The organism is Nonomuraea sp. NPDC050478, assembly GCF_044458265.1.
Classification (GTDB): Bacteria; Actinomycetota; Actinomycetes; order Streptosporangiales; family Streptosporangiaceae; genus Nonomuraea; species Nonomuraea ferruginea.
Genome location: NZ_JBITHT010000010.1, coordinates 56250 through 111250 on the forward strand (window position 1 = coordinate 56250; position 55001 = coordinate 111250).

The window sequence follows — 55001 nt, forward strand, 5'->3', positions numbered from 1 at the left end:
TCGGCACCGCCACGGCTCTGCAGTTCCTGCCCATGCTGCTGTTCGGCATGTTCGGCGGCGTGCTGGCCGACCGCTACCCGAAGCGGCCCCTGCTCATCACCGCGCAGACGCTGATGGCCACGCTGGCCCTGGCGATCGGCGTGCTCACGATGACCGGCGCCGCCCAGGAGTGGCACGTCTACGTGATGGCCTTCACGCTCGGCATGATCTCCTGCGTCGAGGTGCCGACCCGGCAGGCGTTCGTGGTCGAGATGGTCGGCAGGGACGACCTGCCCAACGCCATCGCGCTCAACAGCTCCAGCTTCAACCTGGCCCGCGTCGTCGGCCCGGCCGTCGCCGGCATGCTCATCTACATGCTGGGCGGCACCGGCCCGCTGTTCCTGATGAACGCGCTCACGTTCGCCGCGGTCATCTCCAGCCTGGTCTTCATGCGGAAGGCCGAGCTGCATCCGTCGGACCCGGTGCCCAGAGCCAAGGGGCAGTTGCGCGAGGGGCTCAGGTACGTGCTGCGCCACGAGAAGCTGCTGATGCCGATCCTGCTGATCGCCTTCGTGTCGATGTTCTCGCAGGCGTTCTCGATGTCGATCGCGCTCATGGCCCGCGAGGAGTTCAAGGCGGGGGCCAACTCGTTCGGCCTGGCCTCCAGCATGTTCGCCGTCGGCGCGCTCGCCGGGGCTCTGCTGGCCGCCCGCAGGGTCACGATCTCGCGCAGGATGCTGTTCGGCGGGGCGATCGGCTTCGGCGTGTTCCAGATCGCGGCCGGGCTGGCTCCGTCCTACCTGTTCTACCTGGTGCTGCTGGTGCCCGCCGGCGTCGCGCTGATCACGGTCAACACCGCCGCGAACGCCGCCGTCCAGCTCGCCACCTCGGCCGAGATGCGGGGCCGCGTCATGGGCATCTACATGCTGGTCTTCGTCGGCGGCTCGCCCATCGGGGCGTCGCTGGTCGGCTGGCTGTCGGAGCTCGGCGGGCCGAGGGCCGGCGCCGTCCTGGCCGGCGGGTTCGTGCTGGCCGGCACCGCGATGGCCGTCCTGGTCACCAGGATGATCACCGGGCGGGTGGCGCGGCGGCGGGCGGTGCCTGCCACCACCTGAGGCGGGACACACTGGGGGTATGAGGCTCTTCGCGGCCGTGCTGCCGCCCGACGAGGTGCTGGACGAGCTCGAACGCGCGATCGCGCCGCACGTCGGGCAGGTGCCGGAGCTGCGCTGGCCGGACCGCGCCACCTGGCACGTCACGCTGGCCTTCTTCGGCGAGGTGCCCGAGCGGGCGCTGCCCGACCTGCGTGCCCGCCTGGCCCGCGCCGCCGGCCGCCACCCGGTGCCGGCCCTGGCCTTCACCGGGTTCGGCGCGTTCTCGTCCGTACGGCGCGCGCGGGTGTTCTGGGCGGGCCTGTCGGGCGACTCGATGGTCCGGCTGGTCGACTCCGTCAGGGCCGCCGGCCGGCGGGCCGGCGCCGCGAACATCGACGAGAAGCGCTTCCATCCGCACCTGACGCTCGCCAGGGCCAAGGCCGAGACCGACCTCCGCCCGCTCGTCGACTCGCTGGCCGGATTCACCGGCTCGACGTGGCGGGCGGAGACGATCCGGCTGTTCATGAGCGAGCCGGGGCCGCGGGTGAGGTACGAGTCACTGGACGAGTGGGCGCTCGCACCCGCGTCGCCCGGCTAGGCTCCTGGGCGTGGACCGTCCTCGTTCCTGGCTGCTGCCCCTGGTGCTCGGCCTCCTCATGCTCATCGTGATCGTCGGCGCGCTGGTGACCTGACGCCCTACCAGGCGTAGTCCTCCGGCGCGGTGCGGTGGCCCGGGAAGATCTCGTCCAGCTTGGCCAGCGCCTCGTCGTCGAGCTCGATCTCGAGCGTGCGCATGGTGCCGTCGAGCTGCTCCAGGGTGCGCGGGCCGATGATCGGCGCGGTCACCGCGGGCTGCTTCAGCAGCCAGGCCAGCCCGACGTGCGCGGGGTCCTCGCCCAGCTCGTCGCAGAGCTTCTCGTACCGCTCGATCTTGTCGCGGTGCTTCTCCAGCTCCGTGAGCATGCGGTCGGCGGCCGAGCGGCCCTTGTCGATCTTGCGCAGGACGCCGCCGAGCAGGCCGCCGGCCAGCGGGCTCCACGGGATGACGCCCAGGCCGTAGTCCTCGCACGCGGGCAGCACCTCCAGCTCGACCGCCCTGGTCAGCAGGTTGTAGTGGCTCTGCTCGCTGACGAGGCCGAAGAAGCCGCGCCGGGCCGCCGTCTCCTGCGCCTTGGCGATGTGCCAGCCGGCGAAGTTGGACGAGCCGACGTACAGGATCTTGCCCTGCTGGCGCAGCACCTCCATCGCCTCCCAGAACTCGTCGAACGGCGTGCGCCGGTCGACGTGGTGGGCCTGGTAGATGTCGATGTAGTCGGTCTGCATGCGCTTGAGCGAGGCGTCGCAGGCCCGGCGGATGTTGAGCGCCGACAGCCTGCTCTCGTTGGGCCAGTCGCCCATGTCGCCGTAGAGCTTGGTGGCGATCACCGTTCTCTCACGGCGGCCGTCTCCCTGGGCGAACCACCGGCCCAGGATGTTCTCGGTGATGCCCTCGCCCTTCTTCCAGCCGTAGACGTTGGCCGTGTCGAAGAAGTTGAGGCCCAGCTCGTGAGCCCTGTCCATGATCGCGAACGAGTCTTCTTCGGAGGTGTGCGGGCCGAAGTTCATGGTGCCGAGGCAGAGCGGGCTGACCCGGAGGCCGCTGCGCCCGAGGTTCACGTAGTCCATGCTTTCCACACTAGGTACCTGGAGTGCGCTCCAGGCCATAGGGTCGGGGCCGTGTTCTCGGGACTGGTGCGCGCTTCGGTGCCGCTGTTCCTCTCGATGGTCACCAACCTGCTCGGCGCGGTCGTGGTCACCGCCGTGCTCGGCCGCCACGCCACCGTCACGCTCGCCGCCTTCGCCGTCATGACCGCCGTGCTCACCCCCGCGTCCACGGCCGTCGCGGGCGCGTTACGCGGGCTCGCGCCGTTCGTCGCCCCGCACCGCGACGACCCCGACGCGGTGCTGCCGGTGCTGCGCGACGCCCGGTGGCTGAGCCTGTTCGTGGGCATGGCGGGCGCGCTGGCGGTGCTGGGCGTGCCCGCGCTGGCCGGGGCCGCCGGGGTGCCCGCCGAGGTGGTGGCCGAGCTGGGGATGCTGCCCTGGCTGCTCGCCCTCTACCTGGTGATCTACTCCGCGGGCGGCGGCGCCACCGCCGTGCTGGTGGCCATCGGGCGCAGCCGGGGCGTGCTGTGGGCGAGCCTGGCGAGCACGGCGGTGATGATCGTGCTGGCCGTCGCGCTGGTGCCGCCGCTCGGGCTGACCGGTGTCGGGGTGGCCTGGACGTTGTCGGGGCTGACCCTGGTCGGCGTCGGCGACCTGGCGCTGCGCCGGGCCCTGGGCCGTCCGGTCGGCCGGGGCAGGCCGCGACCGCGGGAGATCGCCCGGCTGGCCGCGGTGAGCCTGCCGCTGGCGGCGACGGTGCTGATCAAGTTCGGCGCGCTGGGCGTGATCACGTTCGCGGCCGGCGTGACCGGCGCCCGCGACGCCGCCGCGCACGCGGTGCTGGCCACGCTCACCGGGTTCATCGTGCTCGCCGCCATGGCGGTCGGGCAGGCGTCGGTGCCCGAGGTGTCGCGCGCCGCCACCGTCGCCTCGGCGCGCCGTGCCAACCGGGTTGCCGCCCTGCTCGCTCTTGGCGGGACCACGCTCGCCGCCCTGGCGCTGCTGGCGCTGGGCGGCCCGGTGCTGGGGCTGTTCACCGGCGATCCCGCGGTGCGCGCCGTGGCGCTGGCGCTCCTGCCGCTCATGCTGCTGTCCTCGATGGCCGACTCGGTCCAGGCCGTGCAGGGCTTCGGCCTGACGGGGCTCAAGCGGACGGGGGCCAGCCTGGCGTACTTCGCCGCCGGCTACGGGCTGCTCGCGCTGGCCGCCGTGCCCGTGGCCGCGACCTGGGGGGTCACCGGGCTGTGGGTCGCCATGCTCGTGGGCAACCTGCTGCTGGCCGTCCTCCAGGCCACCGGGTTCCACCGGCACAGCGCGCAGGTGGGCGGTGCCGGCCGCGCCGCTGCAGGGCGGTTGGGCGGTCGCTGCCGGACGAATGGCTGATGTACGTGCGGCGGTCCCCTGGGCTCGGCGGCCGGGAATGCGTGGCGGTTGGGGCATGATGGCGGCGTGGGGGGACTGCTGATCAGGATGCTCGGGGTGGCGCTGGCCGCCCTGGCCGTGCTGCCTCCGGCGGCGGCCGCGGCCGACGACGGGGAGCGGCTGTTCACCTTCCGCGACCCGCGCATCACCGAGTCCAGCGGGCTGGCCGTCTCGCCCACCCACGACGACGTCTACTACACCCACAACGACAGCTCGGCGCAGCCGGAGTTCTACGCGGTCGGGGCCGACGGCAGGACCAAGGCCACCTTCCGGCTGCGGGGGGCCGAGGCGCGAGACTGGGAGGCCATGGCGGCGGTCAAGGACCCCGAGACCGGGCGCGGGGTGCTGTGGTTCGCCGACATCGGCGACAACCTCGACGGGGCGTGGCCCGACGTCTCCGTCTACAAGGTGATGGAGCCGCGCACGCTCGCCGACGCCACCCTGCCCGCCGTCCGCTACCGGTTCCGCTACGCCGACGGGGCCAGGAACGCCGAGGGCATCATGGTGAACCCCAGGACCGGACGGCTCCACGTCGTGACCAAGGAGTTCGCCGGCGGGGTCTACGTCGCCCCCAAGAAGCTGCGTACCGACAGGACCAACACGCTGCGCAGGATCGGGAGCGCGCCGATCATGGCCACCGACGCCGCGTACGCGCCCGACGGCTCGTCGTACGTGATCCGCACGTACTTCTCCGCGACCCTGTACGAGCCGTCCGGCAAGATGATCGCCAAGGTGCCGATGCCGGAGCTCAGGCAGGCCGAGTCCATCGCGTACACCCGGGACGGCACGGCCCTGCTGACCGGGTCGGAGGGGGTGCGCAGCCCCGTCCACAGGGTGCCGTTGCCGGCCGCCGCGACGCCCACGCCCTCACCCACGCCGTCCGAGCGGCCCCGCGCGCAGGGCACCACCGCGGCGGCCGAGCAGGCGGGCGGCGGGCTGACAGGGCTGAACGTGCTGATCTGGCTGGGGGCGGCGGCGCTGGCGATCGGCGCCATCACGTTCCTGGCGCGCATCACGCGCTGAGGGCCGTTACGGACGCATGCCTGCGGTGAACATGTCGCCGCGCAGGGCCCGCTCGACGGCCTCGATCGAGCGGGCCAGGCGCACCAGGCGGGGGCCCTCCTGGCGGTAGGTGTCGAGGACCGCCTCGATGGCGTGCGGCGGCAGGTGGCCCTTGAGGTCGACCGCCGCCCCCCGGTAGCCCGCGCGGGCCGCCTCGACCGCGGAGCCGACGTGGTGGCGGGCCATCCGGGCGAGCGCGACCGGATGCCGCCGCAGCACCTCGTAGGCCCGGTAGTCGGGCGGCACGGCGTCGAGGAGCCAGGCGACGGCCGACCTCTCCCAGTCGGGCACGCTGGGGGGTCGCACCTCGGCGGGCCATTCGGGCGGGACATACATGCCTTCATCGTACTCATGTTCGATTCGCCGTCACGGGGTGAGGGGAGCGCATCGGGGGGTTTTTGGATACATTCACCACTTGACATCCTCCCCGCGCTGAAGCACGGGGATTCCAACCGCAACTACCCCACGAGGAGGGTCGCGTTGAGGTTCGCGGTGCACCGGCCCGGCAACCCGTGGCCCTTCCCGCGCAGACACGACATGCCCTGCCGCGTGTGCGATGTTCCTGGCCGCGTTCACATCAGCGTTGCAGGCGTATCCGCAGGACCGGCACCGGTAACGCGCTTGGCTCTCACGCGCTTGCCGGTCCACGATCCCGCACGCCGAGCACCGCTGACTCGTGTACGCGGGGCTGACCTTCACCACCCGACCGGGCGCCTTGTCCTCCAGGCGTCGGACGAGACCGCCCCATCCGGCGGCGAGAATGCCCCGGTTCAGCCCCGCCTTGGCCCGGACGTTGCGGCCCGGCGCCTCGACGGTGCCGCGCGCCGATCGGGTCATGTCACCGATCTTCAGGTCCTCGACGGCGATCACGTCGAACCGCCGGGCGAGGCCTGTGCTGACCTTCTCCGCCCAGTCCTTGCGCCGGTCGCTCTCGCGCGCCTTCAGCCGGGCGATGGCGGCCTTGACCTTGGCACGCCGGTTCGATCCGCGCGTGGCCCTGGCGAGCTTGCGCATCAGCCGCCGCAGGCGCGCCTTCTCCGTGTCGCGCAGACCGGGAGCGTGCAGCATCTCCCCGGTCGACAGGGTGGCCGACACGGCCACCCCCCGGTCCACGCCGACGATCTGGCTCGTACCCGGCGCCGGGACGGGGCCGGGTACGGCGGGGAATGCCACATGCCACCGCCCGGCGCGGTCGCGGGTGACCCTGTAGGACTTCACCCGGTCGGGGACGGCGCGGGACCAGCGGAAGCGGATCCATCCCACCTTCGGCACCTTCACCTCGCCCACGTGCCGCGACAGGCGGCGCACGTCACCCGCTTTGACGGCGACGATCCGGAACCCCTCACCCCGCCCGCGCTTGCGCCATGTCGGACGCCTATGGGTGCCGCCGAAGTAGTTGGCCATGGCCTGCGCGAAGTCCTTGAGCGCCTGCTGCTGGACGATGATCGACCCCGCCCGCAGCCACGCGAACGCTGCCCGCGCCTCGGTCAGCTGGCGGCACTGCTCGGCGAACCCCGGCGCGGACTTACGGCCCGGCTTCCAGTGAGCGTGCTGCTCAACCGCGAGATTCCACACATACCGGGCGTGTCCGCAGTGCTCCAGCAGCGCCTGCTCCTGGGCAGGCGAAGGCTGGAGCCGGTAGCGGGACACGCCGATCAAACTACCGACCGCCACCGACAAGATCCGGGAGAGCACAGTGTCCGGCCGTTCCGGCTTTCCTCCCCGCACTGAGGGACGGGGCCTCCAGCCTGTAGGTATCTGGTGACGGAGAAGATCGGAGTCGTGGGGGCCGGGATCGTCGGCCTGGCGGTCGCTCGCGAACTGGCCGCCACCAGGGGCGCCGAGGTGACCGTGCTGGAGAAGGAGGGCCGCGTCGGGGCCCACCAGACCGGCCACAACAGCGGGGTCGTGCACGCGGGCATCTACTACCCGCCCGGCTCGCTGAAGGCCAGGCTCTGCCGCGAGGGCGTGGCGCTGCTGAAGGACTACTGCGCGCGGCACGCGCTCCCGTACGAGGAGGTCGGCAAGCTCGTGGTGGCCGCCACCCGGGCGGAGCGGCCGCGGCTGGCCGCGCTGGCGGAGCGGGCCAGGGCCAACGGCGTGCCCGGCATCACCGAGCTGGACGCGCTCGGGCTGCGCGAGGTGGAGCCGCACGCGGTCGGCGTGGCGGCGATCCACTCGCCGCACACCGCGATCGCCGACTTCCCCGCGGTCGCGCGCCGGCTCGCGCTCGACGTGGCGGAGCTGGGCGGCTCGGTACGGCTGCGGCATCCGGTCAGGGGCATCAGGGAGACGTCCAGGGGCGTGGAGGTGGTGGCGGGGACGGGCAGGTTCGCCTTCGACCGGCTGGTGGTCTGCGCCGGGCTCGGCACGGACGCGGTGGCCGCGATGGCGGGCCGGCCGGGCTCGGTGCGCATCGTGCCGTTCCGCGGCGAGTACTACGCGCTGCGGGGGGCGGCGAGGGGCCTGGTGCGCGGGCTCATCTACCCGGTGCCCGACCCGCGCTACCCGTTCCTCGGGGTGCACCTCACCCGGCACGTCGGCGGGGAGGTGCTGGTGGGGCCGAACGCGGTGCTGGCGGGCGCGTACGAAGGCTACACATGGCGAAATTTTCGTAATTTTCCTCAGATTCTCGCCTGGCCCGGCACCCTCCGCATGGCCCGCCGCCACTGGCGCACCGGCGTCAAGGAGGTCTACGGCTCACTGGTCAAGAGCGCCTTCACCGAGGCCGCGCGCCGCTACGTCCCCGAGCTCACCGCCGATGACCTGCAACGCGCCGCGGGCGGCGTGCGCGCGCAGGCGGTGGCGCGCGACGGCTCGCTGGTGGACGACTTCGCGGTGGACGTGCACGGGAACGTCGTCCTCGTACGGAACGCGCCTTCCCCCGCTGCCACGTCGAGCCTGGCCATCGCCCAGCACATTGCCGGAATTGTTCCGGCACCCTCCCGATGAGTGCATCCTTGATGGTGATGGAAGCGCGCCTGTTGATCGTCGAAGACGACCCGAACATCCTCGAACTCCTCGCCGCGAGCCTGAGGTTCGCGGGCTTCGACGTGTCCACCGCCAAGAGCGGCGCCGACACGGTCGCCGCGGTCCAACGGCAACGCCCGGACCTCGTGGTGCTCGACGTCATGCTGCCCGACCTGGACGGCTTCGAGATCGTGCGGCGGCTGCGGAGCGGCGGCATGTACACGCCCGTGGTGTTCCTGACGGCCAAGGACGAGACCGAGGACAAGATCCGCGGGCTGACGATCGGCGGCGACGACTACGTGACCAAGCCGTTCAGCCTGGAAGAGGTCGTGGCCAGGATCCACGCCGTGCTCCGCCGTACCAGCGGCGACGCGCAGCCGCCCCCGCCCAGGCTGACGTTCGCCGACATAGAGCTGGACGAGGAGAGCCACGAGGTGTGGCGCGGCGGCCACGCCGTCGCGCTGTCGCCGACCGAGTTCAAGCTGCTGCGCTACTTCATGACGAACGCCGGACGGGTGCTGTCCAAGCCGCAGATCCTCGACCACGTGTGGGACTATGACTTCCGCGGCGAGGTAGGCATCGTCGAGTCCTACGTCTCGGTGCTCCGCCGTAAGATCGACAATCGCAGTCCGCGGCTCATCCACACCCTGCGCGGCGTCGGATACGTCCTGCGGTTGCCGCCGAGCGGCTGATGGCCAGGTCGGGCCGGCTGCCGCTCCGGATCAAGCTCATGGCCTCGATGCTGGCGCTGCTCGGCATCGGCATGTCGTTCATCGGCGTGGTGAGCGTCTCGGTCCTGCACGGCTACCTGATGGACCGCGTCGACGGCCAGGTCAACCTGATCTCGGTACGGGTCCAGAAACGGCTGATCATCGACGCCGAGCGGCGCGAGCAGGGCAGGCAGACGTCCGAGAAGCCGCTGCTCATCGAGTCGGACACGATCGTGCTGCTGCGCGACCCGTACGGCGGGCTGACCCCCGCCCAGGGCGACAGGGACGTCGACCAGAAGCCCAAGCCGCAGCTGGAGGACTCGCCGGGGCCCGGCGTCTACACCGCGCCCGCCGTGAGCGGCCCCGGCGAGTGGAGGGTGCGCGAGACCGCCACCCCGTACGGCACGTTCGTGGTCGCCACCGACCTGACTGAGGTCAACGAGATCACCCGGCGGCTCGTCTTCATCGAGCTGCTGGGCGGCGGCGGCATCGTGCTCATCCTGGCCGTGGTGGGCGTCACCATCGTGCGGCGCAGCATGCGGCCGCTGGTCGAGATCGAGCGCACCGCCGGCACCATCGCCGCGGGCGAGCTGGGCCGCCGGGTGCCCGACGGCGACTCGCGCACCGAGGTCGGGCGGCTGGCCACGGCGCTCAACGGGATGCTCGCGCAGATCGAGAGCGCGTTCGCGGCGCGCTCGGCCTCCGAGGAGGCCGCCAGGCGCTCCGAGGACCGGATGCGGCAGTTCGTCACCGACGCCTCGCACGAGCTGCGCACCCCGCTCACCTCGATCCGCGGCTTCGCCGAGTACGCCCGCCAGAACCCCGGCGCCGACCCGGCCGAGCTGATGCAGCGGGTGGAGAACGCGGCCGGCCGGATGACCCTGCTCGTGGACGACCTGCTGCTGCTCGCCCAGGTGGACCAGCACCGCCCGCTCAAGATGCGCCCGGTGGACATGCTGGCGCTGGCCGCCGACGCGGTGCAGGAGGCGCGCATCCTCGCCCCCGACCGGCAGATCGACCTGGACGTCGTCGGCGGCGCCGCGCTCATCGTCTCCGGCGACGAGGTGCGGCTGCGCCAGGTGGTCGGCAACCTGACCTCCAACGCGCTCATCCACACCGAGGAGGGCACCCCGATCACCGTGCGGGTCGGCGCCGGCGACGGGACGGTCTTCCTGGAAGTGGCCGACAAGGGGCCCGGACTCAGCCCCGACCAGGTGGACCGGGTCTTCGAACGCTTCTACCGGGCCGACTCGGCCAGGTCCAGGCGGCGTTCGGGCGAGGACCGGGGCAGCGGGCTCGGCCTGGCCATCGTGCAGGCGCTCGTGCAGGCGCACGGCGGCACGGTCGTGGCGCGGAGCGCGCCCGGCGAGGGCGCCACGTTCCGGGTCGAACTCCCACTCGCCTTGGAGTGAGCCTTCAGCGTTTCCTCAGGTCACTGGGCCACCCTGAGAGGGTGAGCAAACCCGAGGCGCTGATCATGGTGGTGGACGACGAGCCCAGCATCAGGGACCTGCTCTCGGCGAGCCTGCGTTTCTCCGGGTTCGAGGTGGTCACCGCCGCCGACGGCAACGAGGCCGTCGAGGTCGCCAAGCGGACCGGCCCCGACCTGGTGGTGCTCGACGTCATGCTGCCGGACCTCGACGGGTTCGAGGTGGCCAGGCGGATCGACGCGCCGGTGCTGTTCCTGACCGCCCGCGACGCCACCGAAGACAAGATCGCCGGGCTGCGGGTGGGCGACGACTACGTGACCAAGCCGTTCAGCCTGGAGGAGGTCCAGGCGCGCATCCGCGCGGTGCTGCGCCGCACCCGGGGCGAGGGCGCGCCCGCGAGCCGGCTCAAGGTGGCCGACCTGGAGCTGGACGAGGAGGCGCGCGAGGTGTGGCGGGCCGGCCGCCAGGTGCGGCTGTCGCCGACCGAGTTCAAGCTGCTGCACTACTTCATGGCCAACGCCGGCCGGGTGGTGTCGAAGGCGCAGATCCTCGACCACGTGTGGAACTACGACTTCGGCGGCGACGCCGGGGTGGTCGAATCGTACGTGTCCTATCTCCGGCGCAAGGTCGACGACGTGGAGCCGCGGCTCATCCACACGCTGCGCAGCGTCGGATACGTGTTAAGGGAGCCGCCCTCGGGCTAGCTTGACGGTATGGACCTGTTGAGCGCGCTCCAGCGACTGCGCGGGACGCTGGACCGGGAGCTGTTCCCGCTGGCGATCGGCGAGGCGGCGGGCGACCGGCGCGCGCTCAAGGAGCTGACCGGCCAGCTCGACGACTACCTGCTGCCGCGGCTGCGGGCGATCGACGCCCCGCTGCTCGCCGTGGTCGGCGGCTCCACCGGGGCGGGCAAGTCCACGCTGGTCAACTCGCTGGTCGGGGCCGACGTGGCCGAGCCGGGGGTGCTGCGGCCGACCACGCTGGTGCCGACCCTGGTCGCCAACCCGGCCGACCGCGACTGGTTCATGGGCCAGAACGTGCTGCCCGGCATGTCCCGCGCCACCGGCTCCGGCCCCGGCGCGCTCCGGGTGGTGACGTCCGAGGCGCTCGGCGCCGGGCTGGCGCTGCTGGACGCGCCCGACATCGACTCCGTGGTGACCGCCAACCGCGAGCTGGCCGCGCAGCTCCTGGCCGCCGCGGACCTGTGGCTGTTCGTCACCACCGCCGCCCGCTACGCCGACGAGGTGCCGTGGAGCTTCCTGCGCACCGCCCGCGAGCGCAGCACCGCGCTCGCCGTCGTGCTCGACCGGGTGCCTGCCGAGGCCGCGGGGCCGGTCGCCCGCGACCTGGAGCGCCTGCTGACCGAGAACGGGCTCGACGGCACCCGCCTGTTCACCGTGCCCGAGGCGCCGCTGCCCTCCGAGAAGGCCCGACTGCCCGCCGACGCCGTCGCCCCGATCGCCGCCTGGCTCTCCGGGCTCGCCGCCGACGCCGCCGAACGCGCCCGCGTCGTACGGCAGACGCTGTCGGGCGCGCTCGACAGCCTCGCCGTCCGCGTCCCCGCGCTGGCCGGCGCGGTCGAGCGGCAGGAGGCCGGCTTCGGCACGCTGCGTGACGTGGTCGAGGGCGCCTACGCGGGCGGAATGGCGGACTTCGACGAGGGCATGCGCGACGGGTCGCTGCTCCGCGGCGAGGTGCTGGCCCGCTGGCAGGACTTCATCGGCACCGGCGACTTCATGCGCTCCCTGGAGAGCCGGGTGGGGTGGCTGCGCGACCGGATCGTCGGCTTCTTCACCGGCCAGGTGCCCGAGAACCGGCTCAGGGACGCGCTGGAGAGCGGCGTCGAGGCGCTCATCAGGGGATCCGCCGACGCCGCCGCCGAGCGGGCGCTCGAAGGCTGGTCGGCCGCGCCCGGCGGCGCGGGGCTGCTCGACCGGCTCGGCGCGATCGAGTCGGCCCGGCTCGGCCGCGCCGCCCCCGACCTGGGCAAGCGGACCGAGCTGGCGGTGCGCGGCTGGCAGGAGTTCGTGCTCGACCTCGTACGGGAGGAAGGCGCGGAGAGGCGGACCACGGCGCGCGCGGCGTCGTTCGGCGTGAACGGGGCGGGGCTGCTGCTGATGCTGGCCGTGTTCGCCTCGACGGGCGGGCTGACCGGGATCGAGGTGGGGATCGCGGGCGGCACCACCGTGCTGTCGCAGAAGCTGCTGGAGGCGATCTTCGGCGACCAGGCGGTGCGCACGCTCACCATCCGCGCCCGGGAGGACCTGCGGGAGCGGGTGCGGGGGCTGATGGACGAGGAGGCGGCCCGTTTCCTGTCCGTCCTGGAGCCGCTGGAGCCGTCGCGCGGCACGGCCACCGCCCTGCTGGACGCGGCCCGTACGATCCGCGACCACCGGACGGAGCTCCCATCTGGTCGGCGGGACCGTGACCTGGAGGGCCCGCCCTCCGAGAAGGCCCGCCCCGCGGCCGACCCGTCCGGGACGGGGCTCCCTCCCGAGGGTGGCCCCGACCCGTCCGGGACGGGACCCCGGGAGTCTCCCGGCGGTGGTTCTGAGGCGGGCGGCGCGGAATTCCGGGAGTCTCCCGGCGGTGGTTCTGAGGCGGGCGGCGCGGGACTCCGGGAGTCTCCCGGTGGTGGTTCTGATCCTGGCGGGTCGCCGCGGGCGCGGACGTCCGAGGGAGGGGACGCGCGGTGAAGCTGCTGCGCCGCAAGGAGCGGCCTTCGCTGGACTCGCGGCTGGCCGCGCTGCTGGAGGCGGCCGAGCTGGGCGAGGGGCGGCTGCCGGCGGAGGCCGTCGCGGCGGCGCGCGCGGTGGCCGAGCGGGCGGGGGCGCGGCGCCGGCTGTCCGTCGAGCACACGGTGGCCGCGCTCGCCGGGGCGACCGGCAGCGGCAAGTCGTCACTGTTCAACGCCATGACCGGCACGGACCTGGCCGCCGTCGGCGTCACCCGGCCCACCACGTCGACCGCCCAGGCGGCGCTGTGGGACGGCGCGGGAGCCGGGCCGCTGCTCGACTGGCTCGACGTCCCGCACCGCCACTCCGCGTCCGCCGTCGACGACCTGTCCGGCCTGGTCCTGCTCGACCTGCCCGACCACGACTCGATCCGGCTGTCCCACCGGCTGGAGGTGGACCGGCTGGTGGAGCTGGTCGACCTGCTGGTGTGGGTGCTGGATCCGCAGAAGTACGCCGACGCCGCCATCCACGAGCGCTACCTGCGACCGCTGGCGGGGCACCGGGACGTCATGGTGGTGGTACTCAACCAGATCGACCGCCTCCCGCCCGGCGCGGCGGACCGCTGCCTCAAGGACCTGCGCCGCCTCCTCGACGCCGACGGCCTCACCGGCGTCCCGGTCCTCGGCGTGTCGGCCCGGACGGGCGCCGGCCTGGCCGAACTGCGCACCCTCCTGTCCACCCGGGTCGCGGACCGCGCCTCCTGGTCCGCCCGCCTCGCCGCCGACGTCACCACCGCCGCCACCCACCTGACCACCGCCTCGTCGGCCCTTCCCCGTACGAGCGGTCACACTTCCGGCAGCCCGCGCGGACGGACCGAAGGGTCTGCCGGAGAAGGGACGCTCGCCCTTGACACGGGACCGGCCGACGGCGCCGTACCCCCGGACGCACCGCACCATCAGGCCGAGACCGGCTCCTGGGCCGGGATCGAGGCCCGAGGCGGTGGCGGGCCGCTGAGAAGCGCGCCGGACGGGCAGGCGGCGTTGCCGGCGGTGTCCGGAGACGTCACGGGGCTGGAAGGGCGCCTGGTGGCCGCGCTGTCGCGGGCCGCCGGGGTGCCGGTCGTGGTGGAGGCCGTGGCGAAGGGGCACCGGCACCGGGCCGTGGTCGCCACCGGGTGGCCCGTCACCCGGTGGGTGCGGCGGTTCCGGCCCGACCCGTTGCGGCGGCTGCGGATCGGTGTGGCCGCGCCCGCGTCCTCCCCGGACCGCGAGTTGGTGGGCCGCACCTCCGTACCCGAGGCGTCCGCCGTGCAGCGGGCGCAGGTCGAGACCGCGATCAGGGACGTCGGCGAGTCGGCCGCCGCCGGGCTGCCGGGCGCGTGGGCGGCGTCGGTGCGGCAGGCGGCGCGCTCGCGCTCGGCGGAGCTGGCCGACGCCGTGGACAAGGCCGTCGGCCGCACCTCCCTGGGAGCGACCCGGCGGCCCCGCTGGTGGCGGGCGGTGAACGCGTTGCAGTGGCTCGTGTTCGCGGCCCTGCTGGCCGGGGCGCTCTGGCTGGGCGGGCTGTTCGCGCTGGGCTACCTGCGCCTGCCCGAGCCGCCCCTGCCGACCGCCGGCGAGGTGCCGTGGCCGACCGTGCTGCTGCTCGGCGGCGCGCTGGCCGGGGTGCTCATCGCCCTGCTGTCCAGGGTGGCCGCCTGGCTCGGCGGCCGTCGCCGCGCCCGCAAGGCTTCCAAGGCGCTGCGCGAGGCCATCGGCAGGGTGGGGCAGGAGTACGTGCTCCAGCCCGTCGAAGAGGAACGCGACCGCTACACCCGCTTCGCCGACGCCGTCACCCGGGCGGGCTGAGGATGTCACATTTGCGGCGCCTTTTCCTTCTCATGATGTGAGGAAAGGGGAGGAATGTGACGAAGAAGATCGTGGTGGTCGGCGGCGGGCTGGCCGGGCTGGTGGCGGCCGTCGTCTGCGCGGAGGCGGGGGCGGAGGTGACGCTGCACGAGGCGCACAGGACGCTCGGCGGGCGGGGGCGGGCGATCGCCGGGCCGTACCTGGTTCACGAGGGCGCTCACGTCTTCTACGCCGACGGGCCGCACTGGGCGTGGTTGCGGGAGCGGGGCCTGGTCGACGGGCTGGGCAGACCGGCGGTGCGTGATTACCGGATGGGGTTCGTACGGGACGGCCGGATGCGGCTGCTGCCCCCGGCGGGGTTCCTGCGGATGATGGCGACGGGGCCCAGGACGGCACCGGTCGAGATGGACTTCCACACCTGGGCGTCCAGGTCGTACGGCGAGCGCACGGCCCGGGTGGCCGCCAACGCGATCAGCGTGGTGACGTACGACGCCGACACGGGGCGGTTGTCGGCGGCGTTCGTGTGGGATCTGCTGCGCCGGGTGTTCGCCCCGCGCCCGCCGGCGGTCCGGTGGGTGGTCGGCGGCTGGCAGGCGGTGATCGACCGGCTCGCCGCCCGCGCCCGCGACCTCGGCGTACGCGTCGAGCTGGGCTCTCGCGTGACCGAGCTGCCGGGCGAGCCGACGATCGTCGCGACCGAGCTGTCGTCGGCGCGGCTCCTGCTCGGCGACGACACGCTGCGCTGGGAGAGCGGCGACTGCGTGATGCTGGACCTGGCCGTGCGCTCGGCGCGGGGCGACCGCTTCATCTGCTGGGACCTGGACGACGGCGGCTTCCACGAGAGCTACTCCATGCAGGACCCCACGGCCGCGCCCCAGGGGGAGACGCTGTTCCAGATCGACATGCCGATCCGCCGCGGCGAGTCCAGGGCCGAGGCGACCCGGCGGGTGGAGGCGCTGGCCGATCTGGCGGTGCCCGGCTGGCGCGAGCGCGTGACCTGGCGGCGTTCCGGGGCGGCCAGGCACCGTACGGGCGCGCTCGACCTGCCCGGCATGACCTGGCGCGACCGTCCCGCGATCGACCGGGGCCACGGCGTGTTCCTGGCGGGCGACATGGTGGCGGCGCCCGGGATGCGCGGCGAGATCTCCGTCAACAGCGCGATCACGGCGGCCAGGCACGCCCTGCGCGTCGGCGAGCCCGCCGCCCGATGACCGCCGACCCCTTCCACACGCACCGCAACCTGCTGTTCAGCATCGCCTTCGACATCCTGGGCAGCGCCGGCGACGCCGAGGACGTGGTGCAGGAGACCTGGCTGCGCTGGCACGGCGTGGACCACGCCCGGGTGGACAACCCCCGCGCCTACCTCGTCCGCGTCGTCACCCGCCTGGCCCTGGACGAACGCGACCGCCTCCACCACGAGTACGTCGGCCCCTGGCTGCCGGAGCCCGGCCCGGACCCGGTCGAGGACGTGGCCCGCGCCCAGGAGGTGACTTACGGGCTGATGGTGGTGCTGGAGACGCTCTCGCCGCTGGAGCGGGCGGCGTTCATCCTGTACGAGGCGTTCGGCTTCCGGCACGCCGAGGTCGCCCGTATCCTCGGCCGCTCTCCCGCCGCCGTCCGCCAGCTCGTCCACCGGGCCCGCGAACACGTCGAGGCCCGCCGTCCGCGGTTCCCCGAGGAGCGGGCCGCCGCCCAGGCCGTCGCGGAGCGCTTCCTCGACGCCGCGCTGGGCGGGAGCATCGCCGGCCTGATGGAGGTGCTGGCTCCGGACGTGACACTGCGCACGGACGGCGGCGGACGCGTCAAGGCCGCCCTGCGTCCGGTCACCGGCAGCGATCGGGTGAGCAGGCTGCTGGCGGCGGTCGCGCCGGTGGGCCTGGAGACGACGGTGTACTGGTCCGCCCAGGACGGCCCGCCCACCGCGGCGCTCTTCTCCGACGGTCTGCCGTACGCGGTGCTGGTCGTCGTCATGGCCGAGGATCAGCACCGGATCAGCGAGGTGTACGGCATCCTGAACCCCGACAAACTGGCCCGGCTAGCCCTGTGAGCGGTCGTTCCCGTCAGGGGTGAACGAGGTCGTGAGATCGCGGAGGGTGGCGAGCAGCGGCCGGAGCAGGGGATGGGACTCGGCGCCGCGGCGGACGGCGGCGAAGACGCGGCGTTCCGGGCCCGGCACGTGGCGGATCGCGACGCCCGGCTGGGCCATGTCGCGCAGCGCCAGCCGGGGCACCAGGGCGACGCCCGCCCCGGCGGCCACCAGGGCGACCACGGCGCGGAAGTCGTCCGAGCAGTGGGCGAAGCGGGGAGTGAAACCGGCCTGCTCACAGGCGAAGGCGATCACGTCGTGCACCGGGTTCCCCGGGTACGGGCCGATCCAGGTCTCATCGGCGAGCGCGGCCAGCGAAGTGCCGGTCGGCGGGTGCGTCTCGGGCAGGACGAGGTCGAAGGGCTCGGCGTACAGCGGGACCCGGGACAGGCGCCGGTCGTCGGGGGCGCCCCGGTACTCGACCGCGATCGCCACGTCGGCCTCGCTGTCGAGGAGCATCGTCAGGGACTGGTCGCCCTCCGCGTCGCGTACCCGTACCTGGAGGCCGGGCGCGGAGGCGCGCAGGGCCGTGATCGCGGGGGCGAGCACGGCGCTGATCGCGGTGGCGAAGCAGGCCACGGTCACCTCGCCCGCGGCGCCCGCGGTGTAGTCGGCGACCTCGGCGCGGGCGCGTTCGAGCTGGGCCAGGACCTCGTCGGCGTGTCCCAGCATGATCTTGCCGACGGCGGTGAGGTGGACGCCGCGGCCGTCGCGGATGAACAGCCGGTGGCCGACCTCGTGCTCCAGCGCGGCGAGCTGCTGCGACACGGCGGACGGGGTGAGGTGCAGGGCGGCGGCAGCGGCGGTGACCGTGCCGTGGTCGGCCACCGCCTGGAGCGTGCGCAACCGCCGCGTGTCTATCACGCCGCGAGGATACGCCCTCCGGCCAGGGAAGGGCCGAGCTCAGCCGCGGGCCTGGATGAACGCGTCCACCGCGCGGTCCACGTCCGACTCGGAGTGGGCGGCCGAGAGCTGGACGCGGATGCGGGCCATGCCGTGCGGCACCACCGGGTAGGAGAAGCCGATCACGTAGACGCCCAGCTCCAGCAGGCGCTCGGCCATGGCCCCGGCCTCGGCGGCGTCGCCGATCATCACCGGGACGATCGGGTGGTCGCCGGGCAGGATGTCGAACCCGGCCTCGGTCATCCGCCCCCGGAACCGCTCGGTGTTGGCCCGCAGCCGCTCGCGCGCCTCGCTGGTGGTCTCCAGCAGGTCGAGGATGCGCAGCGAGGTGGCGGCGATGGCGGGGGCGAGCGAGTTGGAGAACAGGTACGGGCGGGAGCGCTGGCGCAGCAGCTCGCAGATCTCCCGGCGGCCGGACACGTAGCCGCCGGACGCGCCGCCGAGCGCCTTGCCGAGCGTGCCGGTGATGATGTCGATCCGGTCGGTCACCCCGTGCAGCTCGGGGGTGCCGCGCCCGGTGGGGCCGACGAAGCCGACCGCGTGGGAGTCGTCGACCATGACCATGGCGTCGTAGCGTTCGGCGAGGTCGCAGATGTCGGCCAGCGGCGCGAGGTAGCCGTCCATGGAGAACACGCCGTCGGTGACGATCAGCCGCCTGCGGGCGTCCGACGACTCCTTCAGCCTGGCCTCCAGCTCGGCCATGTCACGGTTGGCGTAGCGGTGGCGGCGGGCCTTGGACAGGCGGATGCCGTCGATGATGCTCGCGTGGTTGAGCGCGTCGGAGATGACCGCGTCGCGCTCGTCGAGCAGGGTCTCGAACACGCCGCCGTTGGCGTCGAAGCACGAGCTGTAGAGGACGGTGTCCTCCATGCCGAGGAAGTCCGACAGCCGGGCTTCGAGCTCCTTGTGCACCTCCTGGGTGCCGCAGATGAAGCGCACCGAGGCCATGCCGAACCCCCACCGGTCCAGCGCCCGCTTGGCGGCCTCGATGACCTCGGGATGGTCGGCCAGGCCGAGGTAGTTGTTGGCGCAGAAGTTGAGCACCTCCTGGCCCGCCACGCTCACCTGGGAGCTCTGCGGGGTGCTGATGACGCGCTCGGGCTTGTGCAGCCCGGCCTCGGCGATCTCGTCGAGCGTCGCACGCAGCTGGTCGCGTACGTTCGTGAACATCAAGCGCTCCAATCAAGAATGACCTTGCCCGTGCGGCCGCTCGCGGCCGTCTCGAAGGCGGTCTCGAACGCGTGGTACGGGAAGCGGTCGGTGATCACGGGGGAGAGGTCGAGGCCCTTCTCGATCAGGACCGACATGTTGTACCAGGTCTCGAACATCTCCCGGCCGTACACGCCCTTGATGGTCAGCATCGAGATGACCACGGTCGACCAGTCGACGGCGAACTCCTCGGCGGGCAGCCCGAGCATGGCGATCTTGCCGCCGTGGGTCATGCTGGCGATCATCTCGCGCAGCGCCGCCGGGCTGCCGGACATCTCCAGGCCCACGTCGAAGCCCTCTTTCATGCCGAGCTGGCGCATGCCGTCGGCCAGGGAGGCGCGGGAGACGTTCACCGCCAGCGAGACCCCGAGCTTGCCGGCCAGGTCGAGCCGCTCGTCGCTGACGTCGGTGATGACCACGTTGCGGGCGCCGACGTGGGTGGCGACGGCCGCGGCCATCAGGCCGATCGGGCCCGCGCCGGTGATCAGCACGTCCTCGCCGACCAGCGGGAACGACAGGGCGGTGTGCACGGCGTTGCCGAACGGGTCGAAGATGGCGGCCACGTCGGGATGGACGGGCACCCGGTGCACCCACACGTTCGTGGCGGGCAGCGTCACGTACTCGGCGAACGCGCCGTCGCGGTTGACGCCCAGGCCGACGGTGTTGCGGCACAGGTGGCGGCGGCCGGCCATGCAGTTGCGGCACTTGCCGCAGACGATGTGGCCCTCGCCGCTGACCAGGTCGCCGACGGCGATGTCCTCGACGCCCGGCGCGATCTCGACGACGTGACCGGAGAACTCGTGTCCCACGATGAGGGGAAGCTCCAGCGTATGCCTCGCCCAATCATCGAATTTCTGTATGTGTAGGTCGGTGCCGCAGATGCCGGTCCTCAGCACCCTGATCTTCACCTCACCCGGCCCCACCTCGGGCTCGGGTACCTCGACCAGCGACAGGCCCGGCTCGGCCTTCTCCTTGACCAGTGCTTTCATGGCGAACATCCCCCCAGTCGAACGTTACGCACTGTGCCCGCTCTCCGCCGGACGTGTCCATCGAGGAGTTCTTAAGTGCCCCCACAGCTCCGCTTCACGCCGCAGGTCAGCGGCGATCACTATTACGCAAGAGGGTTGGTTAAGTAGGATGTCGGCTCCCCGGCCGACTCATGTGGAGGAACTCCGGTGCGACAGCAGAGCGGCGACGCCTCCGTCCTCCGCAGGCTCAACTCCGCCGCCATCCTGCGCCAGTTGCGTGCGGCGCGGGTGGCGACGCTGCAGGAGCTGGCCAGGGGCGCCCGGGTGTCCAGGCCGACGGCCGAGGTCATCGTCGAGGACCTGATCGCCGCGGGCTGGGCGGAGGAGTGCGGCGAGGAGTCCGGTGAGCGCCAGCGGGGCCGCCCGGCCAGGCGGTTCAGGTTCCGGGCCTCGTCCGGCCATGTGGCGGGCGTGGGCATCGGCGCGTCGCTGCTGCGCGCCATGGTGTCCGATCTGGGCGGGACCATCGTGGCCTCGCGCCGGGTGCCCAACCACGCGGCGATGTCCGCCCGCGAGCGGCTCGACGCCGTCGCGGAGCTGGTCCACGCCGTCTGCGCCGAGGCGGGGCTGCCCGTGGCCGAGCTGGTCGCGGTGGGCGTCGGCACGACCGGCGTGGTCGACGCCGCCGGGCGGGTGACCAAGAGCGTGGTGCTGCCCGGCTGGAGCGACGTCGACCTGCGGGGCGAGCTGGGCCGCCGGCTGCCCGCGCCGGTGCTGGTGGAGAACGACATGCGGCTGGCGGTGCTCGCCGAGCACTGGCGCGGGGAGGCGCGGGGCCGTAGCGACGTGGTCTACCTGTTCGCCGGCGACCGGCTCGGCCTGGGGCTGCTGATCGGGGGCCGGACGCACCGGGGCGCGCACGCCGCCTCCGGCGAGATCGGGCGTCAGTCGGGCGACCACTGGCGGGCGTTCCGGCATCTGGCCGACTACGCGATGGCCGTCGAGCCGGGCGAGCTGCGCACCCACCGGCAGGCCGCCGAGTTCGCCGTGGCCAGGGCGGAGGAGGGCGACGAGCGCGCGAGAGCCGCCGTCAGGGCCTTCGCCGTCCACCTGGCGGAGGGCCTGCTCACGCTCGTCAACCCGCTCGACCCGGAGCTGGTGGTGATCGGCGGCAGCCTGGCGAGGGCCGGCGCGCTGCTGGTCGAGCCGATCCAGGACTACTTCGACGACCGGTGCCTCTACCCGCCCGAGGTGGCCGCCTCCGGCCTGGGCGGCGAGTGCGTGACGCTGGGCGCCGTCAGGATGGCGCTCGACCACGCGGACCAGGTGCTCTTTTCGTAAAAAGGTTGGATAATTCTTCCCGGCCGGCTCGTCGTCCCAGAGGAAGGGCACCCGTGAAGGACCTGCGTTTCGGAGTCGTCGGCCTCGGCCTGCGCGTCAACCTGGCCGAGGCCGCCCACCGGCCGGGCCGGGGTTCGGTGGTGGCCGCGGTCTGCGACACGGACCCGGAGACCCTCAAGAGGGAGGCCGCCCGCTTCGGCGACCCGGTGACCAGTCCCGACCACCGTGACCTGCTCGGCCGCGACGACCTCGACGCGATCATCGTGCTGACCCCCGACGACACCCACGAGAGCATCGCCGTCGAGTGTCTCCAGGCGGGCAAGCCGCTCTACCTGGAGAAGCCGCTGGCCATCACCGTCGAGGGCTGCGACGCCGTCCTGCGCGCCGCCCGCGACACCGGCACCCGGCTGTACGTCGGCCACAACATGCGCCACATGGGCGTCGTCAGGCTGATGCGCGACATCATCCGCCGGGGCGACATCGGCGAGCCGAAGACGGTGTGGGTGCGCCACTTCGTCGGCTACGGCGGCGACTACTACTTCAAGGACTGGCACGCCGACCGCACCCGCACCACCGGGCTCCTGCTGCAGAAGGCCGCCCACGACCTGGACGTCGTCCACTGGCTCGCGGGCGGCTACACGACCCGGGTCAACGCCTTCGGCGACCTCATGGTGTACGGCGGGCTGCCGCGCAGGGAGCCCGGCACGCCCCGCCCCGACGGCTGGCCGCGTGACCACACCTGGCCGCCCACCGCCCAACGGGACCTCCACCACGTGGTGGACGTCGAGGACGTCTCGGTCATGAACATGGTGCTCGACAACGGCGTCATCGCCGCCTACCAGCAGTGTCACTTCACGCCCGACTACGTGCGCAACTACACGGTCATCGGCACAGAGGGCCGCCTGGAGAACTTCGGCGACGGGCCGGGCGCCACCGTCAAGGTCTGGAACACCGGCCCCACCGGCTACCGGCCCGACGCCGACATCACGTACCGGGTGCCCGACGCCACCGGCTCCCACGGCGGCGCCGACACGCGCATCATCGAGGAGTTCGCCCGCTTCGCCAGGGAGGGCGGGCCGGTCGACACCTCTCCGGTGGCGGCCCGCATGAGCGTCGCGGCCGGCTACATGGCCACCCGGTCGCTCCGCGACGGGGGCGCCCCCTACGACGTCCCGCCCCTGGATCCGTCACTCGTGGCGTACTTCGCCGACGACCGGCGCTGACCGCCCGGCGCGGGCGCGGCGGGCGGTCGGGCCGGGAAGGGTCAGCGCTCGGCTTCGTCGCGCTGCTTGTCGAGGTCGGGGAACGGGGACGGCTGCCGGGCGCCCTCCATGAGCTGGCGGGGGCCGGTCGGCCGCTCGGCGCTCCGGGCGTCGGCGACCGCCTCCGCCGCGGCCTTCTCGGCGTTGGCGATCTCGGCGTCCATCTCCGACGGCTTCGGGACCTCGCGGGTGGCCGCCGAGGGCGGGAGCGACTCGGTGAAGGCCTTGGAGACGCCCTGCAGGGCCGAGGTGACCTCGCTGGGGATCACCCAGAACGTGTTGCCCTCGCCCTGGGCGAGCTGCGGCAGGACCTGGAGGTACTGGTAGGCGAGCAGCTTCGGGTCGGGGTCGTTGCGGTGGACCGCCTGGAACACCTGGTCGATGGCCCTCGACTGACCCTCGGCCTCCAGGATGGCGGCGGAGCGGGTGCCCTCGGCGCGCAGGATGCGGCTCTGCTTCTCGCCTTCGGCGGTGAGGATCTGCGACTGGCGCTGGCCCTCGGCGGTGAGGATCGCCGCGCGCTTGTCACGCTCGGCCCGCATCTGCTTCTCCATCGCGTCCTTGATGGTCTTGGGCGGGTCGATCGCCTTGATCTCCACCCGGTTGACCCTGATGCCCCACTTGCCGGTGGCCTCGTCGAGGACGCCGCGCAGCTGGCTGTTGATGGTGTCGCGGGAGGTGAGCGTGCTCTCCAGGTCCATCGAGCCGACGACGTTACGCAAGGTGGTCACCGTGAGCTGCTCGACCGCCTGGATGTAGTTGGCGATCTCGTAAGCGGCCGCGCGCGGGTCGGTGACCTGGAAGTAGAGCACGGTGTCGATCTCGACGACCAGGTTGTCCTCGGTGATGACCGGCTGCGGGCGGAACGAGACGACCTGCTCACGCAGGTCGATCACCGGGTAGACGCGGTCGATGTACGGGATGACGAAGTTGAGGCCCGGCTTGAGCGTACGGCTGTAGCGGCCGAGCCGCTCGACGTTGCGCGCTCTGGCCTGGGGCACGATGCGCACCGCTTTCAGCACGGTGAACACCGCGAACAGGATGACGAACAGCCCTACCAGCAGCAGCGGATCCATATCTCACTCCCGGGGATATACGAGGGCGGTGGCGCCGTCGATTTCGATGACGTCGACAGTGGCACCGGTCGGGATCACGAGTGTCTCGTCATACGCCCGCGCTGACCACTCCTCACCGGCCAGGCGGATCCGGCCGTCGTGACCCGTCACCTCCGCGAGAACGTACGCGGGCTTGCCGACGAGCGCCTCCACGCCGAACCTGGTCAGCTGCGGCTGGCGGATGTTGTGACGCTTGACGAGGGGCCGGATCACGACCAGCCCGGCCGTCGACGTCAGGGCGAAGACGAGGAACTGCAGCGGAACCGGCAGGCCGACGGCCGCGGCTCCGGCGGTCAACAGGGAGGCGACACCGAGGAGGCCGAGCGCGGCAGTGAGCGTGAAGATCTCGGCAAGACCGAGGACGACTGCGAGAATTACCCAGATGATCCATTCATCCATACTCCGGCCCTCCTATAGGAATAACGGGACCGTCGGCGCCATCGTTCCCTCTCACCACCGTAATCCGGGATTTCCGCTTACGGCAGAGGCCCGGGTGCGAGAAGAGCGCTGCCGGCGCGCCATTTCTCCCAGGAGAGCTGCCAGAACCCCCATCCGTTGTCCCATTCGAGCTCGCGGTCGGTGCCCGTGATCACGACGGGGTCGCCGCGGAGGGAATGGGCGTAGAACCAGGCGGCCTGGTCGGGGCGGGCGTTGACGCAGCCGTGGCTGACGTTGCGGCGGCCCTGGGCCCACACGTTGTCCTTGGCGTGCACGTACTCGCCGCTGTCGGAGATGCGGACGGCGTGGTCGATCATCACGTCGTAGTAGCCGGGGTCGCCCTCGTCGCGGCCGGGGGAGATCATGCGGACCGGGTGGCCCTTGTCCATGGTCAGGTGGACGCCGCTGGTCGTGGTGTATTCGCGGGTGGTGGCCATGCCGGCGCTGATCGCCATGTGGCGCACGGCGCGGCCGTCGCGGCGGACGACCATGCGGTGGGTCCGGGCGTCGATCTCGGTGGCCTGGTGGCGGCCCACGGTGAAGGCGAACGTCCGGTCGGCGGTGCCGTGGAGGCCGGGGGCTGCCCGGACGCCGGCCAGATGGGCGGTGACCGTGACGAGCTGCCCGGCGGGCCAGAACCGCCGGGTGCGGTAGACCGCCCGGGTGTCGCCGATCCACCGCCAGGCGCCCTCGACCGGCCGTCCGGCCGTGACCTCCAGAGCGCGCTCCACCGCGGCCTTGTCGCGTACGGGGGAGCCGAAGTCGAGGATGACCGGCATGCCGACGCCCACGGTCTCGCCGGGGAGCGGCGCGGTGGCGGTGAGCTGGAGCGCGCGTCCGGCGGGGCGGGTGCGGAAGCGGCCTGAGGCGACGGTGCGGCCCGCCGCGGTCACGGTGACCGCGTATTCGGCGCCGGGCTTCAGCGTCCAGCGGGAGCGCCAGGTGGTGCCCGCCGCGTCGAGGTCGCCGCGTACCGGGACACCGCCGGAGTGGGCGACGACCCGCTGGAGCGGGCCGCCCTGGGCGCGCACCACGAGCCCCTGGTCGGGACGGGCGCGCGCGGCGCCGAGCGGCGGGGAGACCTGCACCACGGTCGGGGGCGGAGGCTCCGCCCGCACGGCTCCGCAGCCGCCCGCGAGGAGGAGGAAGGCGGCCAGGCGGATCGTCGCGGCACGCCGCAGCATGTCACTCCTGATGTTCCTGGGGAAGGGTTCCCCAAGATTAGCGAGGAGTCACGACGCAAGCACGCCGAGTCACTTAACCGACTTTTCCGTAGACCTCCCCGAGGCTGACGTCACCCGCCGTCGCGCGGATCATCACCGCGTCCCCGTCCTGCAGGAACGTCCTGGTCTCGCCGCTGCGCAGTTTGACGGGGTCGGTCCCGTTCCAGGTGAGCTCGATGAGCGAGCCGCGCTCCTCGCGCGCCTCCCCGGAGACGGTGCCGCTCGCGAACAGGTCGCCGGTGCGCAGCGAGGCGCCGTTCACGGTGAGGTGGGCGAGCATCTGGTCCGGCGTCCAGTACATGTCCCGGTACGGCGGACGGGAGATCACCTCACCGTTGAGCTCGACCTCCAGCGTGATGTCGAGCCCCCAGTCGTCCTTCCTGCGCAGGTAGTCGATCGGCTCCGGGTCCTGCGTCCGCCCCGGCACCCTGGGCAGCGCCTCCAGCGGCGTCACCCAGGGCGAGATCGAGGTCGCGAACGACTTGCCCAGGAACGGCCCGAGCGGCACGTACTCGAACGCCTGGATGTCGCGCGCGCTCCAGTCGTTGACCAGCGTCACCCCGAACACGTGGTCCTCGAAGGCCCCGGCCGGTGAGCCCAGCTCGGACGGCACGCCCACCACGAACCCCAGCTCGGCCTCGACGTCGAGCTTGGCCGTCGGCCCGTACACCCCCGCCCGGAGCTGCCCGTGCGGGCGCCGGACCGGCGTGCCGGACGGCACGACCGTGCCGGCCCTGCCGTGGTAGCCGACCGGCAGGTGGCGCCAGTTCGGCTTGAGCGGCTCGGCGTCGGGCCGGAAGATCCGCCCGACGTTGCTCGCGTGCTCCAGCGAGCAGTAGAAGTCGACGTAGTCGGCCACCTCGAACGGCATGTGCAGCCGCACCTGCTCCAGCGGGACCAGGTGCGGCTCGGTCACCGCGAGGTCGCCGGACAGCTTGTTCCTGATCAGGCGGCGCGTGTCGTGCCAGGCCGAGCGGCCGCGCGCCATGAACGGGTTGAGCGAGGGGGCGGCGAACACCTCGTCGTGCAGCGCCGCTGCCAGGTCGAGCACCCGGTCGCCGTAACGGACGCCGACCCGGGGCGCCTCCCCCTGCCGGGAGAAGACCCCGTAGGGCAGGTTGTCCAGTCCCCAGCTCACTCGTCCTCCTCGATCAGGCCCAGCGCCTTCAGGTCGTCCATCGGCGTGGTCGTGCTGCAGGAGCCGTAGCTGACCAGGAGCTGCCTGGCCCGCTTCGCCGTCTCCTCAGAGATGGCCCGCGCGATGCGCGTGAGCTGGCCCACGTCGGTGATGCGCAGGGTGGGTGCCGGGTCGCGGCCCTCGACGGCCTCGCACACGGCCACCAGCAGGTTGAGGAAGCCGTGCCGGTCGACGCTGAGCGTCGGGTCGAAGTGGCGCACGGCGTGGTGCAGCCCGGCCGTGGCCTTGAACGGGATGTCGGCGGCCACGCAGAACCTGATGAAGGAGGCGAGGTGCTCCACCGGCGGGAACGCCTCGGCCCGGGCGCCGCCGCAGCGCACCTTCAGGCCCACGCCCTCGGGCACGTCGGGGACGAACTTCCCCGGCGGCACCTCGACGAACAGCCGCACCCCGCCGGGGAGCGCCCGGAGCAGCTCGCGGGCCAGCTCCTCCACCCCACGCTCGGGCGGCAGCTCGGCCTCCGCGATGTCGACGGGCAGGCCGGTCAGGTCCGGCAGCTCCGGGGTGTCGAGGATCAGCCCGACCCACCGCGGCCGGAACTGCTCGGCGCGCAGCCGGCCGAGCCTGCTGGCCGGGCAGAGGAAGCGGTGGGTCAGCACCCGGCTGCCCCGCTCCTGGTTGCGCCGGTGGCGGTCCAGCGCGTCGGACATGTGCAGTGACGTCGGCGGGAACAGGCCCGCGTCGTCGATCAGAGCGGTGTAGAGCGTCATCGTGACCAAGTCCAGGCGTATCCGGGGTCCTCGCAGGCGAGCGCGCCCTGCCCGAGGTCGAGCGGGCGGAAGGTGTCAACCATCACCGCCTTCTCGCTGGTGGTGGTGACGCCCTTGGCGACGGCGTCGATCACCGCCTCGACCGCGCCGGGCTGCGGCCCGTGCGTGAAGCCGGCCGGGTGCAGCGAGATCGAGCCCACGTCGATGCCCGACCCCTTCCGCGCCGAGTAGTCGCCGCCTACGTAGAACATGAACTCGTCGGAGTCGACGTTGTGGTGGTTGTACGGGATCGGCACCGACTCCGGGTGGAAGTCGAGCGGCCGCGGGCAGAACGAGCAGATCACGAAGCCGGGCCCCTCGAACGTCTGATGGACGGGCGGGGGCGCGTGCGTCCTCTTCACGATCGGCTCGAAGTCGTCGATGTTGAACGCGTACGGGTAGAGGTAGCCGTCCCAGCCGACCACGTCGAACGGGTGGTGGCGGTAGACCAGCCGGGTCAGCCCGCCCCTGGTGCGCACCAGCACCGGCACCTCCTCGCCCTCGGCGAGCAGCGGCTCGGCGGGCGCCCGCAGGTCGCGCTCGCAGTAGGGGGCGTGCTCCAGGAACTGCCCGTACTGCGACAGGTAGCGCTTGGGCGGCCTGATGTGCCCGGACGCCTCCACGGCCAGCACGCTGACCCGCCCCACCGGCACCCAGCGGTGGATGGTGCCCGTCGGGATGACCACGTAGTCGCCGGTGCCGGCCTCGATCACGCCGTACGTGGACTCGAAGCGGGCCGTGCCCTCCTGGACGTACACGCACTCGTCGCCCATCGAGTTGCGGTAGAGCTCGCTGGGCCGGTCGCTGGTGGCGTACGACAACCGGACGTCGCCGTTGCCCGCCAGCAGGATCCGCCCGGACACCAGGTCGCCCGCGCTGGAGAGCTGCGTGGTGCGGAAGTGGCGCGGCGACAGCGGCAGGTTGGGCTCCAGGCGCGTGTCGGCCGTGGGCGCGACGGCCTCGGCCTTGACGATCGCGGTCGGCAGGTGGCGGTGGTACAGCAGCGACGAGTCGGACGAGAATCCCTCCTCGCCCATCAGCTCCTCGGCGTACAGACCGCCGTCGGGCCGCCTGAACTGCACATGGCGCTTGCGGGGCACCTCGCCCACGGCGCGGTAGTACGGCATCCGCCCCTCCCCATGTCGTCCGACTATCGGACGTATGTGTCCTCTATGCGTGACAACCGTCCGTCATCCCCGGACGGATGTCAACCGTCACCCCAGGGCGGCGGCAAGCTCGGCGGCGGCCTCGACGACGCGAGGTCCGGTGGACTCCGCGAGCGGCCCGAACGTGACCACCCCGACCGAGGCCTCCAACCAGGGCAGCCCCAGGACGGGCGCCGCCACCCCCCGGGCTCCCTCCTCCAACTGCCCCTCGGTCACCAGATATGCGGACCCGCCCTCGCGACCTGCCAGGATCGCCCGCCCGGCCGCGCCTTTCGCCAGCGGATGGCGGGCGCCCTCCCGGTAGGCCACGTGCATGTCCGTCCACGACGGCTCGACCACCGCCACGGCCAGCGCGTCGTCGCCCTCGGCCACGGTGAGGTGCGCGGTCGCGCCCACCTGCTCGGCCAGCCGCCGCAGCGTCGGCAGGGCCGCCGCGCGCAGCAGCGGCTGCACGGCCCGCGCCAGTGCGAGCAGCCCGAACCCCAGATGCACCCGGCCCTCGTCGTCGCGGCGCACGAACCCCTCGTTGAGCAGGGTCGTCAGCAGCCGGTACACCACCGGGCGGCTCAACGACAGCTCCGCGCTCAGTTCGGTCGGGGTCCGCCCGCCCTTCCCGTCGGAAAGCAGCCTGAGCAGGCGGAGCCCGCGTTCGAGCGTCTGAGCGGATTCAGCGGCCATGAAGCGATTATCCAGCCACGGTCATGGGGGAGCGGTGACTGTATGCGGTGAAAAGGGTACGTAGGGGAACAGAACACCGGGGGGTAAGGATGCGGCAAACGTGGATACTCCTGGTTGCCGGGCTGGCCATGTGCGCTTTCCTTCCCGCGCTTCCTTCCGTGGGATCACGGGCGCTCTACGCCACCAGGGCCGCGCCCGCGGCGACCCCGTTCGACCGGCTGGTGGAGGACACCTTCTACCTGACCGTGGGCATCGAGGTCGAGCAGCGCCTGATGCCCGTGGAGAAGGGGGCGCGCATCCGTCCGGGCCCGCGCCTCGCGCCGGGGATCGGGGTGGACGCGACCGGCCGCGTGTACGGCAGGCCCGAGCGGGCCGGCACGTACGCGGCCCAGGTCCAGATCTGCCGCGATCAGGCGTGCGACGAGGAGCGGGTCACGTTCGTCGTGCTGCGCAACGTGCCGTGGGCGCCGGGCGCGCTCACCTTCCCCGGCAGGGCCGGGCAGCGGCTGGACGGGAACATCCAGATCAGGGGCGGGCCCACGGGGGTGCCGCCGACGTTCACCGTGACCCGCCAGGGCGCGCTGCCCCCGGGCGTCACCATCGGCCCGGACGGGCACGTCGGCGGCGTGCCCGCGGAGTCCGGGGTGTCCAGGGTGCCGGTGCGCATCTGCCTGGCGGGCAACTGCGCGGGCGTGGTGGTGACGTTGATCGTCATCTGACCCCTTGATCCGGCGGGGGTCTCCGGGTCACCGTGGTCCCATGAAATCGGTCATCGTGGTCGGATCGGGCATTTGGGGTTCATCGCTGGCGTTGCGGCTGGCCGAAACCGGATGGCGGGTGACGCTGGTCGAGCAGCACCAGGCGGGACACGTACGACAGGCCAGCGCGGGCGAGACCCGGCTGATGCGCTGCTCGCACGGCGGCGAGGAGTGGTACGCGCGCATGGCGTGGCGGGCGCGCGACGGCTGGCGGCGGCTCGGCGAGCGCGCCGGGGAGGAGTTGTACGCGGAAGCAGGCATGCTCTGGTTCGCCCGGACGCCGGACGGGTGGGAGCACGCCAGCGCCCAGGTCCTGAAAAATCTGGATATACCGTGCGAGGTCCTCGACCCGGCCGACGGCGCCCGCTTCTTCCCCGACTACAGCCCCGCCGGCCTCAGCCACCTGCTGTGGGAGCCGCACGCCGGCGTCATCAGAGCACGCCGCGCCACCCAGGTGACCGCCAGGCTGGCCGAGTCCGCCGGCGCCCGGATCGTCCGGGCCCGCGCGACCCCGGCGCCCGGCACCGCCGTCGAGGCCGACGGCGAGGTGCTGACCGCCGACCGGGTGGTGTGGGCGTGCGGCGCCTGGCTGCCCGAGCTGTTCGACGTGCCCGTGACTGTGACCAAGCAGGACACGCTGCACTTCGCGGTCCCCGCCGCGTGGACCGCGCCCGGCACGCCCGCCTGGGTGGACCACGCCGCCGCCGCTTACGGCCACGGTGACGTGGACGGCGTGGGCATGAAGGCCACCTCCGACGTCGAAGGCCGCCCGTACGAGCCCGAGCACGGCGAGCGCGCCGTGGACGAGGCCAGCGTCGCGCGCGCCCGGTCCTACCTGGCGCGGCGGTTCCCGTCGCTGGCTTCGGCGCCGGTGCTGTTCAGCCAGGTCTGCCAGTACGCGCTCACTCCCGACGCCGAGTGGATCATCGCCGAGACCGAGCCCGGCGTGTGGCTGCTCGGCGGCGACTCCGGCCACGGCTTCAAGCACGCCCCGGCGCTGGCCGAGTACGTGGCGGGGATCCTCGACGGCGAGTACGGGCCGGAGCCGAGGTTCGGGCTGCACGAGCGGGCACCGGCACGCGGGCTGCGGACCAGCGGGCGGGCCTCAGCTTGAGACGGCCTCCAGACGCGCCGGGGCGCGGAGGTTGCGCACGCCGGGGGAGAGCAGCGCCGCGCAGGTGGACAGCACCACCAGGCCGCCGCACGCCAGCAGCGCGTTCTGCACGCCCATCAGCGCCGCCGCCGGCGCCGCCAGCATGAGCCCGATCGGGCCGAACATCAGCGAGCCGAGCGCGTCGTACGAGCTCACCCGCGACAGCGACTCCGGCGGGACCTCCCGCTGCATGGTCGTCATCCACAGCACGCCGAACACGTCGAAACAGACGCCCAGCACGAACGCGCCCAATACCGTCACCCACAGCGGCGAACCCGTCCCCAGCAGGAAGTACGGCAGCGCCGCCGGCAGGCAGAGCAGCGTGCCGACCAGGATCGGCCGGCGCGGCCGCACCCGCAGCGACACCACCACGCCCGCGATCGTGCCGATCGCCTCGCCGGCCAGGAACGCCGACCACGCCGCCGGGCCGCCCAGGCTCTCCTTGGCCAGCAGCGGCCCGAGCACCCCGTGACCGGCCTGGATCGCCATCACCAGGATCGAGAACTGGGCGACCACCACCCAGATCCACTGCCGGGAGCTGAACTCGCGCCAGCCCTCGCGCAGATCCTTCAGCACCGAATGCCGCTCCCCGCGCTCGCGCACCAGAGGAGTGGGCCGCACCAGCGAGATCAGCACCCCCGCGGTGGCGAACAGGGCGCCGCTGACCGCCAGCGCCCACCCGCCGCCGACGAGCACCACCGTGGCACCGCCGAGCACCGCGCCGCCCATCCTGGCGACGTTCGCGCCCAGGCCGAGCAGCGCGTTGCCGGCCTGCAGCCGCTCGGCCGGCACGACCTCGGGGATGATCCCGGTCAGCGCGGGATAGAGCGCGGCGACGGCTATCCCGCTGAAGGCGGCCGCGGCGACCAGGCCGACCAGGGGGGTCCAGCCGGACAGCAGCATCGCGCCCAGGGTGAAGAAGGCCAAGGCGTTGGCCCACTCGCCGAACTGCATCACCCGCTGCCGCGGGAACCGGTCGGCCAGCACCCCGGCGAACAGCATGAACAGCACCATCGGCAGCGCCTCCGCGGTCAGCACCACCGACAGCGTCGTGGCGGTGGCGCCGGGCAGGTCGAGGATGCCGAAAGCGAGGGCCACCGGGGCGAACGCGGCGCCGAGCATCGAGATGGTCCGGGCCGCGAAGAGCAGGGCGAAGCGCCTGTCCCGGAACAGCCCGAGATCGCCGAGGATTTCACGCACGCTCAAGTGTGACGGGTACGAAGCGATGGTGTCGTCCCATTTTCCACACGCCCGGACACAGGCGGTAGAGATCGACCGTTGATACCGATATCGTGCGAGATGCCAGCCGATCACTCTCCGGAAGTCAAGGTGCCATGCGACTGCGGCAGCTCTTCGTCATCGGTCTCGCGCTCTCCCTCCTCGGCATCGGCGTCCCGGCGTGGTCACAGGACGATCCGCGCAGCTGCAACGACCTCATGGCGGAGGACACCCCCGCGTACGTCGTCTGCCGCTGGATGGCCACCCCCGAGGAAGCCGCCGAGATCGCCCGCTTCTGGCTTGACAACGACGGTCAGAACATGCGCGACACCGGCCCGATGGACCCGATCGTCATCGACTGCACCGAGAGCGACTGCCCCACCGACTCGGAAGGCGACGGTCAGTCGCACGACGTCGGCAGCCCCGACGTCGAGGGCGCCGAGGACGGCGGGCAGCCCGATTGCCCGACCGCCGAGCCCTGCTTCGTCGACCCCGACGAGGTCACCGGCGCCGCCGTGAAGAAGGCCGCCGAGACCCCCGCCGGCCAGGCCGTCAAGACCTCCGCCACGAGCGGCATGCGCGTCTGGATCGACGCCGAGCTGGCCGACGACCACCAGGCCGGCAACCTCGCCGAGGCCGCCAAGAAGGTCGCCGCCCTGGCCGCCCAGCCCGGCGTCGCGGGCATCCGCTTCAGCTCCGGCCTCGGCTACGACCGGACGTTCGCCACGGCCGACGAGCTGGACACGTTCGTCGCCTCGGCCTCCGCCGCGCTCCGCAAGCTCGCCCCCGGCAAGAAGCTCGCCGTCCACACCGCGGTGCCCGTCTTCGGCTGCGGCGCCGTCGCCGAGTGCACCGAGGCCCTCGCCAAGAAGCACCCGCTGCTCGACCCCGACCGCATCGGCGCCTGGCTCGCCAAGGGCCTCGTCGACCAGCTCTCCCTCGACGGCGGCCACCTCGCCACCGAGTACGCCACGTGGCGGATCGACGCCGCCACCGCCCAGCGCAACCAGTGGATCCAGGTCCGCGCCCGCGCCTGGGACGCCTACGCGCACATCGCCGCCGAGGACACCGGCTTCGCCGCCCCCGGCGGTTCCCGGCTGACCACCGAGCAGGCCACCCAGACCATCACCGACCGCATCGCCGCCCCGCTCCAGGACGCCGCCGCCGGCACCATCACCCTCTGGACCCGCTGGCAGGACGCCCAGGGCCAGGTCAGCCGCGTGTACGGAGAGAAGTGGGCGGCCAACCCCACCTGGGACCAGCTCAAGAAGCTCACCTCCATCCGCCCCCGCCTCGCCACCCTGTACGACCCGGCGACCCCGGAGGTGGACGTGGCCACAGACCTCCGCAACCTGTCCGAAGTCTTCGGCCAGCTCTACATCCGCACCGTTTAGCCCTCGGTCTTCGCCGGCACGCCAACAGCGCGGTCTTCCCCCGCCAGGGCGCTGCGCGCCCGAGAGCTCAGGCTGTGACTGTGGGGGCACGCCCCCACACCCCCGGCGAGGGGGCCGGCCCCCTCGCGCTCCCCCCGGGGATGGGCCGTCTGGACTCCGTGAAGGCACCTGGAATCGATCAAGACCACAGGCGGACCCTTCGCGTCACTGGCTGACATCAAGCCAAGATCCGGGTGGCCTTCTCCAGCCCTTCTTTCGACTTCTGGCTGTATCTGCACTACGGGATGTACGACGTGCCGCAGAGCGGGTGCAATGATCACGTCCACCGGTTACTCATTCAGCGCCCGGCTTTCGCCGGCTTCGGCGGCAAGGACAAGAGGATCACCCGGTCGCGGGCAGAGGACCTGCTGCCCCGCGTCGGAAAGGCTTATGCCAACGCGCGGAATCTGGGCATGCGCTGCGCATCCGGCGCGTGCGCTCACCCGGGCGGGGCCGAACCCGGTTGTGATCTCCTCGATCAGGACCCGTCCAGCGGTATGTGGCGGCTTCTCGAGAGTCCGGGAGTCTCGGCCCGTTTCGCCCGGGACGAGCCTACGGCTTCAGGAAGGCGCCGAACTCGTTCAGGTCGATGAGGCCGTCGCCGTCCTGGTCCAGGCGTCGCACGCCTGCCTGGGCGGCTTCCAGGGTCACCGGCTGGCCGAGGATCTCCATCAGGCGGACGAGCTCCTCGGCCGAGATGCGGCCGTCCTTGTCCGTGTCGATGAGGTCGAAGGTGATCGCGTGGTCGCTCATGATGGGCATCCTCCGGGAGATCCGTTTCGGGTCAGACTTTAGTGGCGGTTTGTCGTAGTGCGTGGATGAATGCCGCTAACCGGCAGTCGACGTCTGCGGATGCCCGGCAGAGGCGCGGTCATGCCTGCCGATCCCCGATCTCCCAGACTCGTTCTTTGCCGGAATTTGGGGGTAGCCCGACCCGCATGCGTATGACGTACACGAGCGACCTCTGGTGGAAGAACGCCGTCGTCTACTGCCTCGACGTGGAGACCTTCAAGGACGGGGACGGCGACGGGATCGGCGACTTCCGAGGGCTCACCCAGGAGATCGACTATCTGGCCGACCTCGGGGTCACCTGCCTGTGGCTGATGCCGTTCTACCCCACGGCCAACCGGGACGACGGGTACGACGTCACCGACTTCTACAGTGTCGACCCGAGGCTCGGCACGCTCGGCGACTTCGTGGAGTTCATGCGCACCGCGCACGACCGGGGCATGCGGGTCATCGCCGACCTGGTCGTGAACCACACCTCCGACCGGCACCCGTGGTTCCTGGAGGCGCGCAAGGGCAAGGACGCGCCGATGCGCGACTGGTTCGTCTGGAAGGACGAGCCGGGACCGGAGCCGGAGCAGGTGGTCTTCCCCGACCAGGAGGACAGCGTCTGGGAGCGCGACGACCGCTCCGGCCAGTACTACCTGCACAGCTTCTACAAGCACCAGCCGGATCTGAACATGGGCAACCCGGAGGTGCGTGACGAGATCTCCCGCATCCTCGGGTTCTGGATGGAGCTGGGGCTGGCCGGGTTCCGGGTGGACGCGGTGCCGTTCCTGATCGAGAACGTCTCGCCGCAACTGGGGGAGCCGCACGAGGTCCTGGCCGGCCTGCGCGCGTTCATGACCCGCCGCAAGGGCAACTCGGTGCTGCTCGGCGAGGTGAACCTGCCGTACAAGGAGCTGGTCAGCTACTTCGGCGACGGGCTGGGCGACGAGCTCACCATGTGCTTCGACTTCACCGTCATGCAGCGGGCCTGGCTGGCGCTGGCCCGCCGGGAGGCGGCGCCGCTCGTGGCCGCGCTGCGCGAACGGCCGGACGCGCCTAAGGACGCCCAGTGGGCGACGTTCCTGCGCAACCACGACGAGCTGACGCTGGACCAGCTCAGCGACGAGGAGCGGCAGAAGGTGTTCCGGGCGTTCGGGCCTGAGGAGCGCATGCAGATCTTCGGCCGCGGCCTGCGCCGGCGGATGCCGGGCATGTTCGACGGCGACCTGCGCCGGATGAAGCTGGCCTACAGCCTGATGTTCTCGCTGCCCGGCACGCCGGTGATCTTCTACGGCGAGGAGATCGGGCTGGGCGAGAACCTGGACGTCGAGGGCCGGATGGCGGTGCGCACCCCCATGCAGTGGTCGAAGGACGGCGGCTTCAGCCCGGCCGAGCCGGTGCGTCCGATGCCCGACGGGCGGTTCGGGCCCGAGCACGTCAACGTCGAGGACCAGAAGCGCGACACCGATTCGCTGCTGCGCTGGTTCCAGCTGCTCATCGAACGCTACCGGGAGTGCCCGGAGCTGGCCTGGGGCGAGTACGAACCGCTGGACGCCGGGCATCCCGCCGTCCACGCGCACCGCAGCGACGCCGACGGCGCCACGGTCGTGGCCGTGCACAACCTGGGCGACGAGGCGGTGGAGGCCGAGGTGGAGCTCGACGGGCTGGCCGGCTCCCTGCTGACCGACCTGCTGGTGGACGGCACCGTCGAGGTTCCGGAGTCGGGCCCGGTGCGGCTGCCGCTCGATCCGTACGGGACGCGCTGGCTGCGCGTGTCAGCCCGGAAGAAGCCCGCCGAGGACGCCTCCATCAAGGCCCACTGACCGCGACCCCGGGGCCGGAAACGTCCGCGCAGATCGCGCGGGTCCGGTCAGGGGTGGGGCGGGGTGGTCGCAGGCCAGGCGCGCATCGCCAGGGCGGCGGTGCGTTCCAGCTCGTCGCGGCTCGCACCGTCGCGGGCCTGGGTGGACATCCCCTGGATGACCGCCGCGTAGTAGGCGGCCAGCGCCGCCGCGTCGGCGGACGGGGGAAGCAGGCCGGCCGTCACGTCGCGCTCGATGCGCTCCCTGAGTGCGGCCTTGGCCGCCTCCCGCTTGAGCCTCAGCCCCTCCTCGACCTCGGACGACTCCGGCCCGCAGTTCACCGCGGCCGAGATGATCATGCAGCCGTGCGGGTGGCCGGGGTCGGTGTACTCGTCCGCGGCCTCGTACAGGACGCGCTCGATGGCCTCGCGGGCCGTCGGCTCCTCGGCGAGCGCACGGGCGGTGAAGGCGCCGTAGCTCTCCTGGTAGCGCCGGAGCGCCTCCTCGAACAGCCGCCGCTTGTCGCCGAAGGCCGCGTACAGGCTGGGTGGCCGGATGCCCATCGCGGCGGTCAGCTCCGCGATCGAGGTTGCTTCGTAGCCGTGGCGCCAGAACATGCGCAGCGCCCGGTCGAGTGCCTTGTCACGGTCGAAGGCTCGCTGTCTCGCCATGCGGACCATTCTATAGCGATCGCTATGCTATTTTGCTGTAGCGATCGCTACAGAAAGGGAGTCCGACTATGAAGACCGCTCTGGTGACGGGTGCGAGCAGGGGGATCGGCCGCGCGGCGGCGCTGCGGCTGGCCCGCGACGGGTTCCGCGTCGGGGTGCACTACGGGGTGAACGGCGCCGCGGCCGAGGACGTCGTCCGGCTGATCGAGACGGGCGGCGGCAGCGCGTTCGCGCTCCGGGCCGACCTGGGCGACACGGCCGAGGTGGAGTCCCTGGCCGCCCAGCTCCGGCAAGAGACCGACCGGCTGGACGTGCTGGTGAACAACGCGGCCATCGGTACGTCCGTACCGATGGAGCAGGAGACGGTGGAGGCGTTCGACCGGATCTTCGCGGTGAACGTGCGAGGCCTGTTCTTCCTCACCAAGCGCCTGCTGCCGCTCATCCCGAACGGCGGCCGGATCGTCAACGTCACCTCGGGCGTGACGCGTATCGCCTTCCCCCAGGCGATCGCGTACGCCATGACCAAGGGTGCAGTGCAGACGTTCACGCTCGCGCTGGCCAAGGAGGTCGGCCCGCGCGGGATCACGGTCAACAACGTCGCCCCCGGCATCATCGACACCGACGTGAACGCGGGCTGGTTGCGTACCCCCGAAGGAGAGGCGTACGCGACGAGCGTGCACGCGGTCAACCGGATCGGCCACGTCGACGAGATCGCCGACGTGATCGCCTTCGCCGCCTCCCCCGGGGCGAGCTTCATGACCGGCAGTACCCTCGACGCCACCGGCGGCGGCAACCTGTAGGTCAAAGGTAGGAGGGGCCGGTGACGCGGTGCCGGAACGTCCACCACACCCAGGCCTGGGCCGCCACCATCAGCGGCATCATGGCCAGGACGACCGGCCCCAGCACCGCCCCCGACGTGCCGGGCTCCAGCGGCAGCCGGAGCCCGGCCAGCACGCCCACCACCATCAGGGCCGCCGCCGTCAGCGCGTAGGTGCGGCCCTCGCCGGCGCCGCCCGACAGCACCGCAGCGCGCCGCCGCAACTCGCCCCGCAGCCGGAGCGCGGCGAACGCCAGCCCGTGCGTGCCGAACAGCGCGGCCAGCACCGCCACCGGCAGCAGCGCGAGCGGCCCGGTCATGCCGAGCAGCACGTGGCCGAGCAGCCCGCCCAGGCTCAGCGCCAGCCCCCAGCTGCCGGCCACGATCGCGCCGTCCCACCAGCCCTGCCAGAGCCGGCCGTCGAGCCGCCCACGCAGCCACAACCCGGTGTCCCTGACCACCCAGGACAGCAGCAGCGCCACGATCAGCGGGTAGTTGCCGCTCAGCAGCTCGCCCTCCAGCTCGGGGAAGAGCCCGGCCAGCACGCCGGCGGTGACGACCAGCCACACCTCGTTGCCGAGGAAGAACGGGGCGATGGCGGCGATCGCCTCGCGCCGCTCGGCGGGCGTGCGGCCCAGGTACGGCAGCGCCATGCCGACGCCGATGTCCGCCCCGGCCAGCACCAGATAGCCGAGCGCGAAGAACGCCAGAATGAAGATCTCCATCAGAGCCTCCCGAAGGGACCGGCGCCTTCAGGCGACGAGGGAATCGGGAGCGGGATGACCGCCAGGGCCCGAGCGTGCCCTGACCTGTCAGGTCTGCGCATCAGGGATGTCCTTCCAAGCTTTGTCGGCGGCAGCCGATACCGTGGTGTTGTCGTTACCGAACGTGACAGGAGGTGAGGTGTGCGCAGGTCGTTCAAGTTCCTGCTGCGCCCCACCCGCCACCAGGAGATTGCTCTCACCGCGTGTCTGGAGGACCACCGGCAGCTCTACAACGCCGCCCTGGAGCACCGCCGCACCGCCTACGCCAGGGCGGGCGTGAGCGTCCGGTACGGCGACCAGTCGGCCGAGCTGAAACACATCCGGGGGGATGACACCGGCGGGCAGGGCCGCTGGTCGTTCTCCTCCCAGCAGGCCACCCTGCGACGGCTCGACAAGGCGTTCGGCGCGTTCTTCCGCCGGGTCAAGGCTGGACGCACCCCGGGCTTCCCTCGTTTCAAAGGGCGCGGCCGGTTCGACACCGTCGAGTGGCCGAAGGACGGCGACGGCTGCTGGTGGGACTCCCAGCCCGGACATCCCACCGCCACCTACGTCCGCTTGCAGGGCGTCGGGCACGTCCGTGTCCACCAGCACCGGCCCGTGAAAGGCCGGGTCAAGACCATCAGCGTCAAGCGCGAGGGCTCCCGCTGGTATCTGGTCCTGTCGTGCGACGACGTACCCGCCGAACCTCTGCCCGCCACGGGCGCGATGGCCGGGATCGACATGGGTGTCGCCTCGCTCCTCACCACCTCCGACGGCGGCCAGGTGGCGAACCCGCGTCACCTGGCCGCGACCGCCGGCCGCCTCGCAGACGCGCAGCGCGACCTGGCTCGCAAGAAACGGGGCTCCCGGCGGCGGCGCAAGGCGGTGGCCCGCGTCGCCGCGCTGCACGGCAAAGTCCGCCGTCAGCGCCTCGACCACGCGCACAAGGCCGCGAACGCGCTGGTCCGCGCCTACGACGTGATCGTGCACGAGGACCTGCGGATCGCGAACATGACCCGCAGCGCGTCCGGCACGATCGAGGCTCCCGGCCGGAACGTCGCACAGAAGTCCGGCCTGAACCGGAGCATCCTGGACGCGGGCTGGGGGGTGTTCCTGACGATCCTGTCGCACAAGGCTGAGAGCGCCGGTCGCAAGCTGATCGCGGTGAACCCCGCCGGCACCTCCCGCACGTGCTCGCGTTGCGGGCATGTGGCGAAGGAGAACCGCGTCACCCAGGCCGGGTTCGCTTGTACGGCGTGTGGGCATGCCGCGCACGCCGATGTGAACGCGGCGGTCAACATCTTGAGGGCAGGGCTTGCCCTTCGCCAGGTTGCGGAAGCGGCTTAGCGAGAAGCCGCTCCCTTCAGGGAGCGGAGGAGTCACGTTCGCTCCTCAGAACGCCGGGACGGGCTCGGGCTTCTCGGCGGGCCGCGCGCCGAGGCCGACGGCGGCGGGCCCGCGCCGCGCGGTCCTGGCCAGCAGCCAGGAGTTGATCACGGTCAGCGCGGCGAACACCGCGGTGAACGCGATCAGGGAGAAGCGCATCACCCCGTCGCCCACCGGCGACATCGCGTCCTCCGTGGTGAGCAGCCCGTAGACCGCCCACGGCTGCCGCCCCACCTCCCGGAAGACCCAACCCCCGATCATGGCTCCGAACGGCAGCGGGATCGCCGCGATCAGCACCACGTGCCAGGCGCGGAAGCCGTGCACCACCGGCCGGATCAGCATGAGCACGAAGTTCAGCCCCGAAAGGAAGAACATGATCCCGAACAGGATCAGCATGGTCAGCGCCCCGGCCTGCACCCACTCCACGGGCGGCAGGTAGTCGCCGGGCCCGTGCAGCGCCGTCATCTCCGCCTGGACCGCGGCGGCGCGGTCGGCGTCGCCCGTCCAGGCTGCGATCTTGCCCGGCTGCAGCGTGGCGAACCCGACCCCGCCGAACGCGGCCGTCACCATCGTGGCGGGCAGCGCCACGCCCGCCCCGATCCGCAGCGACTTGCGGAAGAAATCCTGCTCAGGGGTACGCCTGAGCAGGTGGTAGGCGCTCACCCCGGCCATGAAGAAGCCGCCGACCATCATCGCCCCGCCCAGGACGTGCCCGAGCGCCACCATCGCCGCCGGGTTGGCCACCATCGCGCCGAAGTCGGTGATGTGCAGTGTGTGGCCGTCTGACCGGTAGCCGACCGGGTTCTGCAGGAACCCGTTGGCCACCAGGATCCAGAACGCGGACGCGTACGCGGTGAGCGCGACGATCCAGATCAGCGCCAGGTGCGCCCAACGGTTCAGCTTGTCCCAGCCGAAGATCCACAGGCCGAGGAACGTCGACTCGATGAAGAAGGCGACCATCGTCTCCAGCGCCAGGGCGGAGCCGAACACGTTCCCCGCGAACTCCGCCAGCCCGCTCCATGCCATGCCGAGCTGGAACTCCATGACGAGCCCGGTGACGATGCCCATCGCGTAGTTGATGATGTAGAGCTGGCCCCAGAACCTGGTCATGCCCACGTGGACCGGGCTGCGGCTGATCGTGGCCCGGGTCTGGATGACGGCCACCAGCGTGACCAGGCCGAGCGTCAGCGCGACGAAGAGGAAGTGCGCGCCCGCGGTCAGGGCGAACTGCAGGCGCGCGAGGTCGACGGTGTCCATAGAGGTCAGGGTCGGGCGACGATCACCTCTCGCGCGTCAGCCCGCGGCGTGCACTCACCGTACTCCCGGGGTTTCACCCGCCCCGGGGACGTACTCCTCAGGAGGTAAGCCAGCCCGGCGTGATGACACCGGCCTCGTAGGCGAGCACCACGAGCTGGGCGCGGTCGCGCACCCTGAGCTTGGTCATGATGCGGCTGACGTGGGTCTTCGCGGTGGCCGGGCTGAGCACCAGCTTGGCCGCGATCTCGTCGTTGGACAGCCCGCCCGCGACCAGCGCCAGCACCTCGCGCTCCCGCTCGGTGAGGGCGTTGAGCTCAGGGCCGGGCTCGGGCCGCTTGACCCGGCCGGCGAACTCGGAGATCAGCCGGCGGGTGACGGACGGCGCGATGAGCGCGTCGCCCCTGGCCACCACGCGGACGGCGTGGATCAGCTCGGCCGGCTCGGTGTCCTTGACCAGGAACCCGCCGGCGCCCGCGCGCAGCGCGCCGTAGACGTAGTCGTCGAGGTCGAACGTGGTCAGGATGATCACCTTGACCGTGTCGAGCCGCGGGTCGCCGGCGATCCGGCGGGTGGCCTCCAGGCCGTCGAGCTCGGGCATCCGGATGTCCATCAGCACCACGTCCGGCCGCAGCTCGCGGGCCAGGGTCACGGCCTCGGCGCCGTTGCCCGCCTCCGCCACCACCTCCAGGTCGTCCTCGTCGCTGAGGATGGACCGGAACCCGGCTCGTACCAGGTTCTGGTCGTCGGCCAGCAGCACGCGGATCATGGGGCTCCGTCCAGCGGTAGTGAGGCGAGGACGCGGAAACCGCCCTCCGGTCGTGGCCCGGCCTCCAGGCTGCCGCCGAGCGCGGCGGCGCGCTCGCGCATGCCGCGCAGACCGAAGCCGCTGCCCTCGGTGAACGTGACTCCCGGGCCGTCATCGTCCACGCGGATCAGGATATGCCGGTCATCTGAGGAGACGGTGAGCGTGGCCTCGCCGGCGCCGGAATGGCGGGCGACATTGGTCAGCGCCTCGCGGATGATCCGGACGGCGGCCAGGTCGACCTCGACCGGCACCCGGTCGAGCGGCCCGGACAGCTCGGTGTGGACCTTCAGCCCGGACGCCCCGACCAGCTCGTCCAGCCGGGACAGGCTGTCGGCGGGCGCGGTCGGCGCGTCCTCGTCGACCTGGCGCAGCACGCCCAGCGTGGTGCGCAGCTCGCGCAGCGTCTCCTTGCTCGTCTCCTTGATCGTGCGCAGCGCCAGCTCGGCGTCTTCAGGCCGCTTCCTCATGCCGTGGAGCGCCGCCGACGCCTGCACGTTGATCAGGGAGATGTTGTGACCGAGCACGTCGTGCAGCTCCCTGGCGATGCGCAGGCGCTCCTCGCCGGCCCGCCGCCTGGCCTCCTCCTCCTTGCCGCGCTCGGCCTCGTGCGCCCGCTGCTCGGCCTCCCGCAGGTAGGCGCGGCGGTTGCGGGCCACGCTGCCGCCCGCGATGGCCGCCACCACCCAGCCGGCGATCATGACGAACGTGCTGTCGTCCACGTGGCGGACCTCGCCGCTCTCGCCCAGCCCCATGGCCAGCAGCGCGACCGAGCCGGTGGCGATGGCGGCGATGAGATGGCCGCGATCGGCCGCGGTGTAGAGCACCAGGAACGGCAGGAAGATGATCGGCGCGTCCAGCGAGGTGAAGGGATAGTAGGCCACGGTCGCCCCCATCACGGCGACCAGGGCCCCCACCGGGCAGCGCTCGCGGAACAGCACCCCGGCCATGGCGACGACGGGCAGCACCACGTCGAGCACGCCGGGATGCCGGTCGGCGCGGACCACCCAGGTGACGGCGAGCGCCACCACGGCCACCGCCACGACGGCGAGTGACATGACCGTGCTTCCCGGCAGCCTGCGCATGCCCCCCATTCTCCCGGTCCGCGCAGCGTACGGGCCATACACCGGAAGTCGTAAGCGGGCCGCTCGCGGGTACAGCCCCGGGATGAGCAACGAAGAGGAACTGCGCCGGCTCGACGAGGACATTGCGCGGCTGAAGCAGGAGAACCGCGAGCAGCGCGAGCAGATCAGGGACATGGGGGCGACCGACCAGACGGAGATCGCCTCCCTGATCACCCAGGCCGACGAGCAGGCGGGACTCATCTCCGAGTTGGAGGAACGCCGAGAGAGCCTGCGTCGCCGGCAGGGCTGAGGACAAGGCGGACGGGACGGGTCAGCGCAGCGCGGCCCCCACGTCGTGCAGGTGCCGCAGGGCCTGACCGTACGAGCGGAACAACCCGGTCTCCAAGTAGCTGACGCCGATCTCCTCGCAGTAGCGCCGCACGATCGGCTGGGCCTTGCGGAGGTTGGGCGCCGGCATGTTCGGGAACAGGTGGTGCTCGATCTGGTAGTTGAGCTGGCCGAGGGCGATGTCGGTGACGACGCCGCCCCTGACGTTGCGCGAGGTGAGCACCTGCTTGCGCAGGAAGTCCAGCTTGTCTTCTGCGGTGAGCACCGGCATGCCCTTGTGGTTGGGCGCGAACGAGCAGCCCAGGTACACGCCGAACACCCCTTGGTGCACGATCAGGAACAGCAGCGCCTTCCCGAACGGCAGCACGGCGAAGACCGCGCCGAAGTACAGCACGAAGTGCGCCAGCAGCAGCACGCCCTCGGTGCGGCGGCGCCTGGCCCCGGGCTGGAACAACGCTTTCACGCTGGCCACGTGCAGGTGCCAGGCCTCCAGCGTGAGCAGCGGGAAGAACCAGAGCGCCTGCCGCTTGGCGATGAACCGGGGCAGGCCGCGGCTCCTGGCCACCTGGTCCTCCGACCAGACGATCACCGCGGGGGAGACGTCCGGGTCGTGGTCCTCGTGGTTGGGGTTGGCGTGGTGCTTGTTGTGCTTGGTGTTCCACCAGCCCCAGCCGAGGCCGATGCCGAGGTTGCCGACCAGCATGCCGACGAGGTCGCTGGTGCGGCGGGTCCTGAAGACCTGACGGTGGCCGAGGTCGTGGGCGATGAAGCCGACCTGGGTGAAGACCACGGCGAGCACGACGGCCACGAGCAGCTGCAGCCACGAGTCGCCCACCCAGACGAACAGCGCCCAGCCGCCCACGAAGGAGGCCGCGACGATGGCGCCTCGGACGGCGTAATAAACGGGACGCCGGTCGAGCAGACCGGCCTCATTGATCTTGGTGGCGAGTCTGGCGAAGTCACTGCCTCTGGTCGCCAGGCTGGCGGGTTCGGCCACAGGTCTCCCTCGGTGTCGCGATGGACGGATGCCCCCAGACTGACGCATCCGCTGCCCTCGTGAAAGATCCGGAAGCGCGGGTCGGCCCGCGAACCCCTTGCCTGCCGGTCAAACTTGCTCAAAATTGGGCAAGCTTCCCCTGCAGTGCCTCGAATGGGAGCTGCGGCACAGTCGCCTCGCTGAACTCCGGCAGCCCCACCACCAACTCCTTGCCCACCACCCGCAACCCCCGCGCCGCCGCGCGGGCGTCCATGCCGCGCCGCTCCATGGCGTAGAAGGAGCCGCGGCCGTAGTCGATGCGGATGCTCTCCAGCCCCGGCCGCTCCCGCGCCAGGCAGGCGCCCATGGGCTTGCCCAGCGCGTCCGGCGTGACGCCGGTGTGGGCGCTGCCCGCGACCACCAGCGTGGGGGCGGCCACCGTGTCCAGCACCCGCCGGGCCATGGCGGAGTCCCTGTCCGGCCGGTCGGCGCCGTCGAACAGCGTGAGCGTGATCGGGGACAGCCGCCGCAGCACCGCGAGATGCCCCGCGGTCACCCGGCCGTCGCCCACCCACCAGTGCGCGCTCTCCAGCGGCGTGCCGTGTCTCAGGTACGTGTAGAGCTCCATGGTCAGGCCGCCGTGCCAGTCGAGCGCCAGGCTGCCGAGCCCGAGCGCGTCCATCAGCCGCAGGATGACCAGCGGGTTCTCCCGTACTCCTGGCATCTCGCCGAGCAGCAGCAGGCCGGTCTCCATGAGCGACCGGCGCGCTCTCGCCAGGGCGGCCTCCTCCATCGGCAGCTCGAACCCGCTCGTGTCGAAGTCGGCCACGGCCCGCGTCAGGCCGTCGATGGTGTCAACGCCCGGCATGCCCTCAGGGTGATCGGGAACGTGGAGCGGTGCAACGGCCGTGTCGCCCAACGGTCGTGCGCGTTCGCCCAGCGGTCAGGTCACCGCGCGGACAGCCGGTCGAACAGGGCCAGCGCCGCCTCCCGCACCTCCTCGGGCGAGAGCCCGTCCAGCGTCCGCCTGGCCTGCGCGATGTCGCGGGTCGTCGCCAGCGTGATGGCCACGGACGACGCCGCGGCCCGGTCGACGGATCCGGCGGGCGCGGCGTCGGCCAGCTCCTGGGCGTTGGCGGCGAGGTCGAGGTTGTCGTTCAACGGGGCTCCTCAGTTGGTTGGTCGGGCCATTGCATCATTCTGCGGCGTATTGTTTCCATCACTCGTTGAATGACGACTTGAGCGGGTCGTTACGCACCTGGGACGGCCAGCCCCGACTCGTAGGCGGCGATCACGGCCTGGACCCTGTCGCGCAGGCCCAGCTTGGCCAGCAGGTTGCTGACGTGCGTCTTCACCGTGTGCTCGCTGACCACCATGGCCTCGGCGATCTCCGCGTTGGACAGCCCGCGGGCGATCAGCTGCAGCGTCTCCCGCTCCCTGGCCGTCAGCACGTCCAGCGCCCCGGGCCTCGGCCTGGCCGGCCGGGACGTGAACTCGCGGATCAGCCGCGTCGTCACCGACGGGGCCAGCAGCGACTCGCCGGCCGCCACCACCCGCACCGCGTTCACCAGGTCGTCGCGGCGCACGTCCTTCAGCAGGAACCCGCTGGCGCCGGCCCGCAGCGCGTCGTACACATAGTCGTCCAGGTCGAACGTGGTCAGCATGAGCACCCTGCACCCGGTCTCCGCGCACACGATCCCGGCGGCCTCGATGCCGTCCATCCGGGGCATGCGGATGTCGAGCAGCAACACGTCCGGCCGGTGCTCCCGAGCCGCGGCCACCGCCGCCAGCCCGTCCCCCGCCTCGGCCACCACCCGGATGTCCGGCTGCGCGTCCAGGATCATCGCGAACCCGCTCCGCACCAACTCCTGATCATCCGCCACCACCACCCGAATCCCCCCATCCGTTCCCCCCTGACGTGCGGTGTCGGCACGAAGCGGCGGCTCTTCAGGCGGTTCCCCACCGGGGTGTGCGGCCCGTTCGGGTGCGGCGCCCGCGCGGAGAGGCGCGCCGTGCAGGGGCGGCTCTTCAGGCGGCCCCCCTCCGGGGTGACCCATTCGTGGGGGGTTTGCGCGGAAGGGCGGGCCGTAAGGGGGTGGGTCTTCGGGCGGCTCCCCTCCGGGGTTTCCCGTTAGCTGGGGTTTTGTGCGGAAGGACCCGTTGTGATGGGGAGGTTCTTCAGACGGCCCTCCGCGGGGGTGTCCGGTTGGTGGGGGGTTTGCGTGGAGGGGAGTGCCGTGACGGCGTGGGTTTTGAGAGGTCTGCCCGCTGAGGCTTCCGGTTCGTGGGGGGCCTGCGTGGAGGGGTGTTCCAGGAGGCTCCTTGGTGACGGGAGGCCGGCTTTCTCCGGGGAGGGGTGAGGGGGTCATGAGAGGGGGAGGCGGGCGGAGACGTGGAAGCCGGGGGCGTCGGTGCGGGGGCCGGCGGTGGCGGTGCCGCCGCAGGCGGTGGCGCGTTCGCGGATGCCGATGAGCCCGTGGCCGCCGGAGGGCAGGGCGCGGCCGGCGCCGCGGCCGTCGTCGGTGACGTCGATCATGAGGGTGTCGTCCTCCCAGGTGAGCCGGATGCCGGCACGGGTGGCGCCGGCGTGCTTGACGATGTTGGTGAGCGCCTCCTGGACGATCCGGTACGCGGCCACGGCGCTCGCGGCCGTCACCGGCCTGGGCTCGCCCGCGACCTCGAACGTCACCTCCAGCCCCGCGCCGGAGACCTGCGCGGCCAGCTCAGGCAGGTCGTCGACGGTGGGCTGGGGCGCGCGCGGCGCGCCGCCGTCCTCCTTCAGCACCCCCAGCATGCGCCGGATCTGCTCCATCGCGTCACGCCCGGCCCCCGCGATGGCGTCGAACGCCGCCTCCGCCCGCGCCGGATCCTTCCTGACCGCGACCGGACCGGCCTCGGCCTGCACCACCATGAGGCTGACAGCGTGGGCGAGTATGTCGTGCATCTCGCGGGCGATCCTGGCACGCTCACGCTCCGCGGCGCGCTGGGCCTCCAGCTGGCGTTCCCTCTCCAGCCTGGCGGCCCGTTCCTCCAGCGCCGCCGCCTGGGCCCGGGAGCCGGCCGCCGCCCTGCCCATCGCGTACGCCGCCACCAGCAGGATGCCGCTGCGCAGCGCCGTGTCCGGAGAGCCGGGCAGGAAGAACGACCCCACCACGGTGCAGGCGAGCAGCAGCATCCGGATCGGCCGGGACGACAGCGCGGCCACCGTGTAGTAGGCGACCAGCTGGCCGTACCAGACGGGCTGCTCGGCGACGGGAGCGGCCAGGTCGTACAGCAGGCTCGTGGTCAGCGACACGATCAGCACGGCCAGCGGGGCCCGGCGGCGCCAGACCAGGGGCAGCGAGGAGGCGACCGCGACCACGTACCCCCACCAGTGCCACGGCAGGCCCTCGTACTGCCGGGTGGTCAGCAGCGGCCAGAGCTGCGCGCCGGTGACCAGGAGAGCGAGCGCGCCGTCCACCAGCAGGGGCGGCAGCGCTCGCGCGCGCCGCCGCAGCACGGTGACAAGCGGGGGCTCCTGCACGGCTCCCCATCCTCCCGCACCGTACGGCGAATCCCGAAATATCGCCCCCGTACGAGCCCGCTCAGACATGAGCCGGGACGGACCGGCTCCTGGCCCGCAGCGCCAGCGGAAGGAACGCGACCACGGCCAGCGCGGAACCCACCGGGATGAGGTCGAGGGAGATCACCGGAAGCACGGTCTGGGCCAGGACGAGCAGCGGCATCCAGGGCCGCACGTGACGCCCGGCGGCGAGCTGCGCCGAGAGGGCCACCAGAGCGGCGTAGAACAGGACAGGCCCCGCCTGGTAGACCAGCAGCGACACCCCCGGCACCGCCTGGACCTGGTCGAACAGCGGCCCCATGGCCTCGTGGTCCGCGGCCATGAACCCGACCACCACGTCCACGGCGAACTGGACGAACGCGAACCCGATCCCCGCGAGACCGGCGGCGAACGTGACGGTGGCCATCCGGGTGCGCCCGAGCAGCGCCCGCATGTCGTGCAGCATCACCGCGAACAGCACCAGCGCCGCCATGAACGCCAGGTGGCCGAGTGTCCAGGCCGCCCCGGGTCCTCTGCTCCCGTCGAACCCGTCGACGATCCTGAGCACCCCGTAGACCAGGGCGAGCAGCGGCGCGGCCAGGTACGAGCAGGCCGCGAGGGTGGTGGGCGGTGCGGCGGGGGGAACGTGCCGGACGGACATGGTGGCTCCTTCGAAGCGGTCGAGGTTGCCCACCCATCCTGAGATTTCCGGCGCCTCGGCGGATCGCCGCCAGGGGCGATCCTCGGGCTCACTCTCACGAGGGATGTCAGGCCTCGCCCGCGGCGAGCCTGGTGACCGCGTCGGCCACCCGCCGCTGCCTGGTCTCGGCCTTCTTGGCGCCCTCGACCTGCAGCACGACGCGCCGCTGCCGGGAGTACGACAGGCCGTCGAAGAACGCCTTGGCCGCAGGCGCCCGGTCGAGCGCCTCGGCCAGGTCGGGCGGCACGGTGACCGTGCGGGGCTCGGTGTCGAGCTCCAGGCCGACCTCGATCTCGTCGCCGGCGGCCACGCCCGCGCCCTCGCGGTTCTCGGCGGCGAGCGGCAGCATCGAGCGGCCGCCCATCGGCGCCACCGTGCTGCGGTAGACATATCCGTTGATCGTGACGCGGACGGGCGGGCGTCTGCCCGCTCCCAGCTCGGCCACCACCTCGGGCGGCACCTCGATCCCTGTCGCGGTCCTGCCGCTCAGCTCGACAGTGGTACGGAAGATCATCGGAAGAACCCCTTGAGTACGGGCGCGAGAGCGGCGGGCTTGACGATGTGGGTCTGGCCGTCGAGCGTGCGGTGCTCGGCGTCGGGGAGCACCCGGGCCAGGTCGCGGGTGCCGTTGCGGATCCAGGCAGGGCTCTTGCTCCCGTCGACGACCAGGGCCGGCATCTTGACGCCGTCCCACCGGCCTTCGGGCAGCGGCCTGCCGTGCTCGAACTCGGTCACGAACGCGGCGTCGTACGGCAGCGTGCGGGCGACCTTCTTCATCGTCGACCAGCCGGGCATGAGGGTCATCATGGCCACCACGGGGGCGGGCAGGTTGACGCCCCGGCGCATGAAGTAGCGGATCGCCGCGCCCGGCTTGCCCTGGGCCAGCATGGTCTCGATGCTCGCCGTGTAGTCGGCGGGGATGGGCGGGCGGGTGCCGTCGACGATGAAGGGCGGCTCGTACACGGCGATCTTGCTGACGGGCAGCCCGCTCGCGGCGGCGGCCAGGGCCAGCGCGGCGCCGGAGGAGATGCCGTACAGGAAGACCGGCTCGCCGATCATCTCGATGAGGGCGGCGATGTCCTCGATCTCCCGCTCGGGGGCGAACGGCGTGGTGTCGCCGCTCTCGCCGCGGCCGCGCCGGTCGTAGGTGTAGACCGTGTGGGTGTCGGCCATCTCCTGGGCGAGCGGGGTGTTGGGGCCCGAGGCGCGGTAGCACATCGCGCCGTCGACGAGCAGCAGCGCGGGGCCCTGGCCGGTGCGCGTGTAGGCGATGGTGGTGCCGTCGCGGGAAATCACGGTGTTCATGTCCTGCCTCTTCCGTTCGGGGTACCTTGAGGGTTCCACCGACAAATATATTTGTCAAGGGCGCCATCGTGGAGGATCGGTCAGGGCGGGAACGGGTCCGGCATCGGAGGGTTGCGCATGGCTGACGAGAAGATGGCTCGCAAGGCGTACGAGAAGGAGTTGTACCGGCTGCAGGGCGAGCTGGTGAAGATGCAGGAGTGGGTGCGGGTCGCGGGCGAGCGGGTGGTGGTGGTCTTCGAGGGGCGTGACGCGGCCGGGAAGGGCGGCGCGATCAAGCGGGTGGCGGAGTATCTCAACCCGCGCGTCACCCAGATCGTCGCCCTGCCGGCCCCCACCGAGCGCGAGCGCACGCAGTGGTACTTCCAGCGCTACGTCGAGCACCTGCCCGCGGCCGGCACCATCGTGCTGTTCGACCGGAGCTGGTACAACCGGGCGGGCGTGGAGCGGGTGATGGGTTTCTGCACCGAGGAGGAGCACTCGCGGTTCCTCCACCAGTGCCCGATCTTCGAGCGGCTGCTGGTCGAAGACGGGATCCTGCTGCGCAAGTACTGGTTCTCGGTGAGCGACGCCGAGCAGGAGCGGCGCTTCCGCAAGCGGCTGGAGGACCCGATGCGCCGCTGGAAGCTGTCGGCCGTCGACCTCGAGTCCATCACCCGCTGGGAGGACTACTCGCGGGCCAAGGACGAGATGCTGGTCCACACCCACATCCCCGAGGCGCCCTGGCACGAGGTGGAGAGCGAGGACAAGCGGCGGGCCAGGATCAACATGATCAGCCACCTGCTGTCGACGATCCCGTACGAGGACGTGCCCCGCCCGGAGATCCAGATCCCGGAACGCCCGCCGGGCACCGGTTACCGCCGTCCGCCGCGGCTGGAGAACCATGTGCCGGACGTGGCCCGCCCTTGACTTCTTATTTAGAGGATGCGCATCCTCTAAATATGACTTATGTGATCGCTGAGCCCTGCGTGGACGTGATCGACCGGGCCTGCGTGGAGGAGTGCCCGGTCGACTGCATCTACGAGGGCGCGCGGGCGCTCTACATCCAGCCGCTCGAATGCGTCGACTGCGGGGCGTGTGAGCCGGTCTGCCCGGTGGAGGCCATCTACTACGAGGACGACCTGCCCGAGCGGTGGCAGGTGTTCGCGGGCGACAACGCCGCGTTCTTCGCCGAGACGCTGCCCGGCAGGGACGCGCCCCTGGACTCGCCCGGGGGAGCGTCGAAGCTGGGCAGGCTCGGCGTCGACACCCCGCTGGTGGCCGGTCATCCGGTGACGTCATGACCGGGCTGGACCGGGCGCGGGCCCACGAGGTGCTGTCCGTGCCCAGCCGGGTCACCATCCTGGACCTGCTGCGCGAACGCGCCGAACCGCTCGACGCCCGCGAGCTCGCCGCCGGGACCGGCCTGCACGTCACCACTGTCAGGTTCCACCTGTCGGCGCTGCTCGAAGCCGGGCTGGTCGTCGAACGGGCCGAGCGGAGCGGCGGCCGGGGCCGGCCGCGCGCGGTGTACTCGGCGTCCTGGGCGGCGGAGCCGGAGCACGGGCCCTACCAGGAGCTCGCCGAGCTGCTGGCCCGCCACTTCGCCGACACCCCCGCCCAGCGGGCCCGCCGGGCGGAGCGCGCCGGCGAGGAGTGGGCGCTGCGGCGGCTGAGCCCTGCCGCGACCCCGGCGGTGAAGAGGGACGGCCGGTCGGCGGAGGACGCCCGGTCGGCGGTGAAGGGGGATGCCCGGTCGGTGGAGGACGCCCGGTCCGGGGTCAAGGGGGATGCCCGGTCCGAGGTGAAGGGGGATGCCCGGTCGGCGGTGACGGCGATGTTCGCCGAGATGGGGTTCGACCCGGAGCCGACCGGCGACGGGCGCATCCTGCTGCACGGCTGCCCGTTCCGCGCCACCGCCCGGTCGCATCCCGAGGTGGTCTGCGCCGCGCATCGCGGGCTGCTGCGCTCGGCTGTCGAACTCCTCGACCCGGGCGCGCCCGGCCTCGAACTGCACGCGTTCGTCCGTCCCGAGCTCTGCGTGATCACGGCCGGCGGCGAGGCCCCCGAGCCGCACGGGACGTCACGATGAGCCGCGCCCGCTTCCGGAGCCCGACGTGGTGCTGACTCCCGCGCCGGCCCGCGACCGGGTCGAACGGCCCGCGCGGCGCCCCCTGACGTCCTGGCTGTCGTCCACGGACCACAAGGTCATCGGCTACCTCTACCTGATCACGTCGTTCGGGTTCTTCCTGGTCGCCGGGGTCATGGCCCTCGTCGTCCGGGCCGAGCTGGCCCAGCCGGGCCTGCAACTGGTCAGCAACGAGCAGTACAACCAGCTGTTCACCATGCACGGCGCGATCATGCTGCTGCTGTTCGCCACGCCGCTGTTCGCCGGGTTCGCCAACGTCATCATGCCGTTGCAGATCGGGTCGCCGGACGTGGCCTTCCCCCGGCTCAACATGGTCAGCTACTGGCTGTTCCTGTTCGGCGGGCTGATCGCCGTCAGCGGCTTCCTCACCCCCGGCGGCGCCGCCGCGTTCGGCTGGTTCGCCTACACGCCGCTGTCCAGCGTGATCAGCTCGCCGGGCGTCGGCGGCGATCTGTGGATCATGGGCTTCGCGCTGAGCGGGCTCGGGACGATCCTCGGCGCGGTCAACTTCGTCACCACGGTCATCGGCATGCGGGCGCCCGGCATGACCATGTTCCGGATGCCGATCTTCACCTGGAACGTGCTGCTGACCAGCATGCTCGTGCTGATGGCGTTCCCCGTGCTGGCCGCCGCGTTGCTGGCGCTGGAGTCGGACCGCGCGTTCGGCACCCAGATCTTCGCGCCGGAGAACGGCGGGGCGATGCTGTGGCAGCACCTGTTCTGGTTCTTCGGCCATCCCGAGGTCTACATCATCGCGCTGCCGTTCTTCGGCATCATCACCGAGGTCATCCCCGTCTTCAGCCGCAAGCCGATCTTCGGTTACCTCGGCCTGGTCGGCGCGACCATCGCCATCGCCGGGCTGTCGATGACCGTGTGGGCCCATCACATGTTCGGCACGGGCCAGGTGCTGCTGCCGTTCTTCTCGTTCATGAGTTTTCTGATCGCGGTGCCGACCGGGGTGAAGTTCTTCAACTGGATCGGCACGATGTGGCGCGGGCACCTGTCCTTCGAGACGCCGATGCTGTTCTCGATCGGCTTTCTGGTCACCTTTCTCTTCGGCGGGCTCACCGGCGTCATCCTGGCCTCGCCGCCGCTCGACTTCCACGTCACCGACACCTATTTCGTGGTGGCCCACTTCCATTACGTGGTGTTCGGCACGGTGGTGTTCGCGATGTTCGCCGGATTCTTTTTCTGGTGGCCGAAGATGACCGGGCGGATGCTCGGCGAGAGGCTCGGGAAGATCCAGTTCTGGCTGTTGTTCGTCGGCTTCCACACCACGTTCCTGGTGCAGCACTGGCTGGGCATGCTCGGGTTCCCGCGCCGCTACGCCGATTACGGCGCGGGTGACGGGTTCACCCTGCTCAACCAGATCTCGTCCGTCGGCGCGCTGATCCTCGGGCTGTCCACGGTGCCGTTCCTCTACAACGTGTGGAAGACCTCGCGCGGGCCGCGCCGGGTGACGCTGGACGACCCCTGGGGGTTCGGCGGCTCGCTGGAATGGGCCACGAGCTGCCCGCCGCCGCGGCACAACTTCACCTTCATCCCGCCGATCCGCTCCGAACGGCCCGCGTTCGACCTCCACCACCCCCGGGAGTGATTCACTCCCCGCTGACGACGTCGTACACCAGCAGCCCGTCCTCCCGCAGCCGGGCGCCCGCGCTCGGCTGATGCTCGGCCGTCGCGCCCGAATGGCTCAGGTGCAGCACGGGCACGCCCCTGGCCAGCACGGCGAAGTCGGCGATGAGCCGCCGGTGGCAGCGCCACCACAGGGCCTCGGCGCACATCACGGCCGTGCGGCCGGCCGCGGTCTGTGCCAGCAGCTCGTCCATGGCGGCCAGGAAGCCGGGGTCGCGGGTGTGGCCGGCGTAGCCGCGGAAGGACTCGTTCTCCCAGAAGGTGTCGGGGGAGTCGGGCGCGGGCCTGCGGAAGCCGCCCAGCCGCCGGTCCCAGCGGTAGCCGATGCCGGCCTCCGGGAGCCAGACGGCCAGCTCCTCGCGGCGCGCGTCGGGGTTGCGCCTGCTGCCCGGCGCCGTCCGTACGTCCACCACCGCCTCGACGCCGGCGCCGCGCAGCAGGCCCGACAGCTCCGCGCGGCCGGCCGTGCCGTGACCGAAGGTCAGCAGCGGTTCGGTCACCGTGTCTTGGCGACGGTGAGCAGGCAGGCGGCGTCTTCCAGGGCGTCCAGGCTGTGCCGCGCCGGGGGGATGATCAGGAGGTCGCCCGTCATGCCGTCCCAGGAGTCCCCGCCGCTGTGCAGCCGCACCCGGCCGCGCAGCACCTGCAGGGTGGCCTCGCCGGGGTTCTCGTGCTCGGCGAGCGACTGGCCGGCCTTGAGCGCGATGAGCGTCTGCCGGAGCACGTGCTCGTGGCCGCCGTACAGGGTCTCGGCGCTGCGGCCTGTCGAGGCGTCGCCGGCGCGCTTGAGGTGCTCGCGTACGAGGGCTTCCAGAGATGTCTTCTGCATGCCTTCGAGTCTGGCATCAGGGGTGACCGGGAATCACGGCAAGGGTCAGGGATAACGGCACGGCCACAAGGGGCGATATATAACCATAAAGACGTCATAATCCTGTCCAGCTTCCGGCAGTGCCGGAACAGGAAGGCGGAGACAGGATGGTCGGGTTCGCGGCGTTCGCGGGGAAGACCGGGAAGGCCACGTTAACAGGCCCACGGATTCTGGCCGTCGCCATCGCGGTGGTCGCGCCGCTTCTGGAGATCGCCGCTCTCGTGCAGTGGGCCGGGCTGCCCGAGGCGTGGACGCCCCAGCTCACCGTCACCCCGCAGTCCGCCGTGGTGCTCACCTTCCCCGCGGTCGGCGCCTACCTCATCGCGCACCGGCCCCGGCTGAACATGGCCTGGATGATGTGCGCCGGCGGCCTCGCCGCCGGGCTCAGCGACTTCTTCCAGTCGCTCATGCTCCGGGTCGCCGCCGACGGTCACCTGATGCTCGCGGGCTACCTGC

General features: G+C 72.0%; 57 protein-coding genes (2 of these 57 cut by a window edge). 27 read left to right on the forward strand and 30 right to left on the reverse strand.

Going from position 1 to position 55001, the window contains the following annotated elements; translation table 11 throughout:
• Nucleotides 1-1094 carry the 3' portion of an MFS transporter gene (locus ACIBF7_RS39335; protein WP_397199371.1) on the forward strand. Its footprint begins 136 nt before the window's first position, so the window shows 1094 of its 1230 coding nt (coding positions 137-1230); its start codon lies beyond the left edge, outside the window; it ends in the stop codon at nucleotides 1092-1094.
• Between the two features lie 19 nt (nucleotides 1095-1113).
• Nucleotides 1114-1671, forward strand: coding sequence for an RNA 2',3'-cyclic phosphodiesterase (gene thpR / locus ACIBF7_RS39340; protein WP_271277503.1), 558 nt, complete (start codon nucleotides 1114-1116; stop codon nucleotides 1669-1671).
• A gap of 98 nt (nucleotides 1672-1769) precedes the next feature.
• Here the strand turns inward: thpR and ACIBF7_RS39345 are convergent, their stop codons facing one another.
• The gene (locus ACIBF7_RS39345) at nucleotides 1770-2738 is read right to left on the reverse strand and encodes an aldo/keto reductase (RefSeq protein WP_148035108.1); all 969 of its coding nucleotides are present in this window, start codon (nucleotides 2736-2738) and stop codon (nucleotides 1770-1772) included.
• A gap of 51 nt (nucleotides 2739-2789) precedes the next feature.
• Here ACIBF7_RS39345 and ACIBF7_RS39350 point away from each other — a divergent pair, with 51 nt between their 5' ends.
• Together ACIBF7_RS39350 and ACIBF7_RS39355 are read left to right on the forward strand one after the other, a co-directional pair.
• Complete coding sequence (locus ACIBF7_RS39350; RefSeq protein WP_397199372.1) at nucleotides 2790-4100, forward strand: MATE family efflux transporter; 1311 nt, start codon at nucleotides 2790-2792, stop codon at nucleotides 4098-4100.
• Nucleotides 4101-4166: 66 nt separating this feature from the next.
• Nucleotides 4167-5162: a hypothetical protein gene (locus tag ACIBF7_RS39355; RefSeq protein ID WP_364233643.1), complete on the forward strand. Its 996-nt coding sequence runs from the start codon at nucleotides 4167-4169 to the stop codon at nucleotides 5160-5162.
• A gap of 6 nt (nucleotides 5163-5168) precedes the next feature.
• On the opposite strand, the gene ACIBF7_RS39360 is transcribed toward ACIBF7_RS39355, so the two are convergent.
• Together ACIBF7_RS39360 and ACIBF7_RS39365 are read right to left on the reverse strand one after the other, a co-directional pair.
• Nucleotides 5169-5537: a hypothetical protein gene (locus tag ACIBF7_RS39360; RefSeq protein WP_148035103.1), complete on the reverse strand. Its 369-nt coding sequence runs from the start codon at nucleotides 5535-5537 to the stop codon at nucleotides 5169-5171.
• 72 nt (nucleotides 5538-5609) lie between these two features.
• Nucleotides 5610-6875: an RNA-guided endonuclease InsQ/TnpB family protein gene (locus ACIBF7_RS39365; RefSeq protein ID WP_397199373.1), complete on the reverse strand. Its 1266-nt coding sequence runs from the start codon at nucleotides 6873-6875 to the stop codon at nucleotides 5610-5612.
• A gap of 84 nt (nucleotides 6876-6959) precedes the next feature.
• Between ACIBF7_RS39365 and lhgO the strand changes: the two genes are divergently transcribed.
• The 8 genes from lhgO to ACIBF7_RS39405 all read left to right on the forward strand — a co-directional run bounded on the left by lhgO (nucleotide 6960) and on the right by ACIBF7_RS39405 (nucleotide 16880).
• On the forward strand, nucleotides 6960-8153 hold the full coding sequence (lhgO, locus tag ACIBF7_RS39370; RefSeq protein WP_397199502.1) for an L-2-hydroxyglutarate oxidase: 1194 nt from the start codon (nucleotides 6960-6962) through the stop codon (nucleotides 8151-8153).
• 17 nt (nucleotides 8154-8170) lie between these two features.
• Nucleotides 8171-8863 (forward strand): response regulator transcription factor, encoded by a 693-nt coding sequence (locus ACIBF7_RS39375; RefSeq protein WP_281429610.1) that lies wholly within the window; start codon nucleotides 8171-8173, stop codon nucleotides 8861-8863.
• Nucleotides 8863-10293, forward strand: a complete 1431-nt coding sequence (locus ACIBF7_RS39380; protein WP_148035100.1) for a HAMP domain-containing sensor histidine kinase — start codon at nucleotides 8863-8865, stop codon at nucleotides 10291-10293. Before ACIBF7_RS39375 ends, ACIBF7_RS39380 begins: the two co-directional genes overlap by 1 nt.
• 65 nt (nucleotides 10294-10358) lie before the next feature.
• Nucleotides 10359-11015 carry a response regulator transcription factor gene (locus ACIBF7_RS39385; protein WP_148037095.1) on the forward strand — a complete coding sequence of 219 codons (657 nt, stop codon included), beginning with the start codon at nucleotides 10359-10361 and terminating at the stop codon, nucleotides 11013-11015.
• A gap of 9 nt (nucleotides 11016-11024) precedes the next feature.
• Complete coding sequence (locus tag ACIBF7_RS39390; protein WP_397199374.1) at nucleotides 11025-13007, forward strand: ABC transporter; 1983 nt, start codon at nucleotides 11025-11027, stop codon at nucleotides 13005-13007.
• Nucleotides 13004-14833: a YfjP family GTPase gene (locus tag ACIBF7_RS39395; protein WP_148035099.1), complete on the forward strand. Its 1830-nt coding sequence runs from the start codon at nucleotides 13004-13006 to the stop codon at nucleotides 14831-14833. Before ACIBF7_RS39390 ends, ACIBF7_RS39395 begins: the two co-directional genes overlap by 4 nt.
• A gap of 56 nt (nucleotides 14834-14889) precedes the next feature.
• Nucleotides 14890-16044 carry an FAD-dependent oxidoreductase gene (locus ACIBF7_RS39400; protein WP_397199375.1) on the forward strand — a complete coding sequence of 385 codons (1155 nt, stop codon included), beginning with the start codon at nucleotides 14890-14892 and terminating at the stop codon, nucleotides 16042-16044.
• Entirely contained in the window at nucleotides 16041-16880 is an 840-nt protein-coding gene (locus ACIBF7_RS39405) for a sigma-70 family RNA polymerase sigma factor (RefSeq protein ID WP_271277497.1), read from the forward strand. The genes ACIBF7_RS39400 and ACIBF7_RS39405 overlap by 4 nt, the downstream gene beginning before the upstream one ends.
• Here ACIBF7_RS39405 and ACIBF7_RS39410 read toward each other — a convergent pair.
• From ACIBF7_RS39410 to tdh, 3 genes are read right to left on the reverse strand one after another with little or no spacing between them, the layout of a single operon-like run.
• Nucleotides 16869-17783, reverse strand: a complete 915-nt coding sequence (locus tag ACIBF7_RS39410) for a LysR family transcriptional regulator (protein WP_219550127.1) — start codon at nucleotides 17781-17783, stop codon at nucleotides 16869-16871. The genes ACIBF7_RS39405 and ACIBF7_RS39410 overlap by 12 nt on opposite strands.
• 39 nt (nucleotides 17784-17822) lie before the next feature.
• Nucleotides 17823-18992 (reverse strand): glycine C-acetyltransferase, encoded by a 1170-nt coding sequence (locus ACIBF7_RS39415; protein ID WP_397199376.1) that lies wholly within the window; start codon nucleotides 18990-18992, stop codon nucleotides 17823-17825.
• Nucleotides 18992-20020, reverse strand: a complete 1029-nt coding sequence (gene tdh, locus ACIBF7_RS39420) for an L-threonine 3-dehydrogenase (protein ID WP_364233620.1) — start codon at nucleotides 20018-20020, stop codon at nucleotides 18992-18994. The genes ACIBF7_RS39415 and tdh overlap by 1 nt, the downstream gene beginning before the upstream one ends.
• Before the next feature lie 186 nt (nucleotides 20021-20206).
• Between tdh and ACIBF7_RS39425 the strand changes: the two genes are divergently transcribed.
• On the forward strand, nucleotides 20207-21340 hold the full coding sequence (locus ACIBF7_RS39425; protein WP_364233618.1) for an ROK family protein: 1134 nt from the start codon (nucleotides 20207-20209) through the stop codon (nucleotides 21338-21340).
• 53 nt (nucleotides 21341-21393) lie between these two features.
• Complete coding sequence (locus ACIBF7_RS39430; RefSeq protein WP_364233616.1) at nucleotides 21394-22563, forward strand: Gfo/Idh/MocA family oxidoreductase; 1170 nt, start codon at nucleotides 21394-21396, stop codon at nucleotides 22561-22563.
• Nucleotides 22564-22604: 41 nt separating this feature from the next.
• Here ACIBF7_RS39430 and ACIBF7_RS39435 read toward each other — a convergent pair whose 3' ends face one another.
• From ACIBF7_RS39435 to ACIBF7_RS39465, 7 genes are all read right to left on the reverse strand, one after another.
• On the reverse strand, nucleotides 22605-23678 hold the full coding sequence (locus tag ACIBF7_RS39435) for an SPFH domain-containing protein (protein ID WP_148035091.1): 1074 nt from the start codon (nucleotides 23676-23678) through the stop codon (nucleotides 22605-22607).
• A gap of 3 nt (nucleotides 23679-23681) precedes the next feature.
• Nucleotides 23682-24116 carry an NfeD family protein gene (locus ACIBF7_RS39440; RefSeq protein WP_148035090.1) on the reverse strand — a complete coding sequence of 145 codons (435 nt, stop codon included), beginning with the start codon at nucleotides 24114-24116 and terminating at the stop codon, nucleotides 23682-23684.
• Between the two features lie 77 nt (nucleotides 24117-24193).
• The gene (locus tag ACIBF7_RS39445; protein WP_364233613.1) at nucleotides 24194-25339 is read right to left on the reverse strand and encodes an Ig-like domain-containing protein; all 1146 of its coding nucleotides are present in this window, start codon (nucleotides 25337-25339) and stop codon (nucleotides 24194-24196) included.
• Between the two features lie 73 nt (nucleotides 25340-25412).
• Nucleotides 25413-26516, reverse strand: coding sequence for a fumarylacetoacetase (gene fahA, locus ACIBF7_RS39450; protein ID WP_397199377.1), 1104 nt, complete (start codon nucleotides 26514-26516; stop codon nucleotides 25413-25415).
• Complete coding sequence (locus ACIBF7_RS39455) at nucleotides 26513-27286, reverse strand: hypothetical protein (protein ID WP_219550135.1); 774 nt, start codon at nucleotides 27284-27286, stop codon at nucleotides 26513-26515. The genes fahA and ACIBF7_RS39455 overlap by 4 nt, the downstream gene beginning before the upstream one ends.
• Nucleotides 27283-28452, reverse strand: a complete 1170-nt coding sequence (locus tag ACIBF7_RS39460) for a homogentisate 1,2-dioxygenase (RefSeq protein ID WP_397199378.1) — start codon at nucleotides 28450-28452, stop codon at nucleotides 27283-27285. Before ACIBF7_RS39460 ends, ACIBF7_RS39455 begins: the two co-directional genes overlap by 4 nt.
• Nucleotides 28453-28539: 87 nt before the next feature.
• A complete protein-coding gene (locus tag ACIBF7_RS39465; protein ID WP_364233609.1) occupies nucleotides 28540-29169 on the reverse strand; it encodes a helix-turn-helix domain-containing protein in 630 nt (209 codons plus the stop codon).
• 158 nt (nucleotides 29170-29327) lie between these two features.
• On the opposite strand from ACIBF7_RS39465, the gene ACIBF7_RS39470 reads away from it, so the two are divergent.
• A complete protein-coding gene (locus ACIBF7_RS39470; RefSeq protein WP_364233607.1) occupies nucleotides 29328-29888 on the forward strand; it encodes a hypothetical protein in 561 nt (186 codons plus the stop codon).
• 40 nt (nucleotides 29889-29928) lie between these two features.
• Complete coding sequence (locus tag ACIBF7_RS39475; protein ID WP_364233605.1) at nucleotides 29929-31041, forward strand: FAD-dependent oxidoreductase; 1113 nt, start codon at nucleotides 29929-29931, stop codon at nucleotides 31039-31041.
• Here ACIBF7_RS39475 and ACIBF7_RS39480 read toward each other — a convergent pair.
• On the reverse strand, nucleotides 31033-32280 hold the full coding sequence (locus ACIBF7_RS39480) for an MFS transporter (protein WP_364233730.1): 1248 nt from the start codon (nucleotides 32278-32280) through the stop codon (nucleotides 31033-31035). The two genes, ACIBF7_RS39475 and ACIBF7_RS39480, sit on opposite strands and share 9 nt — an antisense overlap.
• Before the next feature lie 134 nt (nucleotides 32281-32414).
• Between ACIBF7_RS39480 and ACIBF7_RS39485 the strand changes: the two genes are divergently transcribed.
• Both ACIBF7_RS39485 and ACIBF7_RS39490 read left to right on the forward strand, forming a co-directional pair.
• Nucleotides 32415-33692: a hypothetical protein gene (locus tag ACIBF7_RS39485; RefSeq protein WP_397199379.1), complete on the forward strand. Its 1278-nt coding sequence runs from the start codon at nucleotides 32415-32417 to the stop codon at nucleotides 33690-33692.
• A 233-nt stretch (nucleotides 33693-33925) separates the two neighbouring features.
• Nucleotides 33926-34324, forward strand: coding sequence for a hypothetical protein (locus tag ACIBF7_RS39490; protein WP_397199380.1), 399 nt, complete (start codon nucleotides 33926-33928; stop codon nucleotides 34322-34324).
• Here ACIBF7_RS39490 and ACIBF7_RS39495 read toward each other — a convergent pair.
• The gene (locus ACIBF7_RS39495) at nucleotides 34284-34484 is read right to left on the reverse strand and encodes an EF-hand domain-containing protein (protein ID WP_364233599.1); all 201 of its coding nucleotides are present in this window, start codon (nucleotides 34482-34484) and stop codon (nucleotides 34284-34286) included. The genes ACIBF7_RS39490 and ACIBF7_RS39495 overlap by 41 nt on opposite strands.
• Nucleotides 34485-34669: 185 nt before the next feature.
• On the opposite strand from ACIBF7_RS39495, the gene ACIBF7_RS39500 reads away from it, so the two are divergent.
• Entirely contained in the window at nucleotides 34670-36328 is a 1659-nt protein-coding gene (locus tag ACIBF7_RS39500; protein ID WP_397199381.1) for an alpha-amylase family protein, read from the forward strand.
• Between the two features lie 47 nt (nucleotides 36329-36375).
• Here ACIBF7_RS39500 and ACIBF7_RS39505 read toward each other — a convergent pair whose 3' ends face one another.
• A complete protein-coding gene (locus tag ACIBF7_RS39505; protein ID WP_397199382.1) occupies nucleotides 36376-36978 on the reverse strand; it encodes a TetR/AcrR family transcriptional regulator in 603 nt (200 codons plus the stop codon).
• A 68-nt stretch (nucleotides 36979-37046) separates the two neighbouring features.
• Between ACIBF7_RS39505 and ACIBF7_RS39510 the strand changes: the two genes are divergently transcribed.
• Nucleotides 37047-37778 carry an SDR family NAD(P)-dependent oxidoreductase gene (locus ACIBF7_RS39510; protein WP_397199383.1) on the forward strand — a complete coding sequence of 244 codons (732 nt, stop codon included), beginning with the start codon at nucleotides 37047-37049 and terminating at the stop codon, nucleotides 37776-37778.
• 1 nt (nucleotide 37779) lies between these two features.
• Here ACIBF7_RS39510 and ACIBF7_RS39515 read toward each other — a convergent pair whose 3' ends face one another.
• The gene (locus ACIBF7_RS39515; protein ID WP_271276185.1) at nucleotides 37780-38520 is read right to left on the reverse strand and encodes a cytochrome d ubiquinol oxidase subunit II; all 741 of its coding nucleotides are present in this window, start codon (nucleotides 38518-38520) and stop codon (nucleotides 37780-37782) included.
• 180 nt (nucleotides 38521-38700) lie between these two features.
• Between ACIBF7_RS39515 and ACIBF7_RS39520 the strand changes: the two genes are divergently transcribed.
• Complete coding sequence (locus tag ACIBF7_RS39520) at nucleotides 38701-39885, forward strand: RNA-guided endonuclease InsQ/TnpB family protein (protein WP_397199384.1); 1185 nt, start codon at nucleotides 38701-38703, stop codon at nucleotides 39883-39885.
• 45 nt (nucleotides 39886-39930) lie between these two features.
• Here the strand turns inward: ACIBF7_RS39520 and ACIBF7_RS39525 are convergent, their stop codons facing one another.
• From ACIBF7_RS39525 to ACIBF7_RS39535, 3 genes are all read right to left on the reverse strand, one after another.
• Nucleotides 39931-41181: a cytochrome ubiquinol oxidase subunit I gene (locus tag ACIBF7_RS39525; RefSeq protein ID WP_219550153.1), complete on the reverse strand. Its 1251-nt coding sequence runs from the start codon at nucleotides 41179-41181 to the stop codon at nucleotides 39931-39933.
• A gap of 97 nt (nucleotides 41182-41278) precedes the next feature.
• Nucleotides 41279-41947 carry a response regulator transcription factor gene (locus tag ACIBF7_RS39530; RefSeq protein ID WP_148035073.1) on the reverse strand — a complete coding sequence of 223 codons (669 nt, stop codon included), beginning with the start codon at nucleotides 41945-41947 and terminating at the stop codon, nucleotides 41279-41281.
• Nucleotides 41944-43068, reverse strand: coding sequence for a sensor histidine kinase (locus tag ACIBF7_RS39535; RefSeq protein ID WP_271276183.1), 1125 nt, complete (start codon nucleotides 43066-43068; stop codon nucleotides 41944-41946). Before ACIBF7_RS39535 ends, ACIBF7_RS39530 begins: the two co-directional genes overlap by 4 nt.
• An 82-nt stretch (nucleotides 43069-43150) precedes the next feature.
• On the opposite strand from ACIBF7_RS39535, the gene ACIBF7_RS39540 reads away from it, so the two are divergent.
• Nucleotides 43151-43357 (forward strand): hypothetical protein, encoded by a 207-nt coding sequence (locus ACIBF7_RS39540; RefSeq protein WP_148035071.1) that lies wholly within the window; start codon nucleotides 43151-43153, stop codon nucleotides 43355-43357.
• A gap of 21 nt (nucleotides 43358-43378) precedes the next feature.
• Here ACIBF7_RS39540 and ACIBF7_RS39545 read toward each other — a convergent pair whose 3' ends face one another.
• The 8 genes from ACIBF7_RS39545 to ACIBF7_RS39580 form a co-directional block, all read right to left on the reverse strand.
• A complete protein-coding gene (locus tag ACIBF7_RS39545) occupies nucleotides 43379-44392 on the reverse strand; it encodes a fatty acid desaturase family protein (protein WP_397199385.1) in 1014 nt (337 codons plus the stop codon).
• Between the two features lie 118 nt (nucleotides 44393-44510).
• Nucleotides 44511-45239 (reverse strand): hypothetical protein, encoded by a 729-nt coding sequence (locus ACIBF7_RS39550; RefSeq protein WP_397199386.1) that lies wholly within the window; start codon nucleotides 45237-45239, stop codon nucleotides 44511-44513.
• Between the two features lie 80 nt (nucleotides 45240-45319).
• Entirely contained in the window at nucleotides 45320-45532 is a 213-nt protein-coding gene (locus ACIBF7_RS39555; protein WP_148035068.1) for a hypothetical protein, read from the reverse strand.
• 89 nt (nucleotides 45533-45621) lie between these two features.
• Nucleotides 45622-46266 carry a response regulator transcription factor gene (locus tag ACIBF7_RS39560; protein ID WP_261809095.1) on the reverse strand — a complete coding sequence of 215 codons (645 nt, stop codon included), beginning with the start codon at nucleotides 46264-46266 and terminating at the stop codon, nucleotides 45622-45624.
• A 470-nt stretch (nucleotides 46267-46736) separates the two neighbouring features.
• Nucleotides 46737-47894 carry a sensor histidine kinase gene (locus ACIBF7_RS39565; protein WP_271276180.1) on the reverse strand — a complete coding sequence of 386 codons (1158 nt, stop codon included), beginning with the start codon at nucleotides 47892-47894 and terminating at the stop codon, nucleotides 46737-46739.
• 61 nt (nucleotides 47895-47955) lie between these two features.
• Nucleotides 47956-48573 (reverse strand): hypothetical protein, encoded by a 618-nt coding sequence (locus ACIBF7_RS39570; RefSeq protein ID WP_271276179.1) that lies wholly within the window; start codon nucleotides 48571-48573, stop codon nucleotides 47956-47958.
• 106 nt (nucleotides 48574-48679) lie between these two features.
• A complete protein-coding gene (locus tag ACIBF7_RS39575) occupies nucleotides 48680-49126 on the reverse strand; it encodes a YdeI/OmpD-associated family protein (RefSeq protein ID WP_271276178.1) in 447 nt (148 codons plus the stop codon).
• Complete coding sequence (locus tag ACIBF7_RS39580; RefSeq protein ID WP_219546040.1) at nucleotides 49123-49917, reverse strand: alpha/beta fold hydrolase; 795 nt, start codon at nucleotides 49915-49917, stop codon at nucleotides 49123-49125. Before ACIBF7_RS39580 ends, ACIBF7_RS39575 begins: the two co-directional genes overlap by 4 nt.
• A gap of 117 nt (nucleotides 49918-50034) precedes the next feature.
• Here ACIBF7_RS39580 and ppk2 point away from each other — a divergent pair, with 117 nt between their 5' ends.
• Genes ppk2 through ctaD form a run of 4 tightly spaced genes read left to right on the forward strand, consistent with a single transcriptional unit; the run spans nucleotide 50035 to nucleotide 53639 of the window.
• Nucleotides 50035-50823: a polyphosphate kinase 2 gene (gene ppk2, locus ACIBF7_RS39585; protein ID WP_397199387.1), complete on the forward strand. Its 789-nt coding sequence runs from the start codon at nucleotides 50035-50037 to the stop codon at nucleotides 50821-50823.
• Between the two features lie 32 nt (nucleotides 50824-50855).
• Nucleotides 50856-51197, forward strand: coding sequence for a ferredoxin (gene fdxA, locus ACIBF7_RS39590; RefSeq protein WP_148035061.1), 342 nt, complete (start codon nucleotides 50856-50858; stop codon nucleotides 51195-51197).
• Complete coding sequence (locus ACIBF7_RS39595) at nucleotides 51194-51985, forward strand: helix-turn-helix transcriptional regulator (protein WP_397199388.1); 792 nt, start codon at nucleotides 51194-51196, stop codon at nucleotides 51983-51985. Before fdxA ends, ACIBF7_RS39595 begins: the two co-directional genes overlap by 4 nt.
• A 31-nt stretch (nucleotides 51986-52016) precedes the next feature.
• The gene (gene ctaD / locus ACIBF7_RS39600; RefSeq protein ID WP_397199503.1) at nucleotides 52017-53639 is read left to right on the forward strand and encodes a cytochrome c oxidase subunit I; all 1623 of its coding nucleotides are present in this window, start codon (nucleotides 52017-52019) and stop codon (nucleotides 53637-53639) included.
• A gap of 1 nt (nucleotide 53640) precedes the next feature.
• Here the strand turns inward: ctaD and ACIBF7_RS39605 are convergent, their stop codons facing one another.
• A complete protein-coding gene (locus ACIBF7_RS39605) occupies nucleotides 53641-54177 on the reverse strand; it encodes a DUF488 family protein (RefSeq protein WP_397199389.1) in 537 nt (178 codons plus the stop codon).
• The gene (locus ACIBF7_RS39610; protein ID WP_364233568.1) at nucleotides 54174-54506 is read right to left on the reverse strand and encodes a cupin domain-containing protein; all 333 of its coding nucleotides are present in this window, start codon (nucleotides 54504-54506) and stop codon (nucleotides 54174-54176) included. Before ACIBF7_RS39610 ends, ACIBF7_RS39605 begins: the two co-directional genes overlap by 4 nt.
• A 146-nt stretch (nucleotides 54507-54652) precedes the next feature.
• On the opposite strand from ACIBF7_RS39610, the gene ACIBF7_RS39615 reads away from it, so the two are divergent.
• Nucleotides 54653-55001, forward strand: the 5' end (the start) of a protein-coding gene (locus ACIBF7_RS39615) for a sensor histidine kinase (protein WP_397199390.1). The gene runs 1712 nt beyond the window's last position; the window shows 349 of its 2061 coding nt (coding positions 1-349); the start codon lies at nucleotides 54653-54655; its stop codon lies beyond the right edge, outside the window.

Coding starts and splice junctions, on each gene's coding strand:
- ACIBF7_RS39570 (WP_271276179.1), bottom strand. CDS start 48,573: ATGTCCGTCCGGCACGTTCCCCCCGCCGCACCGCCCACCACCCTCGCG.
- ACIBF7_RS39575 (WP_271276178.1), bottom strand. CDS start 49,126: ATGATCTTCCGTACCACTGTCGAGCTGAGCGGCAGGACCGCGACAGGG.
- ACIBF7_RS39525 (WP_219550153.1), bottom strand. CDS start 41,181: ATGGACACCGTCGACCTCGCGCGCCTGCAGTTCGCCCTGACCGCGGGC.
- ACIBF7_RS39515 (WP_271276185.1), bottom strand. CDS start 38,520: ATGGAGATCTTCATTCTGGCGTTCTTCGCGCTCGGCTATCTGGTGCTG.
- tdh (WP_364233620.1), bottom strand. CDS start 20,020: ATGAAAGCACTGGTCAAGGAGAAGGCCGAGCCGGGCCTGTCGCTGGTC.
- ACIBF7_RS39390 (WP_397199374.1), top strand. CDS start 11,025: ATGGACCTGTTGAGCGCGCTCCAGCGACTGCGCGGGACGCTGGACCGG.
- ACIBF7_RS39385 (WP_148037095.1), top strand. CDS start 10,359: ATGGTGGTGGACGACGAGCCCAGCATCAGGGACCTGCTCTCGGCGAGC.
- ACIBF7_RS39415 (WP_397199376.1), bottom strand. CDS start 18,992: ATGTTCACGAACGTACGCGACCAGCTGCGTGCGACGCTCGACGAGATC.
- ACIBF7_RS39550 (WP_397199386.1), bottom strand. CDS start 45,239: ATGCCGGGCGTTGACACCATCGACGGCCTGACGCGGGCCGTGGCCGAC.
- ACIBF7_RS39445 (WP_364233613.1), bottom strand. CDS start 25,339: ATGCTGCGGCGTGCCGCGACGATCCGCCTGGCCGCCTTCCTCCTCCTC.
- thpR (WP_271277503.1), top strand. CDS start 1,114: ATGAGGCTCTTCGCGGCCGTGCTGCCGCCCGACGAGGTGCTGGACGAG.
- ACIBF7_RS39465 (WP_364233609.1), bottom strand. CDS start 29,169: ATGGCCGCTGAATCCGCTCAGACGCTCGAACGCGGGCTCCGCCTGCTC.
- fdxA (WP_148035061.1), top strand. CDS start 50,856: ATGACTTATGTGATCGCTGAGCCCTGCGTGGACGTGATCGACCGGGCC.
- ACIBF7_RS39505 (WP_397199382.1), bottom strand. CDS start 36,978: ATGGCGAGACAGCGAGCCTTCGACCGTGACAAGGCACTCGACCGGGCG.
- ACIBF7_RS39460 (WP_397199378.1), bottom strand. CDS start 28,452: ATGCCGTACTACCGCGCCGTGGGCGAGGTGCCCCGCAAGCGCCATGTG.
- ACIBF7_RS39510 (WP_397199383.1), top strand. CDS start 37,047: ATGAAGACCGCTCTGGTGACGGGTGCGAGCAGGGGGATCGGCCGCGCG.
- ACIBF7_RS39610 (WP_364233568.1), bottom strand. CDS start 54,506: ATGCAGAAGACATCTCTGGAAGCCCTCGTACGCGAGCACCTCAAGCGC.
- ppk2 (WP_397199387.1), top strand. CDS start 50,035: ATGGCTGACGAGAAGATGGCTCGCAAGGCGTACGAGAAGGAGTTGTAC.
- ACIBF7_RS39475 (WP_364233605.1), top strand. CDS start 29,929: ATGAAATCGGTCATCGTGGTCGGATCGGGCATTTGGGGTTCATCGCTG.
- ACIBF7_RS39535 (WP_271276183.1), bottom strand. CDS start 43,068: ATGCGCAGGCTGCCGGGAAGCACGGTCATGTCACTCGCCGTCGTGGCG.
- ACIBF7_RS39405 (WP_271277497.1), top strand. CDS start 16,041: ATGACCGCCGACCCCTTCCACACGCACCGCAACCTGCTGTTCAGCATC.
- ACIBF7_RS39580 (WP_219546040.1), bottom strand. CDS start 49,917: ATGAACACCGTGATTTCCCGCGACGGCACCACCATCGCCTACACGCGC.
- ACIBF7_RS39595 (WP_397199388.1), top strand. CDS start 51,194: ATGACCGGGCTGGACCGGGCGCGGGCCCACGAGGTGCTGTCCGTGCCC.
- ACIBF7_RS39440 (WP_148035090.1), bottom strand. CDS start 24,116: ATGGATGAATGGATCATCTGGGTAATTCTCGCAGTCGTCCTCGGTCTT.
- ACIBF7_RS39345 (WP_148035108.1), bottom strand. CDS start 2,738: ATGGACTACGTGAACCTCGGGCGCAGCGGCCTCCGGGTCAGCCCGCTC.
- ACIBF7_RS39360 (WP_148035103.1), bottom strand. CDS start 5,537: ATGTATGTCCCGCCCGAATGGCCCGCCGAGGTGCGACCCCCCAGCGTG.
- ACIBF7_RS39485 (WP_397199379.1), top strand. CDS start 32,415: ATGCGACTGCGGCAGCTCTTCGTCATCGGTCTCGCGCTCTCCCTCCTC.
- ACIBF7_RS39380 (WP_148035100.1), top strand. CDS start 8,863: ATGGCCAGGTCGGGCCGGCTGCCGCTCCGGATCAAGCTCATGGCCTCG.
- ACIBF7_RS39500 (WP_397199381.1), top strand. CDS start 34,670: ATGCGTATGACGTACACGAGCGACCTCTGGTGGAAGAACGCCGTCGTC.
- ACIBF7_RS39375 (WP_281429610.1), top strand. CDS start 8,171: ATGGAAGCGCGCCTGTTGATCGTCGAAGACGACCCGAACATCCTCGAA.
- ACIBF7_RS39495 (WP_364233599.1), bottom strand. CDS start 34,484: ATGAGCGACCACGCGATCACCTTCGACCTCATCGACACGGACAAGGAC.
- ACIBF7_RS39435 (WP_148035091.1), bottom strand. CDS start 23,678: ATGGATCCGCTGCTGCTGGTAGGGCTGTTCGTCATCCTGTTCGCGGTG.
- ACIBF7_RS39540 (WP_148035071.1), top strand. CDS start 43,151: ATGAGCAACGAAGAGGAACTGCGCCGGCTCGACGAGGACATTGCGCGG.
- ACIBF7_RS39455 (WP_219550135.1), bottom strand. CDS start 27,286: ATGACGCTCTACACCGCTCTGATCGACGACGCGGGCCTGTTCCCGCCG.
- ACIBF7_RS39530 (WP_148035073.1), bottom strand. CDS start 41,947: ATGATCCGCGTGCTGCTGGCCGACGACCAGAACCTGGTACGAGCCGGG.